At 71.1% G+C, this 57,671-nt stretch carries 43 protein-coding genes, 1 tRNA gene and 3 pseudogenes (1 of these 47 running past the window's edge); 24 read left to right on the top strand and 23 right to left on the bottom strand.

The features are described from left to right. The 5 genes and pseudogenes from B9S58_RS20475 to B9S58_RS20455 all read right to left on the bottom strand — a co-directional run. A protein-coding gene (locus B9S58_RS20475) for a hypothetical protein (RefSeq protein ID WP_103533563.1) crosses the window boundary here: on the bottom strand, window positions 1-745 show its 5' portion. 515 nt of this gene lie to the left of the window's left edge; 745 of the gene's 1,260 nt are visible here — the first part of the coding sequence; the start codon lies at window positions 743-745; its stop codon lies off the left edge, out of view. 6 nt (window positions 746-751) lie between these two features. Beyond that, window positions 752-1,129, bottom strand: coding sequence for a cupin domain-containing protein (locus B9S58_RS20470; RefSeq protein WP_103533562.1), 378 nt, complete (start codon window positions 1,127-1,129; stop codon window positions 752-754). 52 nt (window positions 1,130-1,181) lie between these two features. After that, window positions 1,182-2,078 carry a 4-hydroxy-tetrahydrodipicolinate synthase gene (gene dapA, locus B9S58_RS20465; RefSeq protein ID WP_181009388.1) on the bottom strand — a complete coding sequence of 299 codons (897 nt, stop codon included), beginning with the start codon at window positions 2,076-2,078 and terminating at the stop codon, window positions 1,182-1,184. 326 nt (window positions 2,079-2,404) lie between these two features. Then, complete coding sequence (locus B9S58_RS20460) at window positions 2,405-3,499, bottom strand: alanine--glyoxylate aminotransferase family protein (RefSeq protein ID WP_181009387.1); 1,095 nt, start codon at window positions 3,497-3,499, stop codon at window positions 2,405-2,407. Window positions 3,500-3,886: 387 nt separating this feature from the next. After that, window positions 3,887-4,734 (bottom strand): annotated as a pseudogene (locus B9S58_RS20455) (helix-turn-helix transcriptional regulator). Window positions 4,735-4,853: 119 nt separating this feature from the next. On the opposite strand from B9S58_RS20455, the gene B9S58_RS20450 reads away from it, so the two are divergent. Continuing rightward, the gene (locus B9S58_RS20450; RefSeq protein WP_103533559.1) at window positions 4,854-6,314 is read left to right on the top strand and encodes an MFS transporter; all 1,461 of its coding nucleotides are present in this window, start codon (window positions 4,854-4,856) and stop codon (window positions 6,312-6,314) included. A gap of 109 nt (window positions 6,315-6,423) precedes the next feature. Here B9S58_RS20450 and B9S58_RS20445 read toward each other — a convergent pair whose 3' ends face one another. The 3 genes from B9S58_RS20445 to B9S58_RS20435 form a co-directional block, all read right to left on the bottom strand. After that, on the bottom strand, window positions 6,424-7,347 hold the full coding sequence (locus B9S58_RS20445; protein WP_103533558.1) for an LLM class F420-dependent oxidoreductase: 924 nt from the start codon (window positions 7,345-7,347) through the stop codon (window positions 6,424-6,426). A gap of 148 nt (window positions 7,348-7,495) precedes the next feature. Further along, on the bottom strand, window positions 7,496-9,286 hold the full coding sequence (gene leuA, locus B9S58_RS20440; RefSeq protein ID WP_219818899.1) for a 2-isopropylmalate synthase: 1,791 nt from the start codon (window positions 9,284-9,286) through the stop codon (window positions 7,496-7,498). Window positions 9,287-9,869: 583 nt separating this feature from the next. Next, a complete protein-coding gene (locus tag B9S58_RS20435; protein WP_103533557.1) occupies window positions 9,870-11,318 on the bottom strand; it encodes a sodium:alanine symporter family protein in 1,449 nt (482 codons plus the stop codon). 441 nt (window positions 11,319-11,759) lie between these two features. On the opposite strand from B9S58_RS20435, the gene B9S58_RS20430 reads away from it, so the two are divergent. After that, window positions 11,760-13,532 (top strand): class I adenylate-forming enzyme family protein, encoded by a 1,773-nt coding sequence (locus B9S58_RS20430; protein WP_103533556.1) that lies wholly within the window; start codon window positions 11,760-11,762, stop codon window positions 13,530-13,532. 33 nt (window positions 13,533-13,565) lie between these two features. On the opposite strand, the gene B9S58_RS20425 is transcribed toward B9S58_RS20430, so the two are convergent. Next, window positions 13,566-14,843, bottom strand: a complete 1,278-nt coding sequence (locus B9S58_RS20425) for a M6 family metalloprotease domain-containing protein (protein ID WP_103533555.1) — start codon at window positions 14,841-14,843, stop codon at window positions 13,566-13,568. A gap of 322 nt (window positions 14,844-15,165) precedes the next feature. Between B9S58_RS20425 and B9S58_RS20420 the strand changes: the two genes are divergently transcribed. Then, window positions 15,166-15,858 carry a TetR/AcrR family transcriptional regulator gene (locus tag B9S58_RS20420; protein WP_374935696.1) on the top strand — a complete coding sequence of 231 codons (693 nt, stop codon included), beginning with the start codon at window positions 15,166-15,168 and terminating at the stop codon, window positions 15,856-15,858. A gap of 174 nt (window positions 15,859-16,032) precedes the next feature. After that, window positions 16,033-17,556 (top strand): MFS transporter, encoded by a 1,524-nt coding sequence (locus B9S58_RS20415; RefSeq protein WP_103533554.1) that lies wholly within the window; start codon window positions 16,033-16,035, stop codon window positions 17,554-17,556. Window positions 17,557-17,619: 63 nt separating this feature from the next. Here the strand turns inward: B9S58_RS20415 and B9S58_RS20410 are convergent, their stop codons facing one another. Then, complete coding sequence (locus B9S58_RS20410) at window positions 17,620-18,132, bottom strand: MarR family winged helix-turn-helix transcriptional regulator (RefSeq protein WP_103533553.1); 513 nt, start codon at window positions 18,130-18,132, stop codon at window positions 17,620-17,622. 255 nt (window positions 18,133-18,387) lie between these two features. On the opposite strand from B9S58_RS20410, the gene B9S58_RS20405 reads away from it, so the two are divergent. Beyond that, entirely contained in the window at window positions 18,388-19,170 is a 783-nt protein-coding gene (locus B9S58_RS20405; RefSeq protein ID WP_103533552.1) for a dioxygenase, read from the top strand. Window positions 19,171-19,231: 61 nt separating this feature from the next. Here B9S58_RS20405 and B9S58_RS20400 read toward each other — a convergent pair whose 3' ends face one another. Continuing rightward, on the bottom strand, window positions 19,232-20,332 hold the full coding sequence (locus tag B9S58_RS20400; RefSeq protein WP_103533551.1) for a questin oxidase family protein: 1,101 nt from the start codon (window positions 20,330-20,332) through the stop codon (window positions 19,232-19,234). Window positions 20,333-20,925: 593 nt separating this feature from the next. Here B9S58_RS20400 and B9S58_RS20395 point away from each other — a divergent pair. Next, a complete protein-coding gene (locus tag B9S58_RS20395) occupies window positions 20,926-21,927 on the top strand; it encodes an RNA polymerase sigma factor RpoD/SigA (protein WP_103533550.1) in 1,002 nt (333 codons plus the stop codon). A gap of 130 nt (window positions 21,928-22,057) precedes the next feature. On the opposite strand, the gene B9S58_RS20390 is transcribed toward B9S58_RS20395, so the two are convergent. Continuing rightward, window positions 22,058-23,110 (bottom strand): YafY family protein, encoded by a 1,053-nt coding sequence (locus B9S58_RS20390; RefSeq protein WP_103533549.1) that lies wholly within the window; start codon window positions 23,108-23,110, stop codon window positions 22,058-22,060. A gap of 61 nt (window positions 23,111-23,171) precedes the next feature. On the opposite strand from B9S58_RS20390, the gene B9S58_RS20385 reads away from it, so the two are divergent. Beyond that, complete coding sequence (locus tag B9S58_RS20385) at window positions 23,172-24,725, top strand: MFS transporter (protein ID WP_103533548.1); 1,554 nt, start codon at window positions 23,172-23,174, stop codon at window positions 24,723-24,725. 105 nt (window positions 24,726-24,830) lie between these two features. Here the strand turns inward: B9S58_RS20385 and B9S58_RS20380 are convergent, their stop codons facing one another. Both B9S58_RS20380 and B9S58_RS20375 read right to left on the bottom strand, forming a co-directional pair. After that, window positions 24,831-25,586, bottom strand: a complete 756-nt coding sequence (locus B9S58_RS20380) for a DUF6227 family protein (protein WP_103533547.1) — start codon at window positions 25,584-25,586, stop codon at window positions 24,831-24,833. Between the two features lie 237 nt (window positions 25,587-25,823). Next, the gene (locus B9S58_RS20375) at window positions 25,824-26,954 is read right to left on the bottom strand and encodes a P1 family peptidase (protein ID WP_374935695.1); all 1,131 of its coding nucleotides are present in this window, start codon (window positions 26,952-26,954) and stop codon (window positions 25,824-25,826) included. A 218-nt stretch (window positions 26,955-27,172) separates the two neighbouring features. On the opposite strand from B9S58_RS20375, the pseudogene B9S58_RS20370 reads away from it, so the two are divergent. From B9S58_RS20370 to B9S58_RS20345, 6 genes and pseudogenes are all read left to right on the top strand, one after another. Continuing rightward, a pseudogene (locus B9S58_RS20370) lies at window positions 27,173-28,275 on the top strand (MFS transporter); the annotation flags it as partial. Between the two features lie 44 nt (window positions 28,276-28,319). Next, window positions 28,320-30,606 (top strand): annotated as a pseudogene (locus tag B9S58_RS20365) (molybdopterin oxidoreductase family protein). Window positions 30,607-30,611: 5 nt separating this feature from the next. Then, entirely contained in the window at window positions 30,612-31,214 is a 603-nt protein-coding gene (locus tag B9S58_RS20360; RefSeq protein WP_103533546.1) for a 4Fe-4S dicluster domain-containing protein, read from the top strand. After that, window positions 31,211-31,897 carry a ubiquinol-cytochrome c reductase iron-sulfur subunit gene (locus B9S58_RS20355; protein WP_103533545.1) on the top strand — a complete coding sequence of 229 codons (687 nt, stop codon included), beginning with the start codon at window positions 31,211-31,213 and terminating at the stop codon, window positions 31,895-31,897. Before B9S58_RS20360 ends, B9S58_RS20355 begins: the two co-directional genes overlap by 4 nt. Further along, a complete protein-coding gene (locus B9S58_RS20350) occupies window positions 31,894-32,289 on the top strand; it encodes a hypothetical protein (RefSeq protein WP_103533544.1) in 396 nt (131 codons plus the stop codon). The genes B9S58_RS20355 and B9S58_RS20350 overlap by 4 nt, the downstream gene beginning before the upstream one ends. 61 nt (window positions 32,290-32,350) lie before the next feature. Then, window positions 32,351-32,575 carry a hypothetical protein gene (locus B9S58_RS20345; RefSeq protein WP_103533543.1) on the top strand — a complete coding sequence of 75 codons (225 nt, stop codon included), beginning with the start codon at window positions 32,351-32,353 and terminating at the stop codon, window positions 32,573-32,575. A gap of 16 nt (window positions 32,576-32,591) precedes the next feature. Here B9S58_RS20345 and B9S58_RS20340 read toward each other — a convergent pair whose 3' ends face one another. The 6 genes from B9S58_RS20340 to B9S58_RS20315 form a co-directional block, all read right to left on the bottom strand. Beyond that, window positions 32,592-33,134, bottom strand: coding sequence for an MscL family protein (locus tag B9S58_RS20340; RefSeq protein ID WP_103533542.1), 543 nt, complete (start codon window positions 33,132-33,134; stop codon window positions 32,592-32,594). 113 nt (window positions 33,135-33,247) lie between these two features. Further along, window positions 33,248-33,862, bottom strand: a complete 615-nt coding sequence (locus B9S58_RS20335) for a hypothetical protein (protein WP_103533541.1) — start codon at window positions 33,860-33,862, stop codon at window positions 33,248-33,250. 187 nt (window positions 33,863-34,049) lie between these two features. Further along, window positions 34,050-34,937: an S-methyl-5'-thioadenosine phosphorylase gene (locus B9S58_RS20330; RefSeq protein ID WP_103533540.1), complete on the bottom strand. Its 888-nt coding sequence runs from the start codon at window positions 34,935-34,937 to the stop codon at window positions 34,050-34,052. A gap of 101 nt (window positions 34,938-35,038) precedes the next feature. Then, window positions 35,039-35,386, bottom strand: coding sequence for an FmdB family zinc ribbon protein (locus B9S58_RS20325; protein ID WP_103533539.1), 348 nt, complete (start codon window positions 35,384-35,386; stop codon window positions 35,039-35,041). Between the two features lie 66 nt (window positions 35,387-35,452). Then, window positions 35,453-36,733: an MFS transporter gene (locus B9S58_RS20320; RefSeq protein WP_103533538.1), complete on the bottom strand. Its 1,281-nt coding sequence runs from the start codon at window positions 36,731-36,733 to the stop codon at window positions 35,453-35,455. A gap of 371 nt (window positions 36,734-37,104) precedes the next feature. Continuing rightward, window positions 37,105-38,676, bottom strand: coding sequence for a potassium/proton antiporter (locus tag B9S58_RS20315; RefSeq protein ID WP_374935694.1), 1,572 nt, complete (start codon window positions 38,674-38,676; stop codon window positions 37,105-37,107). A 298-nt stretch (window positions 38,677-38,974) separates the two neighbouring features. Here B9S58_RS20315 and B9S58_RS20310 point away from each other — a divergent pair, with 298 nt between their 5' ends. Next, window positions 38,975-41,719: a penicillin acylase family protein gene (locus B9S58_RS20310; RefSeq protein WP_103533536.1), complete on the top strand. Its 2,745-nt coding sequence runs from the start codon at window positions 38,975-38,977 to the stop codon at window positions 41,717-41,719. Window positions 41,720-41,721: 2 nt separating this feature from the next. On the opposite strand, the gene B9S58_RS20305 is transcribed toward B9S58_RS20310, so the two are convergent. Beyond that, on the bottom strand, window positions 41,722-42,333 hold the full coding sequence (locus tag B9S58_RS20305; RefSeq protein ID WP_103533535.1) for a 5-formyltetrahydrofolate cyclo-ligase: 612 nt from the start codon (window positions 42,331-42,333) through the stop codon (window positions 41,722-41,724). 92 nt (window positions 42,334-42,425) lie between these two features. Between B9S58_RS20305 and galU the strand changes: the two genes are divergently transcribed. The 8 genes from galU (at window position 42,426) to B9S58_RS20265 (ending at window position 49,025) form a co-directional block, all read left to right on the top strand. Continuing rightward, entirely contained in the window at window positions 42,426-43,328 is a 903-nt protein-coding gene (gene galU / locus B9S58_RS20300) for a UTP--glucose-1-phosphate uridylyltransferase GalU (RefSeq protein ID WP_103533534.1), read from the top strand. 4 nt (window positions 43,329-43,332) lie between these two features. After that, window positions 43,333-44,643, top strand: a complete 1,311-nt coding sequence (gene glp / locus B9S58_RS20295; RefSeq protein WP_103533533.1) for a gephyrin-like molybdotransferase Glp — start codon at window positions 43,333-43,335, stop codon at window positions 44,641-44,643. A 103-nt stretch (window positions 44,644-44,746) separates the two neighbouring features. Then, complete coding sequence (gene moaC / locus B9S58_RS20290; protein WP_103533532.1) at window positions 44,747-45,247, top strand: cyclic pyranopterin monophosphate synthase MoaC; 501 nt, start codon at window positions 44,747-44,749, stop codon at window positions 45,245-45,247. Continuing rightward, on the top strand, window positions 45,244-45,825 hold the full coding sequence (locus B9S58_RS20285; RefSeq protein WP_103533531.1) for a molybdenum cofactor biosynthesis protein B: 582 nt from the start codon (window positions 45,244-45,246) through the stop codon (window positions 45,823-45,825). Before moaC ends, B9S58_RS20285 begins: the two co-directional genes overlap by 4 nt. 17 nt (window positions 45,826-45,842) lie before the next feature. After that, window positions 45,843-46,472 carry a GNAT family N-acetyltransferase gene (locus B9S58_RS20280; RefSeq protein WP_103533530.1) on the top strand — a complete coding sequence of 210 codons (630 nt, stop codon included), beginning with the start codon at window positions 45,843-45,845 and terminating at the stop codon, window positions 46,470-46,472. A 156-nt stretch (window positions 46,473-46,628) separates the two neighbouring features. After that, window positions 46,629-47,855 (top strand): gephyrin-like molybdotransferase receptor GlpR, encoded by a 1,227-nt coding sequence (gene glpR, locus B9S58_RS20275; protein ID WP_103533529.1) that lies wholly within the window; start codon window positions 46,629-46,631, stop codon window positions 47,853-47,855. 98 nt (window positions 47,856-47,953) lie between these two features. Continuing rightward, window positions 47,954-48,027: transfer RNA gene (locus B9S58_RS20270), tRNA-Ala, on the top strand. A 182-nt stretch (window positions 48,028-48,209) separates the two neighbouring features. Then, the gene (locus B9S58_RS20265; protein ID WP_103533528.1) at window positions 48,210-49,025 is read left to right on the top strand and encodes a DUF4253 domain-containing protein; all 816 of its coding nucleotides are present in this window, start codon (window positions 48,210-48,212) and stop codon (window positions 49,023-49,025) included. Between the two features lie 368 nt (window positions 49,026-49,393). Here B9S58_RS20265 and B9S58_RS20260 read toward each other — a convergent pair whose 3' ends face one another. Beyond that, complete coding sequence (locus B9S58_RS20260; protein WP_258044783.1) at window positions 49,394-53,026, bottom strand: amino acid adenylation domain-containing protein; 3,633 nt, start codon at window positions 53,024-53,026, stop codon at window positions 49,394-49,396. 1,292 nt (window positions 53,027-54,318) lie between these two features. On the opposite strand from B9S58_RS20260, the gene B9S58_RS20250 reads away from it, so the two are divergent. Beyond that, window positions 54,319-55,536, top strand: coding sequence for a S1 family peptidase (locus tag B9S58_RS20250; protein ID WP_103533526.1), 1,218 nt, complete (start codon window positions 54,319-54,321; stop codon window positions 55,534-55,536). A 57-nt stretch (window positions 55,537-55,593) separates the two neighbouring features. On the opposite strand, the gene B9S58_RS20245 is transcribed toward B9S58_RS20250, so the two are convergent. Continuing rightward, a complete protein-coding gene (locus B9S58_RS20245) occupies window positions 55,594-56,652 on the bottom strand; it encodes a helix-turn-helix transcriptional regulator (protein ID WP_103533525.1) in 1,059 nt (352 codons plus the stop codon). Between the two features lie 181 nt (window positions 56,653-56,833). Between B9S58_RS20245 and B9S58_RS20240 the strand changes: the two genes are divergently transcribed. After that, the coding region (locus B9S58_RS20240) for an RNA polymerase sigma factor (protein ID WP_146063541.1) at window positions 56,834-57,671 on the top strand (838 nt) is incomplete at its 3' end.

Genomic DNA, 57,671 nt, shown 5'->3' with positions numbered 1-57,671 from the left:
GCACGATGGTCGGATAGTGCAGGTTGGAGTAGTGGACGAACGCCGCGCCACGGGCCGCCCGGCCCACGAGGACACCTTCGCCGAGCCGCAGCGGCGTCCCGTCGGGAGCTGTCATCGGGTCGAGGTCCTCGGCGTACTCCACCTGCGCGGGTTCTCCGAGCAGGTCGGTGCCGATGTAGAGCTGGTGCGGCATCTCGACCTCGAAGACCGTCGGCGCGGCCGTACTGGAGGCGCCGCGTCCGCGCAGGTTGTCCGCTCGCCGGTCCTTGGAGAAGTTGGTGACGCACAGAACCGGATCGAGGTCGTACAGGTCGATCAGCTCCCGGACCGCCCTGTGCACCTGGGAGTGCAGGTAGTTGCGCACCAGGACGGCCTGGGAGGTCGCCAGCACGAGGCGGACGTCGTCGACCAGCTCCGGGGGGACCGTGAACGGCTTCTCGATGACGAACTTGCGGTAGCCGGCGTGCCACCAGTCCAGCAGTACCGGGGCGAGGCTGCGGCTGGGCAGGCACAGGTCGACGATGGTCGACTCCGGTGCGGTGGGCGCCAGCTCCTGGCGCCCGGCCACCACACGCTCCGCGATCCGGTCGCGCCGCAGCAGCGCCGCCAGCTCGGGTCCGGCCCGGCGGGTGGTGTCCAGGAACTGGACGCGCCCGCGGTTTAGGAGACCGGAGCGGGCGAGGTGGGAGTACGCACGGTAGTGGAGCGACGCCGCCTTTCCCGCGCCGACGATGACGAGGTCCACGAGCGGTCAGCCCGCCTTGACGTGCTCGACCGCGCCGTTGAAGTCGGCGTCGCCGATGTGAAAGGCGAGGTAGCGCAGGGTCTCGGTGCCGGTGTTGGAGATCCGGTGCTTGGTGCCGCGCGGGATGCGGACGCAGGAGGACGGGGAGAGCTGGTACAGCTCTCCGTCGAACTCCAGTTCCGCGCTGCCGGCGATGATGAAGTACGTCTCGTCCGTCTTCGGGTGGTGGTGGACCTGGCCGCCCTTGCCCGGCTCCGTGCTGGCCATGGCCACACGTACGACGTGGCTGCCCGGGTTGTCGGCGGCCGCGTAGAGCAGCGACCGCACGACGTCGCCGCCGTACACGCCCTCGGTCATGGCGTCCACATCGAGGAACGGGTTCATCCTGTGCTTCCTTTCACGGGTTGGGATGACTGTGGTGGCGAGGTGCGCCGGCTCAGAGGAGCTCGCAGTCCTTCATGATCGTTTCGAGCTCGCCGACCCGGTCCTCGGGCAGCGGGGTCAGCGGCAGACGCGGCTCGCCGACCTCGAAGTGGGCCAGGGAGAAAGCCTTCTTCAGCGCGATGGGATTCGTGGCGAAGTAGATGCCCCGGTAGAACTCGGCGAACTTCAGGTACAGGTCGCGCGCGGTGGTGAAGTCGCCCGCGAGGGCGGCCTCCACGATCGAGCGGCTCTGGCGGGGCATGACGTTGGCCGCCACCGAGATGTGGCCGTGGCCGCCGAGCAGCAGGGCGGGCAGGGCCGTGAAGTCGTTGCCGGCGAGGACCACGAAGTCGGCGTCGCGCACCAGGTGGAGCACCCGGCGCATCCGTACGATGTCCTGGTTGCCCTCCTTCATCCCGATGATGTTCGGGTGGTTCGCCAGCTCGGTGACCTGGGCCGGCGAGATGTCGACGGTCGTGCGGCCCGGCAGGTTGTGCATCAACAGCGGGATGCCGACGGAGTCCGCGACCTTGCGGAAGTACGCCACCAGGCCCCGCTCGGTGGGCGGGTCCAGGTAGGGCGTGAAGGCGAGCACGGCGTCGGCGCCGAGCTTCTCGGCCTCCTTGGCCAGCTCCAGGGTGCGGGTCAGGTTCTCGGTGCCGATGTCGGGGATGACCATGGCGCGCCCCGCCGCCTGCTCGACGCAGATCCGCGTGATGCGCAGTTTCTCCTCGTCGGTGAGCGCGGCCGCCTCACCGGTGACGCCGTTCGGGCACAGCCGGGTGACGCCGTTGTCGATCTGAAAGTCGACCAGGTGGCGCAGGGCCTCCTCGTCGAGGTCCCCGGACGCGGCGAAGGGGGTGAGAAGGGTGGTGTACGCGCCGACGTAGCGGCGTGTCTCGGTGCTCAACACGTGGTCTCCAAAGGGGAATTCGATCGGGCTGCGCGGAAGCGGGCAGGGCGGTGCCGCCCGCGGTGTCCGGGTGACGGTGGGCCGGGACGGGCCCCGTGGGCAGGGCGCGACGATGCCAGGCCCCAGGTGGCGACGGTGGGTGAACGCGAGAAGGGCGTGGAGAACGGGAGAGGAAGGCAACGATCCAGAGGGAGGCGATCTCTGGCGGGTCGGCGGCCGGCAGTGGGGCAGCGGCCAAGGGCCGGCCCGTGATCAGGGGCGGGGTGGTGGCTCGGACCGGGCGGCTCGCAAGCCGGCCGCCGCGATGGGTGGGAAGGCGGGACTCAGGCGGTCCGCGTTCCCTGCTGATCGCACAGGACGGCTGCCATGGCGGCCGGGGCCCGGCCGGGCTCGTGCCCGATGCCGCGCTCCACGAGGAGGATCTCCAACGCGGTCAGTACGGGGAGGAGGTCGAGAGGAGAGACCGAGCCGATGTGGCCGATCCTGATGATTCTCCCCCTGAGGCTGCCCTGGCCTCCGGCGATGCGTATGCCGAATCGTTCGTGCAGTGCCTCGACGAGACCGTCGGCGCTGCCGTCGGAGGGAAGCACGGCGGCGGTCAGTGAGTGGGAGTGCCGGCTCCGCGGCAGCAACGGCAGGTCCATGGCCCGCAGACCGGCCCGGCACACGGCCGCGCTGCGCGCGTGCCGCTCCCAGACGTTCTCCAGCCCTTCGGCCTCGATCCGGTCGAGGCCGGCGGCGACGGCGAACAGCGTCGCGTTCGGCGGTGTGTTGGGGACCGTGCTTTCCAGCGCGGCCTCGCGCAGCAGGTGGAAGTTCCAGTACGAGTACCCCTGGGACGGACGGACCGCGTCCCAGCCTCTCTCGCCGACGGCGACGAAGGCGGCGCCCGGCGGGCTCATCAGGCCCTTGTGTGAGGCGGTGAGGGCGAAGTCCACGCCCCACTCGTCCATGTGGAAGGGTTCGACGCCGATCGAGGTCATCGTGTCTGCGACCACGGTGGCGCCGTACCGTCGGCCCAGCGCGGCGAGGCGCTCCACGTCGTGAACGGCGCCGGTTGAGGTCTCGCAGTGCGTCAGCATCAGATGCCGGGGCCGCACGGCCGCCAGCTCACGCTCCACGGCGGCGAGGTCGAAGGTCTCCCCGTCAGGCGCCTCGTGGAGCCGGACATCGGCCAGATGGGTGCGGCCGAGCTCTGCCCAGCGGCGACCGTACTTCCCTGCGGCGAGGACCAGGACGGTGTCGCCGGGCTCCACGATGTTGACGACGACGGATTCCATCGCGCCGGTTCCGGAGGCCGGAAGCATCAGTACGTGGCCGCTCGTACGGAATAGGTTCTGCAGCCCGCCGTGAATGCGTTCGTAAAGCTTCTTGAAATCTGCCGTACGATGATGCGTCAGTTGGGCGATGGACGCCATTCTGATACCCAACGGAACGTGGGTGGGGCCTGGAGTGAACATATCTAAGTCCTGCATCAGCATCCCCGGGTGAGCTAGACAGGTGAAAGTCTGTGCGGAGTGCCGCACGCTCTGCTTCGAAGGCCGGGTGAGCCTCGGGAAAACGCAGCCGGGACGCATGAGGTGAGAATCGATCCGGGCTGGTGCGTGGTGGGTGCTTTCACATTCGCATCTACGGCCGAACAGATCAAGAAGTGATTTCGATCGAAGTAAGGGATCCCTCGTTCTTCGCAGGTCAGAGCGGTGCCGCAGGCGGTCGGTGGAGTCCAAGGGATGGATAACTCCGCGGAGGTCGGAACGCACACGCACGAAGGGCTCGTCGGTTTACGAGAGCCCCTGTGATCCAGATCACTCGGCATGTGTGGAAATGAGCCATTCCACTTTCTCGGAAGTGCCGGTTCCGGCTAGCGGGTTGTAGAGCACCACGGTCAGATGCGGCCGCGCCGGCAGCCGCAGCTGGGTGCTTTCGAAGCTGAGCTTGCCGACGACCGGATGCTGTACTTCGTTGACGACCATGCCCAGCTCCTGGACATCCTGACGGACCCAAGCTCCGCGAACTCAGCGCTGGTACGGAGAAGTTCATCGATCACCTCACGAAACCCCGTGTCGTCGGGCCGCTCAGCGGCCGAGGCGCGGAACGCGGCGACCACCGTCGGTGCGATCCGCTCCCACGACCGGGCCCGGCCCTCCCCCTGCCGGAACCTCTCGTGGCGGAAGAACCCCACCAGGCAGTTGCGGTCGGCGTCCGGCATGCCGAGCGCGAGGCGCGCCGACTCGTTCCACGCCACGTGATTCCAGTAGCGGTCGAGCATCGTCGCGGGATGGGGCGCCCACGCCTCGATGAGTCGTTGCAGCCCTTCGCAGTACGCGACATCCGGCGCCGCTTGCGGCAGCGGGGGGTTCAACCCGGCAAGTGAGTAAAGGTGCCGCCGCTCGGTGTCGTCCAGCCTCAGTACGCGCGCCACCGAGTCCAGCACCTGCGGGGACACCGCGATGTCCCGGCCCTGCTCCAGCCACTGGTACCAGGAGGGCCCGACCCCGGCGAGCACTGCCACCTCCTCCCGGCGCAACCCGGGCGTGCGCCGCCGCCCGCCCGTCGGAAGCCCCGCCTCGGCCGGCGTGATCCGGCCGCGCCGGTTGCGCAGGAAGTCCTTCAGTTCGGGTCGCCGTACCGTCGCGCTGACCGTCGAAGTCACCTCGTACGTCCCCTCGTCGGAGCCGCCGTGCTGCCCGGCGGCATCGGTGTGACTGGTGGTGGCACCACCAGCACTGGCAGCCACTTCCGCCCGCTTCCGGCGCGGCAGAGACTGAGATCATGACAAGCACTCCGGCCGAAGCGGAGGCGTCGGACGAACTCCTGTCCGCCTCCGCCCCCGACGACAGGCTGACCCCCCGAGCCCGGCTCACGCTTCTCCTCCTGTGCGCGGCGCAGTTCATCATCGCGCTCGACTTCTCCATCCTGAGCGTCGCGCTGCCAGTGCTCGGCGAAGACCTGGGCATGGGGCGGGCCGACCTCCAATGGGCCATGACCGCTTTCGCCCTGCCGGCCGGTGGTTTCCTGCTCCTCTTCGGGCGGATCTCCGACCTCTTCGGCCGGCGACGGCTCTTCCTCGCCGGTCTCGCCGTCTTCACAATGGCGTCCGTACTGGCGGCGGCGGCGTGGGATCCGGCGTCGTTCCTTGCCGGCCGCGCGCTGCAGGGCCTCGGTGCCGCCGCCGTCGTACCGACCGGCATGTCGCTGCTGACGACGACGTTTCCGGAGGGTCCGCAGCGCAACAAGGCACTGGCCGTCAACGGCACGGTCCTGTCGCTGGGCTTCACCGTCGGCATCCTCCTGGGCGGTGTGATGACCGACCAGCTGGGCTGGCGTTCCACCATGACACTGCTGGCGGGCGCGGGGGCGATCGTCGCGATCGTCGCGCCCCTGCTGCTGGCCGAGAGCCGGCCCGCCGAGCGGCCGCGTCTGGACGTCCCGGGCGCGGTGACCGTCACCGGCGGTCTGCTGAGCGTCATCTACGCGCTGTCCACCGCCGCCGACCAGGGTTTCGGCGAGATCGAGGTGATCGCCACCCTGGTCCTCGGCCTCCTGCTGCTCGGGGCGTTCGTGGCCGTGGAGTTCCGGGCGGCCCAGCCGCTGGTCTCGCTCCAGATGCTGCGCCGCCCCAGCGTGGCCTTCGGCAATCTGGGTGGGCTGACCACCTTCTCGATGATGAGCTCGGTCATCTTCCTGCTCACGCTCTACCTCCAGCAGGTGCTCGGTCTCTCGGGCTTCGAGACCAGCCTGGTCTTCGGCGGTCAGGGCGTCGTCCTGGCCGCCACCGGGATGGCGGCTTCCCGGATCATCGCCGCCCTCGGAGCCCGCAGGACGCTGGTCGTCGGCCTGGCCGTGCAGTCGGCGGGCACGGCCGCCCTGGTGTTCCTGCCGGGCAGCGGGGGTGTCCCGCTGGCAGTGACCGCACTGCTCCTCGCCTCTGTCGGCCACATGTCCGCGATTGTCTCGTACGGGGTCAACGCCACCTCGGGGCTCACCGACCACGAACAGGGCCTGGCAACCGGACTGGTCACCAGCGCGCAGCAGATCGGGATCACCATCGGCATCCCGGTGCTGAGCGCCCTCGCGGCCGGCCGGGCGGGAGCCCTGGAGCGGGCGGGTGAGAACGCCGCGACCGCCCTGCTCGGGGGTACCCGGCTGGGGCTGGGAGCGAACGCGGTGCTGGCCATGGCCGCCGCGGTGGCCATAGCCGCGGGGCTGCGGCGGGCGGGCACCTCGCGCTGACGCCGACCGCCGGGGTGGACAGTGGGAGCCAAGCGTGGACAGTGGGAGCCAAGCCCGGACGCCCGGCGCTGCCCTCGGCCGTCGACGCCACGCCCTGACATCGGCCGGATCAAGGCAGTCGGGCGGCGACCTGGCCGGCGATCAGGTCCAGCTGGTCGAGATCGGCCAGGTCGAGGAGCTGGAGGTAGATCCGCGACGCGCCGGCCGCCCGGTAGCGGTCCAGTGTCCTGAGGACCTCGGCGGGGGTGCCGGCCAGTCCGGTCGCCCGCAGCTCGTGGAGGTCGCGACCGATGGCCGCGGCCCGCCGTGCGACCTCGGCCGCGTCGCGGCCCACGCACACCGTCAGCGCGGCCGAGTAGACGAGCGCGTCCGGGTCGCGCCCGGCCGCCCCGGCCGCCTCCCGCACCCGGTCGAACTGGCTCCCCGTGTCGTCCGGGGAGGCGAAGGGCACGTTGAACTCGTCGGCGAAGCGGGCGGCCAGGGCGGGCGTGCGTACGGCGCCGCGGCCGCCGATCAGCACCGGCACCCGTCCGCGTACGGGCTTGGGCAGCGCCGGGCAGTCCACCAGCCGGTAGTGCGGGCCCTCGTGGCTGAACGTCTTGCCGACGGGCGTGTCCCACATGCCGGTGAGGATCTCCAGCTGCTCCTCCAGCCGGCCGAAGCGGGCGGCCGGGAAGGGGATGCCGTACGCCAGGTGCTCACGTTCGAACCAACCGGCCCCCAGGCCCAGTTCGATGCGGCCGCCGGACATCTGGTCCACCTGGGCGACCTGTACGGCGAGCACACCGGGAAGCCGGAACGTGCTCGCCGTCATCATCGTGCCGAGGGTGATCGTGCGGGTCTCGCGGGCGAGTCCGGCCAGCGTGATCCAGGCGTCGGTGGGACCCGGCAGCGCGTCGCCCGGGGCCACCTTGACGTAGTGGTCCGAGCGGAAGAAGCCGTCGAACCCGAGGTCCTCGGCGGCGCGGGCGACGCGTAACAGGGCCGGATAGTCGGCCCCCCGCTGAGGCTCGGTGAGTATTCGCAGGTCCATCTGTCCTCCTCCGTACCCCCTCGTCCCGTCCGGCGGAGGGGGTCATGGCGCGGGGCCGTCCCGGAGGAACGGCCCCGCGGTCCGCATGGGATGTCGTTGTGTCAGGTCCGGTCGCCCCTTCGGGCGGGCCGGAGAGGGGCAGGCCGGGTCAGGCCCGTGCGCGGAAGCTCCGGTTGGCCGCGGAGACAACCGCCTTGAGGGAGGCCGTGACGATGCTGGAGTCGAGGCCCACGCCCCAGAAGGTGCGCCCGTCGACGCTGGCCTCCACATAGGCGGCGGCCCGGGCGTCTCCGCCCGTGGACATCGCGTGCTCCTGGTAGTCCCCGACCTTGACGTCGATCCCCAGTTCGCCGAGGGCCGACACGAAGGCGTCGATGGGGCCGTTGCCGACGCCGTCCAGCGTCCGCTTCTCCCCGTCGAACAGCACGTCCACCGAGAGGGAGTTCTTCTCGTCGATGACGGTGGCCGACCGGTGCGACAGCAAGCTCATCCGGCCCCACGGCGCGACCCCGCCGTCATGGCCCACGGCGCCCGCCTCGGGAGCGTCGACGGGCAGGTACTCCTCGACGAAGGCCTCCCACATCTGCGCCGGGGAGACCTCGCCGCCCTGGGCGTCCGTACGGTTCTGGACCGCCTGCGAGAACTCGATCTGCAGGCCGCGCGGCAGGTTGAGCTTGTGCTCGGTCTGCATGACGTGGGCGATGCCGCCCTTACCGGACTGGGAGTTGACCCGGATGACCGCCTCGTAGGTCCGGCCCACGTCCTTGGGGTCGATCGGCAGGTACGGGACTGCCCAGTCGAACGCGTCCACCGGGGTGTTCGCGGAGGCCGCCGAGCGCTGCAGCGCCTCCAGGCCCTTCTTGATGGCGTCCTGGTGCGAGCCGGAGAACGCCGTGTAGACCATGTCACCGCCGTACGGATGGCGCGGGTGCACCGGCAGCTGGTTGCAGAACTCGACAGACCGGCGGATCTCGTCGATGTCCGAGAAGTCGATCATCGGATCGATGCCCTGGGAGAACAGGTTCAGGCCCAGGGTGACCAGGCATACGTTGCCGGTCCGCTCGCCGTTGCCGAACAGGCAGCCCTCGATGCGGTCGGCGCCGGCCAGGTAGCCCAGCTCGGCGGCCGCGACGGCCGTGCCGCGGTCGTTGTGCGGGTGCACGGACAGCACGACCGCGTCACGCCGGTCCAGGTGCCGGTGCATCCACTCGATGGAGTCGGCGTAGACGTTCGGGGAGGCCATCTCGACCGTGGCCGGCAGGTTCACGATGACCTTGCGGTCCGCCGTCGGCTGCCATACGTCGATGACCGCGTTGCAGATCTCGGCGGCGTAGTCGAGTTCGGTGCCGGTGTACGACTCGGGGGAGTACTGGAAGCCGATTCCGGTGTCCGTCGCCTGCGCGGCGAGTTCGAGGCACAGGCGCGCGCTGCTCACGGCCAGTCCGGTGATCTCGTCGCGGTCCATGCCGAACACCACGCGCCGCTGGAGCGTCGAGGTCGAGTTGTAGAGGTGGATGATGGCGTGCTTGGCACCGCGTACGGCGTCGTAGGTGCGCTCGATGAGGTGGCGGCGGGTAGGCACCAGCACCTGGATCGCGACGTCGTCGGGGATCCGGTCCTCTTCGATGAGGCGGCGGATGAAGTCGAAGTCGGTCTGGCTCGCCGACGGGAAGCCGACCTCGATCTCCTTGTAGCCCATCGAGACCAGCAGTTCGAACATGCGCAGCTTGCGGTCGGCGCCCATCGGGTCGATCAGTGCCTGGTTGCCGTCGCGCAGATCGACGGCGCACCACTGGGGCGCCTTGGTGAGGGTCTTGCCGGGCCAGGTGCGGTCGGGCAGATCGATCGCCCGGAAGGGCTGGTACCGCTCGAACGGCATCCCCGACGTGGTCTGGGTCGGGAAGCCGGGCGTCAGTTGGGCGGAAGGTGTCGGGTTCATCGGAACAGTTCCTGTGTGGGTTCGTCGCGGCGGCGGGCCGACGGCGTGGCGCATGGCCGGACACCGCGCCGAGGAGGTCGAGCCCTAGAGGCCCTCGGCGCGGCGGATAAGGAGGAGGCTGGTGCGGAGAATGTCGCGCATGGCGATTCACCCTACAAGTACGTTTCCTCGGAAGGACGGACCTTTCGAAGGCCATCTCACCGTGTGGGATGCACAGTTGGCGCGTTCGAGTCGGCAGGGGGCGCCGGGTCCGGGGGAGAGGCGGAATCGTCGGAACCGGTGGCGTCGCCGGCACTCGTGGCTTCCGGCCCCGCTGGTACCGCTGACGCTGGTGGCAGATCAAGACCCTCCTCCAGCGGAAGGACACCGAACAAGCCTTCACCCACCTGTACCGACGGCAGAAGACCCGAAGCGGACAGGGATCGCGGAGGTCGTTCCCGTTGCCGCTGTGCGCCGTAACGCCTTCGCGCCGCAGCTCGACACGGTAGCTGGGATGCGGACCCGACCTCGAAACGCCCGAGGGCGGCACCCCTCCCGGGATGCCGCCCTTCGATGCGTACGGTCGCGCGGGGGCGCGTCCGTGTCAGAGCGAGCCGACCGGCGTCCGCTCCCGCGGTGTGGCGTCCTGGTCCGACGTGCCCCAGCATTCCACCTCGCCGCGCAGGCCCGGAACCCGGTCCTTGCGGAAGACCGGGTCGAGGCCCTGGCGGCGCTGGGCCAGGTAGTCGTCGAGGAGGCGGAAGGCGACCGCGCTGAGGGGGATGATCGCGATCAGGTTGACCAGGGCCATCGCGCCCATCGTGACGTCCGCGAGGCTCCAGACCAGCGGGACGGAGCCGATCGCGCCGAGGACGGCGCAGGCGATGACCATCGCACGGTACGTGCTCATCACGTTCTTGCTGCGGGTGATGAACTGGATGTTGGACTCGCCGTAGTAGTAGTTACCGATCATGGAGCTGAAGGCGACCATGAAGACCACCAGGGTCAGCAGGTGACCGGCCCAGTCGCCGAGCTCGCTGGTGAAGGCGGCCTGCGTGACGTCCGCGCCGCCGCGCTCACCGAGGGTCGGGTTGGCGGAGAGGATCACGAAGGCGGTCATGGTGCAGATGACCAGGGTGTCGAAGTAGACGCCGAGGGTCTGGACCAGGCCCTGCTTCACCGGGTGCGTGGTCTCCGCGGCCGCGGCGGCGTTCGGGGCGGAACCCATGCCCGCCTCGTTGGAGAACATGCCGCGCCGCACGCCCTGCAGGATCGCCGTACCCACGGCGCCGCCCGCGACCTCGCGGAAGCCGAAGGCGCCGCCGATGATGTCGCCGAGTATGCCCGGCACGTTGCCGAGGTTGAGGAGCACGATGACCAGGCCGGTCAGCAGGTAGATCGCGGCCATCACCGGGATGATGACCTTGGTGACGGCCGTCAGGCGCTTCACGCCGAAGAACACCGCGAGCGCGAGCAGCACGGCGAGCACGACGCCGAGGACGGGATTGAACCAGGAGGCGTCCGAGCCGAAGGAGCCCTTCGTGGCCACCGTGATCGTGTTGGACTGCACCGCGGTCAGCACGAACCCGAACGTCAGCGTGATCAGAACGGCGAAGACCACGCCGAGCCAGCGCACCCCGAGCGCCTTCTGCATGTAGTAGGCCGGGCCGCCCCGGTACGTACCGGGCTCGGTGTCGCGCACCTTGTACAGCTGGGCCAGGACCGACTCGACGAACGCCGAGGCACCGCCGACCAGGGCCATCATCCACATCCAGAAGACGGCTCCGGGGCCGCCCATGGTGATCGCGGTGGCCACACCGGCGATGTTGCCGGTGCCGATCCGCGCGGCCGCGGAGATGGTGAAGGCGCCGAAGGGGCTGACGCCGGACTGCGGCTTGTCCCTGAAGACCCGGAACATTTCCGGGATCAGGCGGATCTGCACGCCCTTGGAGCGCAGCGTGAACCAGACGCCGGCGACGGCGACCAGCGGAATCAGCAGGTATGTCCAGAAGACGTCGTTGAGCTCGACGACCCAGGTTTCCAACGTGCCCATGCGGATGTTCCCGGTTCCATGTGAGTCGGGGAATCGGCCCGGTCTCTGCTTGCTCGTACAGGTCGTGTACGGAGCGGAGGGCCGGGCCGGACGGCGCGGAGACGAATACTCCGCAAACGACAGGACTCTAGGTCGTGGTGACCGCCCCTGCCTATGGCCCCTGAAAGTGGCCTATCTCACATAAGCCGGATATGTGCGGGAAACCCCGGCCGCGGCCGTCGTCAGACCTGGTCGCTGACGCCCGCTCCGCCGCCGTCAAGCAGCTTCCGGCCGACCCGGCTCCGCGTGACCAGGCACTCCGGCCGCCCCGGACACCCCTCGGCCGGGACCTGGCCCTCCTGTGCCGGTGTGCGCCGATCGGCCGGCCTTGGCGTCGCGCCCCCGCCCGCATAGCGTCTCGCGTGTCAGGCAGCGTCAGCGCCAGCGCGAGAGAGGCCGTCCGTGCCACACACCCGTCCGTCCCCGCCCCCGGACCCGGAAGCAGCCGCCTCCGCTGAGCTCGCGCGGCGCGCCGCGCGCATCGAGGCCTCCCTCACCGCGCCCGGCGCGCCCTTCGCCGTGGTCATCGGCGAGCAGGGGACGCCGGAGTACGCCGACGGTCCCCGGACGCTCCGGGAGTTCGTGGAGACCACCTGGGCCTACCGGGACACGCCGTTCCTGATCGCCGGCGAACAGCGGTACTCCTACGCCGAGTTCTTCGCGGCCGCCGCCGCCCTCGCCGTACGCCTGCGGGAACGGTACGAGCTGCGTTCCGGCGACCGGGCCGTGATCGCGATGCGGAACCATCCCGAGTGGCAGACCGCCTTCTGGGCCGCCCAGTTGGCCGGTCTCGTCGCCGTACCGCTCAACGCCTGGTGGACCGAGGCCGAGCTCGTCCACGCCCTCGACGACTGCGAGCCCGGCGTGCTCCTGGTGGACGGGGAGCGACTGGGGCGGGTCGCCGGCTGGGCCCGGCGGACCGGGACGCGCGTCGTCCTCTTCCACGGTGCGGGGCAGACGGCGGAGGGGCTGCGCGTCGAGCGGTACGAGGAGTTCCCCGCGCCCGATCCGCTGGCCGCGCCGCCCGACGTGGAGCCGCGGCCCGAGGACGACGCCACGATCCTCTACACCTCCGGCACCACCGGCCGCCCCAAGGGCGCGGTGGCCACCCATCTCGCCCAGGCCGGGGCCGCGCTCAATCCCCGCTACCACGCGGCGGCCTCCGCCCTGGCGCGCGGTGTCATCCCGGGGCAGGGGCCCGCCCCCGTCTCCCTGATGACGTTCCCGTTCTTCCACGTCGCCGCGTTCACCGGCTTCTACGGTGCGATGGCGGTCGGCGGGACCCTCGTCCTGATGCACAAGTGGGACGCGGACGAGGCGCTGCGGCTGATCCGTAGGCACCGCGTCACGCACTTCGCCGGGGTCCCCGCCACCGGGCTCCAGCTGCTGGAGGCCGCGGAGCGGGCGGGGGACGGGCTGGAGAGCCTCACCCTGTTCAGCACCGGGGGAGCCGCGCCCCCGCCCGCCCTGGTCACCCGCCTCACCGCCCGGTACGGCAAGCGCGTCGAGCCCCGCAACGGCTACGGCCTCACCGAGACCAGCGGCGGGATCCTCGCGCACTTCGGGGACGAGTACCGGGCGGAGCCGGGCGGAGCGGGCCGGCCCACCCCGGTCACGGAGGTGCGGGTCGCCGGGCCGTCGGGCGGGGAACTGGCCGACGGGGAGGTGGGGGAGCTGTGGCTGCGCGGCCAGTCGCTGTTCCGCGGCTACTGGCGCGACGCGACGGCGACCGGGGAGGCCTTCGGGGGCGGCGGCTGGTTCCGTACGGGGGACCTCGCCGTACGGAGCGAGGGGCGGATCTCCGTCGTCGACCGGCTCAAGGACGCGGTCATCCGGGGCGGCGAGAACGTGTACTGCGTCGAGGTCGAGGGCGTCCTGCACGACCACCCCGATGTGGCCGACGCCGCCGTCCTCGGCATCCCGCACCCGGTGCTGGGGGAGGAGGTGGCGGCCGTCGTCCGGCTGCGCACCGGAGCCGGGGGCACCGTCGGGGGCACCGCCGAGGTCACCGCCGGGTCCCTGCGCGAGCACGTCGGCGGGCGGCTCGCCGCCTTCAAGGTGCCCACTCGGGTGCTGTTCACCGACGAGCCGCTCCCGCGCAACGCCACCGGGAAGCTCCTCAAGCACCGGCTCCGGGCCTTGGCGGAGACCGCCGCGCCGCACACGGGGGCGTGACCCGGGCCTCCGTGCGAGCGGCGGCGGCACCTCTCACGGGCGCGTGACCCGTATCCGGTAGTTCCCGTCGTCGTCCTCGTCCAGCACGGATATCCGTACGCCGTTGACCCGGTCGGTGAACGTCTGGCCGGGGCGGAACGGGGCGTCGGACAGTTCCGCGTGCACGTTGGGGCGCCGGGTGCAGCCGCCGCTGTCCTCGGTGGCGTCGGCGACGGAGACCGGGCCCTGGCCGGTGTCCACGTCGGAGCTGACCTTGTAGATCAGCACCCCGGGCCGGCAGACCGCCTCGTCGTTGCCCGCGGCCGTACGGACCTCCACGGCGTAGCCGGACCGGTCGCTCAGCGGGACGAAGGCGAGCTTGGTGCCGCCCTCGGTGGCCAGCGGGCCGAGCGTGTGCTCGCTGACGCCGGGCCGCGAGGCGCAGCTGATCTGGTCGTTGTCGAGCCAGCCGAGCTTCCACTTGTGCCAGGCGAGGAAGTCGTTGTTGGCGCCCCAGTCCTCGGACATGATGTCCCAGTGCCCCACCGAGCCGCCGCCCTCCATGGTGTAGAGGTCGGGCAGCCCGAAGACATGACCGTTCTCGTGCGGCAGGACGCGGTATCCGGTCTCGGCGTACGACCCCGATCCGTCGTCCTGGCGGCTGTAGACGAACGACGTGTTGGAGAGCGGGACGCCGTCCGCCTCCGGGGCCTCGTCGTTGCCGGAGAAGGTCACCGAGAGCACGGTGTCCAGCGCGGAGGGGCCGGCGTTCGGGCTGACCAGGACGTTGACCAGGTCGTACGCGGAGAAGTCGACCCGGGGGTCGGCGGCCGCGACGATGTCCCTCACCAGCTGGCGGTAGCCCGGCTCGTACGGTGAGCCGCGCTCTATCCCGTACTCCGTGAACGGCGTCGGCATCCGTAGCCAGTCCTTGACGGGGGCCTCGGGCCGGTAGACGAGCCGGCCGTAGGAGCTGGCCCGGAACCACTCGGAGGTCTGCGGGAAGAACTCCGCGTACCGGTCCGTCGCGGGTTCCGTGCCCTCCGCGTCCGGGAAGTCGATCATCAGGTTGAGCGCCCTGACCTCGCCGGTCGACCGGGCGTAGCCGGGCGGGGTCGGCAGGCCCTCCGACATCTGTACGCCCATGGTGGCGGAGATGCGGCACGGGGCGAGCGCGGAGTCCTGGGAGGTGGCCGCCGGGCCCGCCGAGGCGCGGCCGGCGCTGGGAAGGGTGGTGCTGGCCGAGGCCATGGCCGCTATGACCAGCGCGGTCGCTCCGGCCAGGGCGACCGGGCGGCGGTGACTGCGTATCCGGTTGCGGGGCTGCTGCATGGAGGCGCCTTCGGGGCCGCGGCAGTCGGCCGACCCCTGACTGCGCTCTGGCGATCAGCCTGTGCCGGGTGGTCCGGGGCCGCTCGCTGGGTGCGCCGATCGGAGGGTTTTCCCGCCGAAACGCCGTGACGCAGATCACTTCGGGGTGGGAAATAAGCGGGGATCCTCTCCCCGTTTGCATACGTGTCCCCGCTAAACGGGGAGACGGTCCCCGGTTACGCGAGGGGGTCGGACCGCTACCCAGAGGGACCGTACAGAGGGAAAGGGAAGGGGGAACGTCGTCGTGGAGACCGTTGCCGAGAACGCCCCTGCGCATGCCGCTGTGAACACCACAGCGGATACCGCGGTGAACACCGCCGTGGAGGCTGCCGGGAGCACCGCACCGGCGGCGCGGTGCCGCACGGCCCGCCCGCGGGCCGACGCGCTGCGCAACCGCGAGCGGATCATCGCGGCCGCACGCGAACTGTTCGTCGAGTTCGGGCCGGACGTGGCACTGGACGACGTCGCCCGCCGGGCAGGCGTCGGCAACGCCACGCTCTACCGGAACTTCCCCGACCGGGCCGCCCTCACCCATGAGGTCGTCCTCGCGGTCACCTCCCGCACCACCCTGCGGGCCGAAGAGGCCGTCGCCGCCGAGTCCGACCCGTTCGCCGCGCTCAGCCGCTTCGTGCACGCGGCCGCCGACGAGCGGGTCGGCGCCCTGTGCCCGATGCTCTCCGGCGTCTTCGACAAGGACCACCCCGAACTGCTCGCCGAACGCCGGCGCCTGGAAGAGGCCGTCGAAGGGCTCGTGGCGCGCGCCATGTCCGCGGGGCGGCTGCGTACCGACATCGCCGTCGGTGACGTACTCGTCGCCCTCTCCCAGCTCACCCGGCCGCTCCCCGGCATCGCCTGCCAGGGGATCGACCGGTTCACCCACCGCCATCTGCAGCTGTTCCTGGATGGCCTGGAGACCCCGGCCCGCTCCGAACTCCCCGGATCGGCGGCGACCTTGGAGGACCTGCGGCGCCGCTGACGCCCGCACCGAACTGAACCTTCCGGCCCTGTCCTGTCTTCCGGCCCCGCCCCGCGGGGCCCGGTTCCACCGGTCCACTGCACCTTCACCCCGTCGCGCGTACGCAAGCACGTACCGCCGACACCCACTTCGCGACGCCTCGGCGCCCTCGCACGTCCTTAGGTGGCCACACCCATGTCACAAACGGCTGACACCGCCCTTCCTGATCCGAGCCGCTGGAAAGCGCTGGCCTTCATCGCGCTCGCCCAGCTGATGGTCGTCCTCGACGCGACCATCGTGAACATCGCGCTGCCCTCCGCCCAGACCGACCTCGGCATCTCCGACGGCAACAAGCAGTGGGTCATCACCGCCTACGCCCTCGCCTTCGGCGGGCTCCTCCTCTTCGGCGGCCGGATCTCCGACCTCTGGGGGCGCAAGCGCACCTTCGTCGTCGGCCTGATCGGCTTCGCGCTGGCCTCCGCGCTCGGCGGTGCCGCCCAGAACGAGGCGATGATGTTCGGCTCCCGGGCCCTCCAGGGCGTCTTCGGCGCCCTGCTCGCCCCGGCCGCCCTGTCCCTGCTCGCCGTGATGTTCACCGACGCCAAGGAGCGCGCCAAGGCGTTCGGCATCTACGGGGCCATCGCCGGTGGCGGTGGCGCGGTCGGGCTGATCCTCGGCGGCTTCCTCACCGAGTACCTGAACTGGCGCTGGACGTTCTTCGTCAACATCCCGTTCGCCGTCGTCGCCGCCGCGGGCGCGTACTTCGTCATCCGCGAGCCCTCCGGCGCCCGCAACCGCGCACCGCTGGACATCCCCGGCGTCGTGCTCTCCACGCTCGGCCTGGTCGCTCTCGTCTACGGCTTCACCCGCGCCGAGTCGGCCGGCTGGTCGGACGCGCTGACCGTCTCCATGTTCATCGCCGCCGCCGTGCTGCTGGTGGCCTTCGTCGTCGTCGAGTCGCGGGTGAAGTCGCCGCTGCTGCCGCTGCGCGTCCTCACCGAGCGCAACCGGGGCGGGGTCTACCTCTCGCTGGGTCTCGCCATCATCGCGATGTTCGGGCTGTTCCTCTTCCTGACCTACTACCTCCAGGTCGTGAAGGGCTACTCCCCGGTGAAGACCGGCTTCGCGTTCATGCCCATGATCGTGGGCATGATCACCGGCTCCACCCAGATCGGCACCCGGCTGATGACCCGGGTCCCGCCGCGCCTGCTGATGGGTCCCGGATTCCTGGTCGCCGCGGTCGGCATGCTGCTCCTGACCCAGCTGGACCTGAACACCAGCTACGCGGCAGTCATCCTGCCCGGAATGCTGCTGCTCGGCCTCGGCATGGGTACGGCGTTCATGCCGGCGATGTCCCTGGCCACGCACGGCATCGAGCCGCGTGACGCGGGAGTGGCCTCCGCGATGGTCAACACCTCGCAGCAGGTCGGCGGCGCCATCGGCACCGCGCTGCTGAACACCATCGCCGCGAGCGCCACCACCGCGTACGTCGCCGATCACGCGGCCCGCGCCACGGACCCGGAGCTCCTGCAGCTCCAGGCCATGGTCAGCGGTTTCGCCGCCGCGATCTGGTGGGCGGTCGGCATCCTCGTCGCCGCGGCCGCCATCGCGATCGCCCTCATCAACACCGGCCGCCCCGGAGCGGGGCCGGGCGGGGCGGACGGTGCGTCCGGCGCGGACGCCGAGGAGGAGTTCAGGATCCCGGTCGTCGCCCACTGACGACGGCGGTCCCCTCCTCGCCCTCGGTCGTTTCCCTGCCCTGGTTCCGCTCAGCGCGATCGCTCAGCGGAGCCAGGGCAGATCCGCGCCCGTGTCCTCCGGCTCCAGGCCGGTGGCGAGCACCCGCATGATCTCGCCGAGGCTGCTCACCTGCTCGGGCGTGAGCCGGTCGAACATCGCCTGCCGTACGGCCTCGACATGGCCCGGCGCCGAGCGGCGGAGCATCGCGTAGCCGTCGTCGGTGAGCACCGCGTTCTGGCCGCGCTTGTCGGAGGGGCAGTCCTCGCGGCGCACCCAGCCGTTCTTCTCCAGCCGGGCGATGGCGTGCGAGAGGCGGGAACGGGTGATCTTCGCGTTCCGGGCCAGCTCCGTCATCCGCATCCTGCGGTGGGGGGCCTGGGAGAGCTGGACGAGCAGCCCGTAGTAGATGTGCGGCATGCCGGCGTCGCGCTGCAACTGGCGGTCGAGGTGATCCTCCAGCAGCGTGGTGGCATGCAGATAGGCGCGCCAGGCGTGCTGCTCCTCGTCGGTGAGCCAGCGCGGCGCGCCGGTGGATGCCGTGGTCATGTACTCCACTGTACGACCTTTTCTTGAAAGTTTAACTAGATAGGGCTAAGGTCTCCGAGGGTAGGAACTTGAAGTTTCAAGAAACCTGCCCCGGGAGGACCCCGCAGGGGATCCGGAGGAGTTCCGCAGGACCCCTGAACAACGATCCCCCGGATGACCTCGGGGAACTCCTGCTCGGACGAACTCGTGACCGGATGCCGTGCCCGGTGCGCCCAGCGTGGCGCCCGTCGCCCCGGGGTCCGCGTCCAGTGGATGGGGAGTGCCATGACAGCCACCGCGGAGCGGATGCCCGCCCTCTACCTCTCGCACGGCGCACCGCCGCTGGCCGACGATCCCGTCTGGCCCGGTGAACTCGCCGCCTGGTCCGCGGGCCTGCCCCGCCCCCGCGCGATCCTGATGGTCTCCGCCCACTGGGAGGAGGCGCCGCTCGCGCTGGGAGCCACCGAGGCCGTGCCGCTCGTGTACGACTTCTGGGGCTTCCCCGAGCACTATTACGGGGTGCGGTACGGGGCCCCCGGCGCGCCGGGGCTCGCCGACAGCGTCCGCAAGCTGTTGCGCGGCGCCGGTACGCCGGTCCAGGACATCCCGGACCGCGGCCTCGACCACGGGGCGTACGTACCGCTGGTGGAGATGTTCCCGGACGCCGACGTCCCCGTACTCCAGATCTCCCTGCCGACTCTCGACCCGCGGAAGCTGATGGCCACCGGGCGCAAACTCGCCCCTCTGCGGGACGAGGGCGTGCTCATCGTCGGCAGCGGCTTCTTCACGCACAACCTGGCCGCCCTGCGACACCCGGGCGGTGGGGTTCCCGGCTGGTCGGCGGAGTTCGACGACTGGGGCGACCGCGCGCTGCGGGCCCAGGACGTCGACGCGCTGATCGACTTCGAGCACACGTCCCCGGCCGGAAAGCTGGCGCACCCGCGCACCGAGCACTTCGCGCCGCTGTTCGTGACGCTGGGCGCGGCCGAGGGCGAGCTGGACCGGGGGCGGAGCGTCATCGACGGGTTCTGGATGGGGCTGGCGAAGCGCTCGGTGCAGTTCGGCTGAGGGTTCTGGAGGGCTCTGAAGAGCTCTGAAGAGCTACTGGAGGGCCCTGGAGGGCTTCGCCCTAGAACACCGGCGGGTTCAGCTCGATCGCGCGCCGGGCGGCGGAGAACGCGAGCGCGTCGCCCACGTCCAGTGCCGTGTCGGTGAACTTGATGGTGTGGTCGTCGCCGTGCGCCGCCGCCCGGGCGAACAGCTCCCCGGCGTCCGGGGCACCCGCGGCCGACGCCGGGACCGGGACCGCCTCCCGGGGCGCGTAGGCGGCGGTGACCGCGGCGCTCGCCGCCCAGGCGGCCCGCAGACTCGGCGTCCACAGCTCGCCGGGGAGGGCCGGCAGGGTGCGCAGGACCGCGTTGGGCGCGGTCGCCGCGTGGACCAGCATGATCGGCTCGCCGTGCGCGTGGGTCGCGTACCGGTGCGTCGAGGCCCGGACCAGCTCTTGGAGCGCGGACCGGGCCGCCTCCGGAGGGCCGGCGGACTCCTGCCCGTCCTGGCCCGGGGCGGAGGGCTGCTCCGGTCCCGGGACCGGCTCCCGGCCCGGGCGCGGGACCGTGGCCTGCGCCGGCCACTCCGGGAACCCGGTCAGCTGCGCGAACCGGTCCCGGATGCCGCCGCTCCGGTCGGGCACCAGCGGCACCCGGTCCAGCGCCGCCGCCGCACTCGGCGCCGGGCCGAGCGCCGCCAGGGCGGGCAGCGGCTGGTGCCGGGCGGCCCAGTAGCCGAGGGCGTGGGCCAGCTCCCGGACGCGCGGTGCGGTCTCCTCGCCCGTCAGCAGGGTCCGTACGGAATGACCCACCCGGATCACCGGATGCGTGGCGCCCGCCGCGATGCCCGGCAGCAGCCGGGGCCACCACTCGGCGAGCACGTCGTGCCAGGAGTTCCCGGCCGTCTCCCGCTCGAAGTACGCCGTCCAGTCGGCGACGCGGCGCGGGTCTCCCAGCGCCTCGTGCCAGTTCCGCGCGGTCACCGGGGAGCCGGTGACCGGCATCTCCTCCAGCTTCGGGCCGTAACGGTCCAGCCAGCGGTGCACGGCCGACGCCTGACCGTGCCGCACCAGGGCCTCCACGGCCATCGGCGCGTGGTTGCTGAGCCAGCCGTCGCGCTCCGGCCCCGAGACGTGGATGCGCTCCAGTGCCTCGTCGAGGGTGCCCGTGGTGTCGTCCATACCGATCACGCTCCCGTGGTGTCCGTACCGAGCACGGTCGCGGTGCCGTCCGTGCCGTGGTGCGTTCACGGTAGGCAAGCGCGGGCCTGGGCGGATCGGGCCGCGGTCCCGGTCGGCCTCCGACCACGGTCCCGGTACGCCGGTACGCCGGTACGCGGCTACCGGCCGGATCGGTCGGTGGTCCTAGGTCCGGGGCTCGGCCCCGGGGTCCTCGGTCCGGTACATCGCGGACATCCTGAGCAACCCGAACGCTGCCCGGCACGTCCTTCACAGCGGGAGCACGCCCGCCGGGCGCCGGGGCGGCCGGGTGGGGGAGAAGAGGGCGCGTAGGTGAGCGCTGTCTCATGGACGCGCTGACTCCGGGTACCCGGGCGGAGAGCCGGAAAGCGGCCGGGGCGTCCCGGAACCGGCTCTGACCTGCGCGTCCGGTGGATCCCGGAAGCGGAATCCAGCGGTCGGCGCCGGACAGGGTACTGCATGGTCAAGAAAGTGAATGTGCGGCATGGGAATTCTGTCCGGATTCCAGTCGTTGTTTCCATCGGATGCAGGGCACCCGAAAAGGTGTCGCGACCTACTCAGCTAAGGGAGCACGCATGGCAACCCGTGCCGTCGCCCGTCGTACGTCCACCACCTCCGGTGGGACCGGCCGGGCAAGCAGTGTTCGCGCCGGAGGCGGGGAAATCGCCGATCGCGACCTGGTCGGCATGTACCTGGACGAGATCGCCCGCACACCGCTGCTCGACGCGGCCAAGGAAGTCGACCTGTCCCAGACCATCGAGGCGGGCGTCTTCGCCCAGCAGATCCTCGACGGCGAGGCGGAGGGCGACGCCGGTGACGCGAAGCGTGAGGAGCTGGAGGCGCTGGTCGCCGAGGGCGAGCGCGCCAAGGACATATTCATCCGTTCCAACCTCCGGCTCGTCGTCGCCGTGGCCCGCCGCTACCCGCGCGCGGGGCTCCCGCTGCTCGACCTGATCCAGGAGGGCAACGCGGGCCTGGTGCGCGCGGTCGAGAAGTTCGACTACGCCAAGGGCTTCAAGTTCTCCACGTACGCGACCTGGTGGATCCGGCAGGCCATCACCCGGTCCATCGCCGACCAGTCCCGCACGATCCGGCTCCCCGTCCACCTGGTGGAGGAGCTCGGCCGGATCCGCCGGGTCCAGCGCGAGTTCAACCGCGAGCACGGGCGCGACCCGGAGCACGCGGAGATCGCCGCCGAGCTCGATTCCAATGTCGAGCGCGTGGGCAACGTCCTGGACTGGGCCCGCGACCCGGTCAGCCTCAACATGTCCGTGGACGACGACGGCGACACCCAGTTCGGCGACCTCCTGGAGGACACCTCCGCCGTCTCGCCCGAGCAGTCGGTGATGACCCTGCTCCGCAGCGAGGAGCTGGAGGACCTGATCGGCAAGCTCGACAACAGGACCGCGTCGATCATCAAGATGCGGTACGGCATCGATGACGGGCGCGAGCGGACCCTGACCGAGGTGGGCAAGCAGCACGGCCTCACACGGGAGCGGATCCGCCAGATAGAGAAGCACGCACTGCTCGAATTGAAGAGAATGGCTGACGACACGGGCTTTGACGCTGCGGCGTGAGCCAATAACCCGTAATCTCCCCATCAAGCCGGTTCGCACCGGCTGACCGACCGGGTCGTTCCGGTCACCCGACCGGTTTTCACCGGTCCCTGAGCTGAGCCCCGGCGCCCACCCCCCCCGGCGTCGGGGCTCATCCCTGTTCCGGGGCAGCCGGAAGCCGACCCTCTCCCGCCACACCCTTCCGGGGCGGGAGCGCGGTGGCGCGGGTCAGCCGGGCGCCGAGGCCCTCCAGGTACGCGACCAGGTTCGGCGGCCCCTGTACGGAGAACTCGCAGTCCACCAACGCCAGCCGCAGAGCCACCCACTCCAGCGAGTCGGTGCACGAGGACCGCAGCCGGCAGCCGCCGTCCCCGTCCGGCTCGGGCGCCCCGAGATGTGCGGGCAGCCGCGCCACCACGAACTCCGCTGGCGCCCCGAACCACACATCGAGGCGCAGCTCCGGCTGCATCCGCCTCATCGACCGGGCCAGGAACCTCGCCGCGTCCCCGCCACCGCTCCTCGCGTCGCTCCCCGCGCCCTCGACGGGCAGCGGCCTCGGAGCGAACCGGGCCCCCGTCGCGTACGGCTCGCCGACCCGGTCCACCCGGAACGTACGCCAGTCCTCCCGGTCGAGGTCGTACGCCACCAGGTACCAGCGCTGCCCGGTGCTCACCAGCCGGTACGGCTCGACCTGCCGCTTCGTCCGGATGCCGTCGCCGCTGCGGTACGCGAACCTCAGCCGCTCCCGCCCGGTGGCCGCCGAAGCCAGCGTCGTCAGGGTTCCCGGGTCGATCGTGGCGCCGTCGCCCCGGGTCAGCGGCACTGTGGCGTTCTGGAGCGCGGAGACCCGGTGCCGCAGCCGCGAGGGGAGCACCTGTTCCAGCTTGGACAGAGCACGTACGGAGGCCTCCTCGACGCCCTCGATCGCGTGCCCCGCCCCGGCCCGCAGCCCCACGGCGATGGCCACCGCCTCCTCGTCGTCCAGCAGGAGGGGCGGCATGGCGGCGCCCGCCACCAGGCGGTAACCGCCCACCGAGCCGCGCGAGGCCTCGACCGGGTAGCCCAGTTCGCGCAGCCGGTCGATATCGCGGCGGATCGTGCGCGGGCTGACGTCGAGCCGCTCGGCCAGCTCACCTCCCGGCCACTCGCGCGGGGTCTGGAGGAGCGACAGCAGCTTCAGCAGTCGTGCGGGGGTGTCGGACATGGCTCCAGGATGCCGAACCATCAGGTCATGATCTGACCTAATAGCTGCATAGGTTCTCCCCATGCCTTCCTCCGCACCCCCGCCGCCCGCGGCGTCGCACCTCGCACCGCCCACAACGCCGGTACCGCCCACAACGCCGGTACCGCCGACAACCCCCGCCCCGGCCGACCGGCGTCGCTGGTTCGCGCTCGCCATCGTGATGACCGCGGCCTTCATGGACCTGGTCGACGTCACGATCGTCAACATCGCGATCCCCAGCATCAAGCGCGAGACCGGGGCATCGGTCTCCGCGATCCAGTGGATCACCGCCGGTTACGCCCTCGCGTTCGCGGCCGGGCTGATCACGGGCGGCCGGCTCGGCGACATCTACGGGCGCAAGCGGATCTTCCTCATCGGCATCGGCGGATTCACGCTCGCCTCCGCCCTGTGCGGCTTCGCGGGCAGCCCCGAGATACTGGTCGCGGCGCGCGTCCTCCAGGGCGCCACGGCCGCGCTGATGGTGCCGCAGGTCCTGTCGATCGTGCACGCCACGTTCCCCGCGCACGAGCGCGGCAAGGTCTTCGGACTCTTCGGCGCGATCGTCGGGCTCGGTGCGGTCTCCGGCCCGCTGCTGGGCGCGCTGCTCACCGAGTGGGACCTCTTCGGGCTCGGCTGGCGGCCGATCTTCCTGATCAACCTGCCCGTCGGCATCGCCGGTCTGCTCCTCGGCGCGAAGTTCATCACCGAGTCCAAGGCCCCCAAGGCGGTCCGTCTCGACCTCGTCGGCGTCGCCCTGATCACCCTGGCGATGCTGATGCTCATCTATCCGCTCACCCGGGGACACGAGCTGGACTGGCCGCTCTGGGGTCATCTGTCGATGGTGGGCAGCCTGTTCGTCTTCGGGGCGCTGGTCCTGTACCAGCGGGAGAAGGCGCTGACCGACGGCTCGCCGCTGATCGAACTGTCCCTGTTCCGGGTCAAGAGCTTCGCCGCCGGCATCGCCGTGCAGCTGACCTTCGGCGTCGGCCTCGGCATCTTCTTCCTGGTCTGGACCCTCTACATGCAGATGGGGCTCGGCTGGAGCGTGCTGCGCGCCGGTACGACGGGCATCCCGTTCTCCGTCGCCGTCTCGGTGGCCGCCGGGATCTCCGTGCAGAAGCTGGTGCCCCGCTTCGGCCGCAAGGTCCTCCAGGCCGGTGCGCTCCTCATGATCGCCGGGCTGCTGATCTACCTCTGGGAGAGCGAGCAGTACGGCATGGGCATCACGTCCTGGCAGATGGCCGTTCCGCTGGTGGTCATGGGTACGGGCATGGGACTGATCGTGGCTCCGCTGACCGACGCGGTGCTCTCCGAAGTGCCCAAGGAGCACGCCGGTTCGGCATCCGGCCTGATCAACACCGTGCAGCAGATGGGAACGGCGCTCGGCCTCGGCCTGGTGTCCGTCGTCTTCTTCGGCGCGATCGGCGACCGGCTGGCCCCCGAAGCGGTCGGTCCGGCGTTCGTCGACGCGTTCCAGCAGTCGCTGTGGTGGGTGGCCGGGGTGGTCTCGGTGATCTTCCTGGTGATGTTCGCACTGCCCGCCTGGCCGCGCGCCCACGCGGAGGGCGACGCGCACGCGGAGGGCGACGCGAACTGACCCGCGCGGGCTGCGGTTCCGGCCCGGCGTGACGGCCCCGGCGGAACCGGCCCGCTGTGACCGGCCCCAGCGGCGAACCGTCGGGGCCGGTCACGGCGGTTCGGGTCAGCAGATCCGGGTGCGGCTCTCCATCGCCGCACGGGCGGTGTGCTCGTCCTCGTACACCTCGCACATATGGCGGCCGTCGGGCGTCGCCGTGTGCTCGACCTCCCACAGGCTCGTCTCGCTGCCGTCCAGCAGCAGGAACGCGTGTTCGTAGAGCGTGAATCCGGCAGTCCGGCCGTCGACGTGGCACTGACGCCCGAAGATCTGGGTGATGTGGTGGGCGAAGGCGGACCGGAGCAGCCCCGTCCGCTGCTCGCCCGGCCGGTCGGCGTTCTCCGCGCGGCGCAGCACCCGGCGGGCGTGGTCCGCGGAATTGTCGGGCGCGTACGTCCGGGGGAGCGGGGCCGGAGGGGCGGACATCAGGAGTGTCAGCATCTCCAGATCCCCCTGTGCCTCCTGCACCCCCTCGTCGCCGAAGACCGGGGAGTCGGAGAAGCTCCCGGCCAGCCGGGACGCGGCGATGCGGGCGTCGCCCTCCTCGTCGTACAGCTCGTGCCGGCGCGGGGTCCGCAGGTCCCGGCCTCCGCTGTGCACCAGTTCCCACAGGGTCAGGGCGGAGCCGTCGGCGAGGAGATACGTGTGACGGTAGGTCTCGCGGTGCAGCACGGAGCTGTGGTGCGACGAGTGCAGCGAACTGCTGTGGGCGAGCGCTGTGCCGAGGCGGTCGACCGTACTGTCGGGAAGGTCGAAGGAGTTGAGGGCGCGTCGCAGGAGTCGGTCGAGGTGGTGCTCGGTTGTCTCGTACGGATCGCTCAAGGTGGTGTCTCCAGGCCGTCGCCGCGTGTTACTTGATGCGTGCTTAACGTAGTCCCTGGGTCCGGCATCGCGACCAGGGTTGATAAAAACGTAGGGCGCATGCGGAAAGTTCCCCGCTTGTTCCTGGTGTATTTCGGGCAGTTGGGATGAACTCCCTTGCGCAGGTGGCGAGTCGGCCGCCCGTGCGCCCCTCGCTCGCGCCGCGCGCCCCCTGATGCCTGTCGTGCGGATCAGGCCCTAAGGAGCGTCTGGCGATACCCGGCTTCCGTACAACTCCGTGTACGAGAGGAGCCTGCCGCCCGGCCCCTCGGCGCTCCGGGCCGCGCGCACCGCCTTCACGATCGCCCGCGCCAGGACGTCGGCGCCCGCCGCCAGGATCTCGTTGACGGCGACCGGGTCCCCAGGCGGCACCCGCACCTGTCCGGTGGCCAGCGTGAACACGGTGTCCCCGTCGGTCAGCAGATGGACCGGGCGCACCGCGCGGGCCAGGCCGTCGTGTGCGGTGCCCGCCAGTTTCTGGGCCTGTGCCCGGGTCAGGTCCGCGTCCGTGGCGACGACCGCGATCGTCGTGTTGAACGGCGGGGCCCCGTCCCCGGCCGCCTCCATCGCCTCCCGCTGCCGCGCGAGACGCCGCTCCGCCGCAGCGTGGATCCGGGCCGGAGGGTACGCCGGCGGCTCCCCGGCCCCGTACTCCCCGAACAGCACCCCGGTCCGGGAATCGACCACCGAGCCCGCCGCGTTCACCGCGACGAGGGCGGCCACCGTGACCCCGGAGGGGAGGCGGGTGCTCGCCGTGCCGATGCCACCCTTGAGTTGCCCGGCCACCGCACCGGTGCCCGCGCCCACGCAGCCCTCGGTGACGGGCTCCCCGGGTTCCGTGGCGGCCGCGGCCTCGACCGCCGCGCGGCCGGTCGACGCGTCGGGGCGGGCCCGCCAGTCGCCACCCCGGCCCAGGTCGAAGAGGGCGGCGGCCGGAACGACCGGGACCACCCGACCGGGTCCGGCGCCGACCCGGACACCCCGGCCCTGCTCCTCCAGCCAGGCCATCACGCCGGACGCGGCGTCGAGCCCGTACGCACTGCCGCCCGTGAGGACGACGGCGTCGACCCGCTGCACCAGATTGCGTGGGTCCAGCGCGTCCGTCTCCCGCGTCCCCGGCCCGCCGCCCCGTACGTCCACGGCGGCCACGGCCCCGCCCTCGGGCGCCAGGACGACGGTCGTGCCGCTCAACGCGCCCGCACCGGCGACCTCGGCGTGACCGACACGGATGCCGGTCACATCGGTCAGGGCGTCCAGGAGGGGCGGGCGCCCGGGGGCCCCTGCCTCGGCCGCGGGGTCCACGGGGTCCACGGGGTCCACGGAGGTCATCATGCGGCTCCTCGGGTCGGGATCGGGGCCCGCGGGGAGCGCGGGCCGAATGCGGCTCGAACGTACCGGCGATCAAGGGGCGGTGTGCGAGCCCCCGCACAGGTGAGGGGCGCGGAGCCGGCCGCGGCAAGGCAACCCGTGCGACTGTCCGGGCGACCCGCTCCCCCTTCCACCCCCTGAAACGGGTTCAATCGGCCCAACAATCCTACGGTGGCCGGGTGACCGAGCCCTCAGAAGCCACCGCAGCAGCCGAGCCCCACGCCTCCGGCGGCGCCGTGGCCACGCCCCCCGCCGCGACCGGCCCCCGGTCCGTCACCACCCGGGCCACGCTCGCCGGGGTGGCTGTCTCCGCCCTGCTGGTCCTCGCGATCGTGCTCGGCAGCCGCATGCTCCGCACCTTCGACTCGGCCCTCCTCCCCTATGCCGTCGCGACGGTCTTCCTCGCCTTCGGCGTCGCCTACCGGTACATCGTCTGGGTCTCCGCCCCCGGCGCCCGGCGCCTCTTCGAACAGGGCTGGCGCAGCCTCTTCTCCCTGGACAACTTCCGCAGAGCCCCCACCACCCTGCCGAAGATGATCGCCACCTCTCTGGGCTTCCAGAAGTTCCTCGGCGCCCGCTCCCACGCCCGCTGGGCCGCCACCAGCTGATCTTCTGGGGATGTGTCCTCGCCGCCCTGATCACCTTCCCGCTCACCTGGGGCTGGTTCACCTTCACCTCCGGCAGCGGCTCGGGACCCGGCTACGAGATGCGGATCTGGGGCTTCAAGACCCTCGGCTTCGACTCGCTCTCCATCCTCGGCTGGCTGATGTTCCACGGCCTGGACATCGCCGCCGTCCTCGTCATCCCCGGCGCCTCGTACTTCCTGTGGCGCCGGATGAAGGACCGCGGCGCCGCCACCGGCCAGCGCTTCGCCTACGACCTGGTGCCGCTGATCGCGCTCATCGTCATCTCCGTGACGGGCCTGCTGCTCACCTTCTCCTCGCTCTTCCTGCACGGTGGCGGCTACCAGTTCCTGGCGATCCTGCACATGGTGTCGGTGGTCTTCACCCTCATCTACATCCCGTTCGGCAAGTTCTTCCACATCGTCCAGCGCCCGGCCGCGGTCGGCATGCAGCTGTTCAAGTACACCGGCCGCAAGGACGACGAGGTGTTCGTCTGCCGCCGTTGCGAAGAACCCATCGACACCGGGCCCTATGTCGAGAACCTGCGCGGCACCATGCGCGACCTCCGGCTCGGCTTCGACTCCTGGGCCGAGTACTGCCCGCGCTGCAAGCGGGTGCTGCGCGGCAGCGCCTACCTCTCCGATGTGAAGAAGGGCTTCAATCGACCGCGGATCCGCGAGCTGCTGCCGAACGCCGCACCTTCATCCCCCTGGACCCCTCCCTCACTCCACCCGGCACCCGCGCCTTCCGGGACGCCGGCGGCATCCCGGCCGACCAGTGGCACGCCGACCAGAACGGCGAGACGCTCGTGCCGACCCACTGCTGCTTCTGCGGCGTGCAGTGCGGGATGTATCTGCGCGTCGACCGCGGCGGCAAGGTCTTCGGCGTCGAACCCCGCAACCACGACATCAACCGGATGCGGCTGTGCCCCAAGGGCATCAACGCCTACCAGCAGGTCAACCACCCCGACCGGCTCACCGCCCCGCTGATGCGCCGCTCCCGCGACGAGGCCTTCCGCGAGGTCTCCTGGGACGAGGCGCTCGACTTCACCGTCTCCGAGATCAGGCGCATCCAGCAGGCGCACGGCAATGACGCCTTCGGGCTCCTCGGCGGGGCCAGCCTGTTCTCCGAGAAGACCTATCTGGTGGGCAAGTTCGCCCGGGTCGCGCTCAAGACCCGGCACGTCGACTACAACGGCCGCCTCTGCATGGTCAGCGCGGCGGGCGCCAACAAGCTGGCCTTCGGCATCGACCGGGCCGGCAACCCCTTCTCCGACATCCTCCTCACCGACTGCCTGCTCATCGCGGGCTCCAACGTCGGCGAGTGCTTTCCCGTGATGACCCAGTACGTCTGGGGAGCCCGGGACCGCGGGGCCTGCCTCATCGTCATCGACCCGCGCGAGACCGCCATCGCCCGGACCGCAGACATCCACGTCGCCCTCAAGCCCGGCACCGACTCCGCCTTCTTCACCTCCGTCCTGCACGTCGTCATCGAGGAAGGGCTCACCGACGAGAACTACCTCGCCGCCCATGCCACCGGCTGGGAGGAGGTCAAGGCCAAGGCCGCCGAGTACCCGCCCTCCCGCGCCGCCGCGATCTGCGGGATCCCCGCCGAGCAGATCGTCCAGGTCGCCCGGACCTTCGCCCGCGCGCCCAATGCCATGGCCTGGCACGCCCGGGGCATCGAGCACCACTCGCAGGGGCGTCGAGAACTGCCTCTCCGTGATCAACCTCTGCACCGCCACCGGCCACATCGGCAAACCCGGCGCCGGCTACGGCACCATCACCGGCCAGGGCAACGGGCAGGGCGGACGCGAGCACGGTCAGAAGTCCGACCTCCTCCCCGGCGGACGCTCCATCATGAACGAGGAGCACCGCCGCCAGATCTGCGAGATCTGGGGCATCGAGGAGTCCGAACTCCCGCTCGCCGGGACCTCCATGATGGAAAAGGTGTGGCAGATGCGGCGCCGTGAGATCCGCGGCCTGATCGGCATCTGCAACAACCTCTTCGTCTCCCTGCCCAGTTACCGGGTGGTAAAGGAGGGGTACGACACCACCGAGTTCCACGCGCAATTCGACTTCTTCCTCTCCGAGACCGCCGCCAACGCCCATGTCGTATTCCCGGTCACCACCTGGGCCGAGGACGAAGGGGTGATGGCCAACGCGGAAGCCCGCGTGGTCAAGCACAACAAGGCCCAGGACCCGCCGCCCGGCGTCCGCACCGACACCTGGGCCATGTGCGAACTCGCCCGACGGCTCGGCGTCGGCGACAAATTCGACTTCCCCGACTCCCGGTCGGTCTTCGACGAGCTGCGCGTCGCCTCCGCCGGCACCGTCAACGACTACTACGGCATCACCTACGAACGGCTGGAGGAGACCGGCGGCATCGCCTGGCCCTGCCCCACCACCGACCACCCCGGCACCCCCCGGCTCTTCGAGGACGGGAAGACCTACCACCCCGACGGCAGGATCCACCTCCAGGTCGTCGAATGGCACCCGCCGATGGATCCGTACGACGACGAGCACCCCATGTCCCTCACCACCGGTCGCACCGTCGCCCACTTCCTCTCCGGCAACCAGACCCGCAGGCTCGGCGCCCTCGTCGAACAGACCCCCCGTCCCTGGGCCGAGATCCACACCTCGCACGGCTTCCGCAACGGTGAGCCCGTCCGCGTCGTCACCCGGCGCGGCAGCGAGGTCTTCCCCGCCCTCGTCACCGAGGCGATCCGCCCCGACACCGTGTTCGTCCCCTACCACTGGCCCGTCCCCACCGCGGCCAATGCCCTCACCATCGACGCCCTCGACCCCCGCTCCAAGATCCCCGAGTACACGGTGTGCGCCTGCCGCATCGAGCACGCCGAGCGGATCGACGAGGTCCCCGCACCCCCGGTCGCCCCCGGCCATGTCGCCCACCCGGAGACCCAGGTCTCCCGTACCGACCCGCTGCCTCCCACGGCCCCCCAGGGCCGCGGCACCTCGGAGAGGAGCTGATCCCCATGATGGGCAGAACGATCTTCATCGACCCGGGGCGCTGCATCGGCTGCCAGGCCTGTGTCTCCGCCTGCCGCGAATGCGACTCGCACCGCGGCACATCGATGATCCACCTCGACTACACCGACGAGGGCCGCTCCGTCGCCTCCCTCCCCACCGTCTGCATGCACTGTGAGGACCCGGTCGCCCCGTGCGCCGAGGTCTGTCCCGCCGACGCGATCCTGGTGACCGCCGACGGCGTGGTGCAGCAGGCCGACACCACCCGCTGCATCGGCTGCTCCAACTGCGTCAACGCCTGCCCCTTCGGCGTACCGAAGATCGACCTCCAGGCGAAGCTGCAGATGAAGTGCAACCTCTGCTACGACCGCACCGCCTACGGCCTCGCCCCCATGTGCGCCACCGTCTGCCCGACCGGAGCCCTCTTCTACGGAACCGTCGAGGAGCTCCAGGCGGAGCGCCCCGGCGTCCAGGTCGCCGACACCTTCGTCTTCGGCGAGACCGAGGTCCGCACCGGCGTGGCCATGGTCGTCCCCGCCGAACGGGTCCAGTGGCCGGTCCCCGGAGGTTTTCCCGTCGTCGAGATCAACGGGAAGGACGTCCGCCGATGAGCGCCACCGATCAGCAGGCCGGTGGCGAGCACCCCGCCGGGGGAGACCCCCGCGAGGCGCTCCAGGACCGGATCGCCGCAGACTCCCTCACCACCCGGCGGGACTACCTCCGGATCGTCACCACCGTCTCCGGCGGTCTCGCCGTCGGCGGCATCGGGGTGGCCGCGGGCATCCTCCACCGCCACGGCGAGGAGGGCGGGGCCCCCGAGGCGAAGCGCGTCGCCGGGCAACTCCTGCCCGGCGAGTCGATCGCCTTCCGCTATCCGGGCGAGGAGGACCGGGCCGTCGCCGTCCGCCTCGACGACGGCACCCTCGTCGGCTACTCCGCCGTCTGTACCCACCTCGCCTGCGCCGTCCTCTGGCGCAAGGACCGCGGCAGCGAGGGCGAGCTGTACTGCCCGTGCCACGAAGGAATCTTCGATGCCCGGTCCGGCGAGGTCACCGCCGGACCGCCGCCCCGGGGGCTGCCCAAGGTCGTGGTCATCGAGCAGGACGACGGAAGCGTCTGGGCCGTGGGCACCACCCGCTCCGGCGAGAGCGTCGAGGGAGGGCTCTGCCGCCGGCTCGGCGGCGAGCGACCCGATCTCGCCGCCCGTATCGGCTGCCCCGACATCGGCGGCGGAGCCGAATCCCCGCCCCGGGCCGTCGGGGCTACCGTCGAGAACCCGGGCAGGCGGGCATGAACGACACCCCGCACCCCGAGCGGCCGCTGCCGCCCCCGGGCAGCCACTACCCCACGTACCACCCGGGCAGCGCCGACCCCGAGCTGAACCGGCCCGTCCACGAGCGGTATCCGCAGATCCGCCCCACCAGCGGATACGGGGACCCCCGCGTCCGGCACACCGGCCCCGGGCCCGGAGCGGGCACCGACCAGAACCCCGAGCGCTCCTCGAAGCTGACCGCCCGGCTCACCCTGGCCATGACCGTCGTCATAGGCCAGCTCTGGGGACTGACGGTCCTGATCGACGCATGGATGGAAGGCAACACCGGCACGGCCTGGTGGGGGGCCGGCTTCCTCTGTCTGTCGTTCCTCGTAGTGCTCGGCCTGTGGCTCATCGACCCCAAGGACCGCTGACGTCCGCCGCCCGGATCCACGGTGGCTCACACCTCGTGGTGGACCGCCGTACCCTGGAGACATGAGCGCCGCCCCCGCCCCCCGCCCGCGAGACGCGAAGCAGCAGCAGCCACAGGAGCAGCCGCCACAGGAACCGAAGCCCAAGCCGGTTCTGGTCTTCGACGATCCGCTGGACCGGCAGTCCGCGGACGATACGGACCAGGGGTGGGGCGAGCGGCCTCTCACCGGCGGCAGCGCCGCGGACCTCGCGCGCTTCCTGGACGAGAAGCCGCCCCACCACATCTGAGCAGCCGCTCGGAGGACTAGCGATCCTCGCGCGGGCCCGCGACGGCCCCGCCGGTCCCGCCCGGGCCGTCGCCCGAGTCCGGCCCATGGGCGCCGGGTGCGCCACCGGTGCGCTGCGTGAGGAGGGCGTCGCGGATCTCCTTCAGCACCTCCAGCTCGCTCACCTCGAGCGTCTCCTGGACGCCTTCCTTGGCGGCCTGCATCGCCGCCCGCCTGGCGAGGTACTTGGCCATCGGCAGCACCATCAGGAAGTACACGACGGCAGCCGTGATCAGGAAGCTGAGGGCGGCGCTGAGCACCGATCCCCACAGGATCTCGATCCCGTCCATCTCCCCGGTCCTCGGGTCCGTCGTGCAGGGGCCCTGGAGGCAGGAGCTGTAGCTGTCCAGGTCCTGGGTTCCGAACGCCCCGACCAGGGGGTTGATGACGCCCTTGACGACCGCGTTCACGATGTTGGTGAACGCGGCGCCGATGACGACAGCCACCGCGAGGTCGATCACATTGCCGCGCGTAAGGAAGGCTTTGAAGCCGTCCAGCAGACTGACCTTCTTCTCGCTCACAGGTGAGCCTTCTTTCGCGTGTGCGGTAGGGGGAGCGAACTGCTCCGCCACCTAAGGCAGGCGAAGACGGCACTGTCCAATCCGCTAATTCCCACGGGTGACGTGAGAGGGCGTCAGTTCGCATCGGACACCGCCACGGCCAGCCGCCCCGAAGCACCCGCGCCGAGCAGCGCCGTGGCCGTCGACCGCTCCACGGACAACATCACCAGCGCCCCGGCCCCCGCTTCGCCGATACCGCCCGCCGCGTGGCCGTCGGGTCCTGAGGCTGTCCGTGGCACCTTCGCCACGCGCACCCCCCGAGCCACCACGCGCGCGTCGCCCCCGCCCGTATCACCGACCGCGATCACATCGATCCGGTCCCCCGGTCGCAGCAGCCGTACCGTCTCCGGGTCCGCGATCCGGACCGGCGCGGAGACCAGCCGCTCGGACGACCGGCCGGCCCCCGGCGGAGCGTCCGGTGCGCCGGCCCCTCCGTCGGCGCTGCTCAGGCCGGTGGTGGCCAGTGCGGCACCCGCCAGCGCGAGCCCGGCAGCCGCCGCACGCCGCTGCCGGCGCACTATCCGACGCAGTCGGTCCGCGCCGCCTCCCCGCACGCGCAGGGGTGCGAACGGCCCCACCCCGCACGGCGCGGGCACCGGTGCCGGGGGCCTGGTGTATGGGGGCCTGGCATACGAGGGCCGGGACGTGGACGTGGACGGGGACGGGGACGGGGACGGGGACGGGGACATGGCACCACCTGGAATCTGGCGGACGAGCGCAAGGGAAAGGGGAGTCCGGCCCGGTTGATCCGGCCGAACTCCCCTCACTTTCCACCGTCCGCGCAGATCCCGCTGACGCCTGTGGACAGCACCCGCACTGTGGAAAACTCCGTCACCCGTTCCGGTGACACCGCCCCGCCGAAGCAGCGGCGACCCCTTACTGCGGCAGCGCGATCCCGGTGTCGATCCCGTCCAGCGTGTGAGCGCATGTGCAGTTGCGGCTCTCGGTCTTCGGCAGCCCGGCCACCGCGTCGAACAACACCGACCGCAGCCGGTCCACGTTGGCCGCGAACACCTGGAGCACCTCCTCGTGCGAGACGCCCTCACCCGCCTCGGCGCCCGCGTCCAGGTCGGTCACCAGGGTCATCGTGGTGTAGCAGAGGCCCAGCTCCCGGGCGAGGACCGCTTCGGGGTGCCCCGTCATGCCCACGACCGACCAGCCCATCGCCGCGTGCCAGCGCGATTCCGCGCGGGTCGAGAAGCGGGGGCCCTCGACCACCACCAGGGTGCCGCCGTCCACCGGCTCCCAGTCGCGCCCGCGAGCCGCGGCGAGTGCGGCCTTGCGCCCCTCGGGGCAGTACGGGTCGGCGAAGCCCAGGTGCACGACGTTCGGCACGGTCCCGTCGGCCAGGGGCTCACCGTCGTAATAGGTCTGTACACGGGCCTTGGTGCGGTCCACCAGCTGGTCGGGGACGAGCAGGGTCCCCGGCCCGAACTCCGGGCGCAGCCCGCCCACCGCGCACGGCCCGAGCACCTGCCGGACCCCGACGGAGCGCAGCGCCCACAGGTTGGCCCGGTAGTTGATGCGGTGCGGCGGCAGGTGGTGGCCGCGTCCGTGGCGGGGCAGGAAGGCCACCCGCCGGCCGCCGAGCTCGCCGAGGAAGACCGAGTCGCTCGGCTTCCCGTAGGGGGTGTCCACGGAGACCTCGGTGACGTCCTCCAGGAAGGAGTAGAAGCCCGAGCCGCCGATGACACCGATCTCCGCGGAACCCTCGGTACTCGCCGTACCCGTACCGGAGCTCGTTTCCGTATGTGCGTTCGCCATGCCGTCACCGTATCCGGAAGAGTTTTCCGGGGCAGACGCCCGGACCCCGCCGAGTGGCCTCGGCGGGGTCCGGTGGGAAAGCGGGTGGAGCGTACGCGGGCTCAGGCGGCCGTCGTACCGCTCGACGCGGCCGGCGCGGAGGCCGACGACGAGGAGGAGCCGGACGAAGAGGACGACGACGCGCTCGCCTTCGTGTCCGAACCCGACGACGAGGACGACGCGGAGTCGGACGACTTCGAGGTCGCCGGCGCCGGCGTGCTGCTCGACGAGGAGCCGCGGCTGTCGTTCCGGTAGAAACCGGAACCCTTGAAGACGATGCCGACCGCGGAGAACACCTTCTTGAGGCGTCCGTCGCAGCTCGGGCACACGGTCAGGGCATCATCGGTGAACTTCTGCACCGCCTCGAGGCCCTCGCCGCACTCGGTGCACTGGTACTGATAGGTCGGCACTTGCTCCTCCTGGCACTCTCACTCAATGAGTGCTAACGACGCTCCATACTGACGTATTCCGTTGAATCAGTCCACTGTGACCGGCTCGCGGTGACCGATCCCACGTGCCACGGTGCGTCCCGGGGACCGGGGAGTCAGCCGTGAGCGCAGGGTCAGCAGGGTCACCAGGGCCAGTGCGGTTCCGGCCAGAGGCACCAGGAATCCGGTGCTCGAACCATGGGCGTCGGCGAGTTGCCCCGCCACCGTCACGGCCGCCGCCTGGCCGAGCGCCACGGCGCCCGTCAGCCAGGTGAAGGCCTCGGTGCGGGCGGTGGCGGGCACCAGCGACTCGACCAGGGTGTAGCCGCTGATCAGCGCCGGGGCGATGCAGAGGCCGACCAGCAGGCCGAGCCCGGCCAGCAGCGGCACCGAGTGCACGGCCCACAGGCCGGACGCGGTCAGGGTCAGTGCCACGTACCCGACGATCAGCCGGCGGCGCGGGCTGCTCTTCCAGGCGATGGCGCCGCAGGCGATACCGGCCAGCATGTTGCCCGCCGCGAAGATCCCGTAGAGCACACCGTTCACCCCGGGGTGGCCGATCTCCTCGGAGAACGCGGTCAGCGAGACCTGCATCCCGCCGAAGACCGCACCGATTCCCAGGAAGGCGATGGCCAGGACGCGCACGCCCGGTACGGAGAGCGCCGAGGCGTGCGGTTCGGCCGCGGTGGCCGCGTTGCGGGGCGCGGGCTGGGTGGCGCGCTGCGCGGCGAAGAGCAGGCCACCGACCAGGGTCAGGGCGGCTTCCGTGATCAGTCCGGCCGCCGGGTGCACGCCGGTGCACAGCGCGGTGACGATCACCGGGCCCAGGACGAACGTGAACTCGTCCGTCACCGACTCGAACGCGGCCGCGGTGGACATCAGCGGAGAGGCGGGCCGGTCGGGGGCCGCCCCCAGCATCGCCGCCCAGCGGGCCCGCACCATGGGGCCGATCTGCGGGATCGACGCACCGGTCGGCACGGCGGCGACGAACAGAGCCCACAGGGGTGCGTCCGCCAGCGCCAGCACGGTCAGGGCGCTCACGGAGACGGTGTGGAGGAGGACCCCGGGGAGCAGGACGGAGCGCTGCCCGAAGCGGTCGGCGAGCTTGCCGCTCTGCGGGGCGAACAGCGCCATGGAGACGCCGGAGACCGCCGCGACGGCGCCCGCGCTGCCGTACGAGCCGGTCGTGTGCTGCACGAGGAGGACGATGCCGATGGTGAGCATCGCGAAGGGCTGCCGTGCGGCGAAGCCCGGGAGGAGGAAGGTCCACACGCCGGGGGTGCGCAGCAGTTGCCCGTATCCGGGGCGGTCGGAGACCGTGGTTGCCACGGTCCTTGCCTTTCTGCCGCCTGGTAGCCCTGCTTCCCGGCGCCTTTGTGGGGCGGGCCGGACGGAAGCGGCCGAGAGCTGTCCTCTTCGCGCGGAACTGCGGTAGATGCCGGGCGACTCGCTGCAATCGGCGAAGAAACGCCGGGCGAAGAGACACCACGACCGCCATACGGTCGCGCCAGCTCTGCTTCAGACAGAGTTGGTCGATCAGGTTTGCCTTCATGCTACAGGCATGAAGTCGCGTGTGCCTGTGATTGCGCACAGGACTTCCGTATCAGCCTGTGATCTGCGACGCGTTCTTCGCTGGTCGCCTGTGTTGTCGCCTCAAGAGAGCACTCGGCGCACTCAGTGCGCTCAGGGCATCCAGGGGCTCAGGAGCGGGTCCTCGTACCGCTTCCACTCCCGCTTCCGTTGGCACTGGCGCCGCCGAGCTTCTTGGCCAGCTTCATCGCCTGAGGGATGGCGGACCCGCCATGGGGGCCCGCCGCACCAGGTGTGCCGGAAGCGGGGGGCCCGCCCGTGCCCAGCCAGCCTGCCAGCTTGCCGCCCTCGCCGACCGCCCGCAGCCGTTCCTCCGTCCTGTCTCGCACCGGATCGGTGGCCACCACCAGCAGCTCGTCCCCGCGCCGCAGCACCGTCGCCGGTGACGGCACGAAGCTCTTGTCCTCCCGGACCACCAGCGTCACCGCGGCGCCGGCCGGCAGCCGGAGCTCGCTGACCTCCACGCCGTGCATCTTCGACTTCGTGGGGATGGTGACCGAGAGCAGGTGCCCGCGCAGCCGCTCCAGCGGGGCGGATTCGACGCCCAGGTCATCGGCCTCGGACGGATCGTCGGCGATGTTCAGCCTGTTCGCCACCCAGGGCAGTGTCGGGCCCTGGATCAGGGTGTAGACGATGACCAGGACGAAGACGATGTTGAAGATTCTTGTACTGCCCTCCACCCCGGACACCATCGGAATGGTCGCCAGGACGATGGGCACCGCCCCCCGCAGCCCGGCCCACGACATGAGGACCTTCTCGCGGGCCGGCAGCCGGAACGGCGCGAGGCTCACGAAGACCGACAGGGGTCGCGCCACCACGGTCAGCACCAGGCCCACGACGATGGCCGGCCAGAAGTCGCCGATCAGATCGTGCGGGGTCACCAGCAGGCCGAGCAGCACGAACATGCCGATCTGGGCGAGCCAGCCGAGCCCGTCGGCGAAGCCGCGGGTGGCGGGCCAGTGCGGCAGCTTGGAGTTGCCGAGGATCATCGCGGCCAGGTAGACGGCGAGGAACCCGCTGCCGTGGGCCATGGCACCCGCCGCGTAGGCGGAAACCGCGATGGCCATCACGGCGATCGGGTAGAGGCCGGAGGCGGGCAGGGCCACGTGCCGCAGCGCCAGGGACCCCAGCCAGCCCACCGCGACGCCGATCGCGGCTCCGATGGCCAGCTCCATGGCGATCTCCGCGACCAGGACGTACCAGTGCTCGACCGGGCCGACTGCGGAGAACGCGACGACCAGGATGACGACGGGAGCGTCGTTGAACCCCGACTCGGCTTCCAGGACCCCGTTGACCCGGTGCGGCAGGGGCACCTTGCGCAGCACGGAGAAGACCGCTGCCGCGTCGGTGGAGGAGACGACCGCTCCGATGATGAGCGCCTGGCGCCACTCCAGGCCGACGAGGTAGTGCGCGGCCGAGGCGGTGACGCCCACGCTGATGCCGACGCCGACGGTCGAGATCACCGCGGCCGCGGGCAGGACGGGTCTGACCTCTTTCCACTTCGCCCCCAGCCCGCCCTCGGCCAGGATGACGACCAGGGCGGCGTAGCCGAACACCTGCGTCAGCTCGGCGTTGTCGAACTGGACGTCGAAGATGCCGTCCTGTCCCAGGGCGATCCCGATGCCGAGATACAGGAGCAGGCTGGGGAGCCCGCTGCGCGAGGAGATCCGTACCGCCACCACGGCGACGAGCAGGACGAGCGAGCAGACGAGCAGGAGTTCGTTGAGCGCGTGGACAGTCAGGGTCCGTTCCTTCCCTGCGTGCGCCTGCCGGATCGTCCACCGGCAGCCAGGTACTTCGTTACCTTACCTAATCGTTAACGGTTCCTTGACGGCTTCGAGTGTTCGCGCGAGGGAGACGCACGTTCGTGCGAGGGAGACGCAAATGGATGCATCCCTATACCGCGTCCGAGTGGCTTCTCCGCTGCGCCTATGGTTGCTCCTGCACTCCCAGGACCACCCTGCCCCTCGAAGGACAGCGATGCCCGCCAACACAACCGACTCTTCCGGCCCTTCCGACGCGAAGAAATCCGGCAGGAAGAAGGGGCGACGCGCCCGCCTGATCGTGCTCGTCCTGGTGCTGGCACTCGTCGCGGGTGTCGGGTTCGGGGCGTACTGGTCCGTGTCCACCGTGCGGGCCTCGTACCCGCAGACCACCGGGTCGATCACGCTCGATGGCCTTACCGGCGACGTCGAGGTCAAACGTGACTCCTACGGAATTCCGCAGATCTACGCGGACTCCGACGCCGACCTCTTCCGCGCCCAGGGCTTCGTCCAGGCCCAGGACCGCTTCTGGGAGATGGACGTCCGGCGGCACATGACGTCCGGCCGGCTCTCCGAGATGTTCGGTTCCGGACAGGTGGAGACCGATTCCTTCCTGCGCACGCTCGGCTGGCGGCAGGTGGCGCAGAAGGAGTACGACGAGGTCCTCGACGAGAGCACCAAGAAGAACCTCCAGTCGTACGCGGAGGGAGTCAACGCGTATCTGAAGGGCAAGGAAGGCCGGGACATCTCGGTCGAGTACGCGGCGCTGGGTCTGACCAACGACTACAAGCCCGGTGAGTGGACCCCGGTCGACTCGGTGGCCTGGCTCAAGGCGATGGCCTGGGACCTGCGCGGCAACATGCAGGACGAGATCGACCGTTCGCTGCTGACCAGCCGCCTCGACCAGGACCAGATCGAGGACCTGTACCCCGGCTACCCGTACAAGCAGCACAAGCCGATCGTCGAGCAGGGCGCGATCTCCCCGGTCACCGGGAAGTTCGACCCCGAGGCGACCCCGTCGGACAGCATCGGCTCCCCGACCCCCGAGGGCGCCACCGAAGGCCTGAACACCCAGCTCTCCGCGCTCTCCGACACCCTCGACGCGATCCCGGCGCTGCTCGGCCCGAACGGCAACGGCATCGGCTCGAACTCCTGGGTCGTCGACGGCAAGCACACGACGTCCGGCAAGGCGCTGCTCGCGAACGACCCGCACCTCGCGCCGATGCTGCCCTCCCTCTGGTACCAGATGGGGCTGCACTGCCGGGAGCTCTCCGAGGCCTGCCAGTACGACACGGCCGGCTACACGTTCTCCGGCATGCCCGGTGTGATCATCGGTCACAACCAGGACATCGCCTGGGGCCTCACCAACCTGGGCGCGGACGTCACCGATCTCTTCCTGGAGAAGGTCTCCGACGACGGCTACCTGTACGACGGCAGGACCAAGGAGTTCAAGACCCGCGAGGAGACCATCAAGGTCGCCGGCGGCAAGGACCGGAAGATCACGGTCCGTGCGACGAACAACGGGCCCCTGGTCTCCGACCGCAGCAAGGAACTCGACAAGGTCGGCCAGAAGGCCCCCGTCGGCAACGCCGCCCCCGACCGGGCCGACGGCTACGCGGTGGCGCTGAAGTGGACCGCGCTGGAGCCCGGCAAGTCCATGGACGCGATCTTCGCGCTCAACCGGGCCAAGGACTTCACGGCCTTCCGGGCGGCCGCCGAGAAGTTCGAGGTCCCCTCGCAGAACCTCATCTACGCCGACACCGACGGCAACATCGGCTACCAGGCCCCGGGCAAGATCCCGGTCCGCTCCGAGGGCTTCGACGGAACGGCCCCGGCGCCGGGCTGGGACCCGCGGTACGCGTGGAAGGGCTACATCCCCTTCGACGAGCTGCCCTACGAGTACAACCCGGACCGCGGTTACATCGTCACCGCCAACCAGGCCGTCATCGACGAGAAGAAGTACCCCCACCTCCTGACCAAGGACTGGGGCTACGGCGCCCGCAGCCAGCGGATCAACGACCTCCTCGCCCAGAAGATCAAGGGCGGCGAGAAGGTCTCGACCGATGACATGCAGAAGATGCAGATGGACAACTTCAGCGAGATCGCCGCGCTGCTGGTGCCCGAGCTGAAGAAGATCAACATCTCCGACCCGAGCGTCCGCGAGGCCCAGAAGCTGCTGGAGGGCTGGGACTACACCCAGGAACCCGACTCGGCCGCCGCCGCGTACTTCAACGGTGTCTGGCGCAACATTCTGAAGCTCTCCTTCGGCAACAAGCTGCCCAAGGAGATGCGCGTCGAGGGCGACTGCATCAATGTGCCGCCGGCCAAGAACAGTGGCCCGGCCGACCAGCAGAAGAAGCTCGTCCGCGAGTGCGGCCAGCGCGACGGCGACACCGCGCAGCCGGACGGCGGCGACCGCTGGTTCCAGGTGGTCCGCGACATCGTGGACGACCAGGACAACGAGTGGTGGAAGGCCCCCGCCCGGGGCCGCGAGGGCGCCCTGGAGAGCCGGGACGACCTGTTCGCCCGGGCGATGGAGGACGCGCGCTGGGAGCTGACGGCCAAGCTCGGCAAGAACATCTCCACCTGGAGCTGGGGCCGGCTGCACCGGCTGACGCTGAAGAACCAGACGCTCGGCACCGAAGGCCCCGGCCTGCTCCAGCGGGCGCTCAACCGCGGCCCCTGGAACCTCGGCGGCGGCGAAGCGGCGGTCAACGCCACCGGCTGGAACGCGGCGAGCGGCTACGAGGTCGTCTGGGTGCCGTCGATGCGCATGGTCGTCAATGTGGGGGACTGGGACAAGTCCCGCTGGATCAACCTCAGCGGGGCCTCCGGGCACGCGTTCAACGCGCACTACACCGACCAGACCGACAAGTGGGTCGACGGCGAACTGCTCGACTGGTCCTTCGGGACGGACGCGGTCGACGCGTCCACCGTCGACACGCTGAAGCTGGAACCGTAGCGCTACAGAGGGTTCACGAAGCGCCGCGCTCCGGCCGGTGTGACCACGGCGTCCACGGGGTGGTCGTGCGGTTCCGAGGGGACCCGCGCGACCACCTCGTCGTCGTACAGGAGTGCGACGAGTGACGGGTGCGCCCCGGCGGCCGTCAGCCGGGCCAGCACCCGGTCATAGCTTCCGCCGCCCCGCCCGAGCCGCATCCCGGCCCCGTCCACCGCCAGACCGGGCAGCAGCACCGTGTCGGCGTCCAGGACGGCGGCGGGGCCGAGAGGCGGGCCGTCCGGTTCAAGAAGCCCACGCCCGGCCGGCAGCAGGCGCTCCGGACCTTCGTAGACCGCCCAGTCCAGGTCGTTGTCGGTCAGAAGGACAGGCAGCAGCACCCGCACGCCGCGCCCGCGCAGCGCTTCCAGGAGGACGCGGGTGCCCGGTTCACGCCCCACGGAGACGTACGCGGCGACCGTGCGGGCGTCCGCGAGTTCGGGCAGGTGGAGGGCCGCGTCGGCGAGAACCGCGGCGGCCCGGACGGCGTCCTCCTTCGTCAGAAGGGCCCGCGCGGCGAGCAGTTCGCGCCGCAGGGAGCTCTTCGCGGACGCCTCTCCGGACTTTTCGGTGTTCATAGTGACTCGCACGATTCTCGTATGGGCATATTTGGTGACGAAGTTAACCGGAATATCAGCTTCCGGCCGTGCACAGCCGTTAGGGTCTGCACATGACTCAGTCGCACCCCAGGATCAGCAAGGCCGTCATCCCGGCAGCAGGTCTCGGCACCCGGTTCCTGCCCGCTACGAAGGCCACCCCGAAAGAGATGCTGCCTGTCGTCGACAAGCCGGCCATCCAGTATGTCGTCGAGGAGGCCGTGGCGGCGGGTCTCTCCGACGTGCTGATGATCACCGGCCGTAACAAGCGCCCCCTTGAGGACCACTTCGACCGCAACTACGAGCTGGAGTCCGCACTCACCCGCAAGGGCGATGCCGAACGCCTCGCCAAGGTCCAGGAGTCCAGCGACCTCGCCACCATGCACTACGTGCGCCAGGGCGACCCCCGCGGCCTCGGTCACGCCGTGCTGTGCGCCGCTCCGCACGTGGGCGACCAGCCCTTCGCGGTGTTGCTCGGCGACGACCTGATCGACCCGCGCGACGCACTACTGGCCCGGATGGTCGAGGTCCAGGAGCGCGAGGGCGGCAGCGTCATCGCACTGATGGAGGTCGACCCCTCGCAGGTCCACCTCTACGGCTGCGCCGCCGCGGACGCCACCATCGACGGCGACGTGGTCCGCATCACCGGCCTGGTCGAGAAGCCGGACCCGGCCGACGCCCCCAGCAACCTCGCCATCATCGGCCGGTACGTCCTGGACCCCGCGGTCTTCGACATACTGCGACACACCGAGCCGGGCCGCGGTGGCGAGATCCAGCTCACCGACGCGCTCCAGCTGCTCGCCGCGGACGAGAAGATCGGCGGCCCCGTGCACGGCGTCGTCTTCAAGGGCCGCCGCTATGACACCGGCGACCGCAGCGACTATCTGCGCGCCATTGTCAGACTGGCATGCGAACGTGAAGACCTGGGGCCGAACTTCCGGACCTGGCTGCGCAAGTACGTCGCTGAGGAGATGTAACCCCGTGAGCAGCACGATCTGGTCGGTGGACGAGCACCTGGACGACATCCTCGCCGCGGTCCGGCCGTTGGAGCCCATCGAGCTGCAGCTGCCGGACGCCCAGGGCTGCGTCCTCGTCAAGGACGTCGTCGTGGAGGTGGCCCTGCCGCCGTTCGACAACAGCTCCATGGACGGTTACGCGGTCCGGATCGCCGATGTTGAGGGTGCCGGCGAGGAGTTCCCCGCGGTCCTCACCGTCATCGGCGATGTCGCCGCGGGCAGTGCGGGACTCGCCGACGACCAGGTCGTGGGACCGGGACAGGCCGCCCGCATCATGACGGGCGCACCGCTGCCCGCCGGTGCGGAGGCCGTGGTCCCGGTCGAGTGGACCGACGGCGGTACGGGCGAGGGCCCGGCCGCCGCCATGCGCGCCCACAGCGACGCGCCCGAGGGCGCCACCGGCGAGGTCAGGGTGCACCGGCCCGTCGTGGCCCGCGCCCATGTGCGCGAGCGCGGCAGCGACGTCAAGCCGGGTGAGCTGGCCCTGGCCGCCGGGTCGGTCGTCGGCCCGCCGCAGATCGGGCTGCTCGCGGCGATCGGCTGCTCCACCGTGGTCGTACGGCCCCGCCCCCGCGTGGTCGTCCTGTCCACCGGCAGCGAACTGGTCCAGCCCGGCGAGACGCTGACCGGCGGCCAGATCTACGACTCCAACAGCTTCGCGCTGACGGCCGCCGCCCGGGACGCCGGGGCCATCGCCTACCGGGTCGGCGCGGTCGCCGACGACGCCGAGACGCTGCGCGCCACGATCGAGGACCAGCTGATCCGCGCGGACATCGTCGTCACCACGGGCGGTGTCAGCGTCGGCGCGTACGACGTGGTCAAGGAGGCGCTGTCCTCCGTCGGGGACGAGGACGAGCCGGGCGGCGGGGTCGAGTTCCGCAAGCTGGCCATGCAGCCGGGCAAGCCGCAGGGCTTCGGTTCGATCGGCCCGGACCACACCCCGCTGCTGGCCCTGCCGGGTAACCCGGTCTCCGCCTATGTCTCCTTCGAGTTGTTCGTCCGCCCCGCCATCCGTGCCCTGATGGGTCTCACCGACGTGCACCGCCCCACGGCCCGCGCCCGGCTGAGCGCGGACAAGGCGCTCACCTCGCCGGACGGCCACCGCCAGTTCCTGCGCGGCCGTTACGACGCGGAGGCGGGCACGGTCACTCCGGTCGGCGGTTCCGGATCGCATCTGATCGCCGCGCTCGCGCAGGCGGACGCGCTGATCGTGGTGCCCGAGGACGTCACCTCGGTCGAGCCCGGCACGGAGACGGACATGATCCTGCTCAGCTGACCGCCGCCCGGTGGCGGTACGGTATCTGCCGCCGTGCCTTCCGGGGGACCCCCTCCGGTTCCCAGCGGCCCATCGGCGTCCCCCTACCGCTAGGCGGAGTGAGTTGAGTACGCAGAACAGGTTGACGCACATCGACGAGGCGGGCGCGGCCCGCATGGTCGACGTGTCGGAGAAGGACGTCACCACCCGCGTCGCCCGCGCCGGCGGCCGGGTGCTCGTCTCGCCGCGCGTGATCGAGTTGCTGCGTGGCGAGGGAGTCCCCAAGGGCGACGCCCTCGCCACCGCCCGGATCGCCGGGATCATGGGGGCCAAGCGCACCCCGGACCTGATCCCGCTCTGCCATCCGCTGGCCGTCTCCGGTGTGACGGTCGACCTGAGCGTGGCCGACGACGCGGTGGAGATCACCGCCACCGTGAAGACGGCGGACCGCACCGGCGTCGAGATGGAGGCCTTGACGGCGGTGTCGGTGGCGGCGCTGACCGTCGTCGACATGATCAAGGCGGTCGACAAGAGCGCGGTCATCACCGACGTACGGGTCGAGGCGAAGTCGGGCGGCAAGTCCGGCGACTACCGGCGCACCGCGCCGGAGGGAACGGGCACGTGACGCCGCCCGGGCCCGGAACCCCCGGCCACCAGCAGCAGGCGCCCGGGCCCGGCCACGGACAGCAGCCGCCGCGGCCAGCCGGCTCCCCGTACCGCGCCCTCGTCGTCACCGCCTCAAACCGGGCCTCCGCCGGGGTGTACGCGGACAAGGGCGGCCCGCTGATCGCCGAGGCGCTGACCGGCCTCGGCTTCACGGTCGACGGCCCGCAGGTCGTCCCCGACGGTGACCCGGTCGAGGCGGCCCTGCGCGCGGGCGTCGCCGCCGGATACGACGTGATCGTCACCACCGGCGGTACGGGCATCTCGCCCACCGACGCCACCCCCGAGGCCACCCGCCGCGTCCTCGACCACGAGATCCCCGGTATCCCGGAGGCGATCCGGGCCGAGGGCCTCGCCAAGGTCCCGACCGCCGCCCTCTCCCGGGGCCTGGCCGGCGTGGCCTCCCGCACCTTGATCGTCAACCTGCCCGGCTCCACCGGCGGGGTGAAGGACGGGCTCGCGATCCTCGGCCGGCTCCTGGTGCACGCCGTCGACCAGCTCCGCGGCGGCGACCACCCCCGACCGGGGGGCCCGAGCTGAACATCGCGACCTGGCCGGTGACGCTGACCGACGGCGAGATTGTCCTGCGCCCGATAAAGATGCGTGACCAGCGGATGTGGCGCGAGGTCAACCGGCGCAACCGTGAGTGGCTGCGCCCCTGGGAGGCCACCGTCCCGCCGCCCGCCCCCGGCGGTCCGATGGCGCAGCGGCCCACGTACCGGCAGATGGTCCGCCACCTGCGCGTCGAGGCGAACGCGGGGCGGATGCTGCCGTTCGCCATCGAGTACGAGGGCCGGCTGGTCGGCCAGCTCACGGTCGCGGGGATCACCTGGGGCTCGATGTGCTCCGGTCATATCGGTTACTGGGTCGACCAGTCCGTCGCCGGTCGCGGGGTCATGCCGACGGCCGTGGCACTCGCCGTGGACCACTGCTTCCGCTCGGTGGGCCTGCACCGCATCGAGGTCTGCATTCGCCCGGAGAACGCGCCCAGCCGCAGGGTGGTGGAGAAACTCGGATTCCGTTCGGAGGGCGTGCGCCCGCGCTATCTCCACATCGACGGTGCCTGGCGCGACCACCTGATCTTCGCCCTTACCGCCGAGGAAGTGCCCGAGGGGATGCTCCGGCGCTGGCGCAGGTCGCGCCCCGTGACGCCCCGGAGCCCCGGCCCTCCCGGAAGAATAAAATAAGTGTTCGAATTTGATCGCCCGTGACCGCAATGGGTCGGGCTATCGGCGGCTGTTGATCCGAACAATCACAAAAAAAGTCCGTGATATCAGCCGGATCGTGCGACACACCGAGCCAATTGGCGGATCCTCCCGCGCAAACCCCTCTACGGTGTGAGCGTGAGCAGCAGCGGCCTCATCTACGCAGTCATCGTCGGGGCCTGGGCCGCCTACTTGGTGCCGATGTGGCTCCGCAGGCAGGACGAGCTCAACGAGGCCCGTCCGACGGAACGCTTCAGCACCGCCATCCGGCTACTGTCCGGACGGGCGGCGATGGAGCGCCGGTACGCCAAGGAGCTGCAGGAGCGTACCGCCGAGGAGGTGGCGCCCGACGTCGACCCGGACCGGGAAACGGACCGTATGGAATCCGTGGACGTCCGGGCCTTTGCCGCGCCTCCGGCGCACACGGAAGCCAGACTGAGCGACCCGGCGCACGCGCCCGAGCGCGCCCCGGGCCATCAGGCCTCCGACCGCCCGGCGCACGACCGCCCGGCGCACGATCGTCGGGCGGGGCATCAGTCGCCGGACCGTCAGCCGCACGAACGCCGGTCCGGTGAGCGCCCCGCGGAACACGTGCCCCCCGCCGAGCGACGCCCCCGCTCCGGCGCGGCCGAGGCCGAGCGCGCCCGGCGTGCCCAGCGCTCCCAGGTCCTGGCGCGGCGTCGGCGGACCACCGTCGTCCTCTTCCTGGCCTTCACCCTCGGCGCGGTCGTCGCCGCGGTCGGCGGGCTCGGCTTCCTGTGGGCGCCCGCCGCGCCGGCCGTGCTGCTGAGCACGTACATCGTGCATCTGCGCGCTCAGGAACGCCGACGGTTCGCCTTCACCATGGACCGCCGCCGGGCCGAGGTCGCGGCACAGCGACTCCGTGAGAACCGTCCCCGCAGGCACCAGCCCGCGGCCCCCGCCCCCGCCGAGCCCGACGGCGACTCCGAAGCGCACCACCCGGAGCCGGAGCCCACGCCCACGGTCTCCCCCCAGGAGGCTGGCCGACGCGCCCTCGTCGAGCAGACGGACCACGCGGAGTGGGTGGACCAGCAGCGCGAGCGCGGCCGCGTCCAGGGCGACAGCTGGGAGCCCGTCCCCGTACCGCTGCCCACCTACGTCACCGCGCCCGTCGCGCCCCGGGCCACGGGCGGCGTGGAGGTCGGTGATCCGGAGACCTGGAGCGCGGCCCGCTCCAGCACTGCCGAGCCTGCCCGGACGGGCACGTCGCACCCGACGGCCCCCGCGGTCGACCCGGCACCGCGCCAGCGCACGAACCAGTCCCGCCGCAACCGCGACCGGGGTCGGACCCCGCTCTTCGACCAGTACGACGACGAGGACCGGCCGCGTGCGGCCAATGAGTGAGGCGGCGGGTGGGGCTCGGGAACCCCGACACCGCTGACCAGCGGAGGAACGGATTTCCAAGCACCCCTGTGGGGGTGCTAGAGTTTCACACGTCGCAAGGGCCTGTGGCGCAGTCTGGTAGCGCACCTCGTTCGCATCGAGGGGGTCTGGGGTTCAAATCCCCACAGGTCCACAACCGACTGTTCTTGAGTTAGCTCAGGAGCGTTGACGAGATCCCGTCCGATCGCAAGATCGGGCGGGATCTTCGTCGTTTCTGGGCCGTTCGATGCCCGTTCGGGGTGGTGGGCGCGTGGTGGACGGCAGTGAGCTCGGATGGGGGCCTGCACTGTCAGCCCCTGCCTCTACTGTCGGCGCATGGTGATGGACACGAACAACCTGCCCCGGCTCGCGACCGACCCGAGCGGCCGGGCCCTCGGCCTCGACCTTCCTGCGGGGAGGCTGCTGAACGAGACGTACCAAGGGCCCTGGGGGGAGCCGCTGATGTGGCTGGCCGACGCGCGCGCGGTGCCCGGGCAGTGGTCCGCGCAGGAGGCCGCGCGCCGGGCGGCGGGCCTTGTGCCGGTGCTGGTGGACGTCGGCGGTCCGTTGGGTGACCCGGAGAGCTGGGACCTGATGTGTGGAAACCTGTCCTATCCGGAGGACTTGGGCGACGACGAGATGCTGGCGATCCTCTGGGAGGAGATCCAGAGGGAGCGGGCCGAGGGGGCGGTGGCCCCCTTCGACACACCGTGGCCGGGGCTCGCCGGGGCGGTGCCGCCCGACGCCGACCCCGACGTACAGGCGGCCGGGATCGCCGACGCTCTTTCAGGCAGTGGCTCCTGGCTGAAAGAGCCACGTCTTGCCCTGGTCCCCACGGGCCGCAACGCCGACATACCCGCGGCCATCGGCTGGACCGGCTCGCTGAACCACGTGGACGATCCCGGTATCCTCAGTGCAGTCCTGCGCAGTTGGGAGGAGCGCTTCGGGACCCGGATCGTGGCACTCACAGCGGACCGGATCGTCCTCTCGGTCGCCGCACCGCCCACCACCGCGGAGCAGGCGGAGGCCGTGGCCGTCGAGCACGCCGCATTCTGTCCGGACGGCCTCGCCCGGAGCCGTCACGGTGCCCTGGACGACTATGCCGCCCACGAGATCCTCGGGCGGCGCACCTGGGTCCACCACTGGGACTGACGGCCAGACGCGGGGGAGCCGGTCGCGAAGCCGGGGGCGAAGGCCCACGAGTGCCGGGACGCACCCGGCTCGGCGGTGACACCCCGGGGGCCGCGAACCGGACGGCTCCGCCGGTGCCGCGCCCGGACCACCGCCGCGCAGGCGGTCGAGCTGTCACCCGTTGTCCAGCTGGGCAGGCGGCCGGCCGTTGTCAGGGCATGCGAACCGGCCCGGTCGCCCGGGGCCGGTGGTCCTGATGTGCGGCTGTGACGCGCCTCGATCAGAAGTTGGCCGGCCGCTGTGCGCCGATGGCGCGGCCAGCCTGGTCGGAGGCTGTGGCGGCTTGTTCGCACAGGTCGGCCCGGGCGGGGCGGCTCACACCGCTTTCCTCACGCGCCATTCGTTGAACTCTGCCAGTCACTGAGTCGTCCGATGAGCCAGACGAACGGCTGCGTATGGCCGGTGAGCACACAGGTGCCCGCGATCACGCTTTCCAGCAGGCTCTCCACGTTCCGTGAGCACAGTGCGGCTGTTGCCTCATCGTCGGCCAGGCGAAGCGAACAGGCAGGCGTCGCGGCAGTGCTGTCGGGCTCTCGGGTGACCCCGTGTTCGTTGATCCGGACGACGAGATCCTCTTGCCCTCCTGGCAGTACGATCGTGACCACGAGATGTGGCGCCGGTGCGGGAAGCCCGGCCAGGACGGATTCCAGATAGGTCGTCAACGCGTCGGCCCAGTTCGCCACGTCGACTCGTGTGGACTGCTCGTCCCTTTCCTCTCGCAGGTCCAGCTCACCGTGCGACGTAGGAGCTGTCGCGGTTTCCGCCTCGGCGTCGATCAGGGCCCGCAGTGTCTCGTCGACGTCCGCCCGGGTATGGGACGCCGAGCAGATGAACCGCAGGCGGCCTCGCCCGCGTTCGACAATCGGGTAGGTCACGGCAGCGGCATGGACGCCCCGCCGGAAAAGCCCTCGGGTTATCGCCCGCAGCTTCTCGCCGTCGGAGAAGAAGGGGGTGATGATCAGCCCGTCCCCCGTGCCGAGTTCGTAGCCGGCGTCCGAGAACCGCTGCCGCATGTAGTGCGCGGTTTCCCACAGCCTGGCCCGCAGCGCGTCGCCCGCAGCGACCCTGCGCAGGGCGGCCAGAGCCGCCGCCACGTCGGCAGGTGAGATGTTCGCCTGGAAGACGTACGACCTCGCCGACGCCCTCAGCAGGGCAATGTGCTGTTCCCGGGCCGCGACCACACCGCCGATGCTCCCGAGGGCCTTGCTCAGGGTCGTGAGGACGAAGTCAACCTGCTCGGTGACGCCTTCCGCGGCGCACAGTCCGGCACCCCGCGCTCCGTAGAGCCCGAACGAGTGGGCCTCGTCCACGAGCACGAGCGCGCCGGACTCCGTCGCGGCGGACACGAGCTCCCGCAGCGGCGCCGCACCCTCGCCCATGCTGTACACGCTCTCGAGCACCACCAGCGTCGTACGGTAGGGCGAGGACTCCGCTGTGAGGACCGCCCGCAGGTCGGCCGCGTCGTTGTGCCGGAAGGTCCGCACCCTCGCGCCGCTCAGGCGGGCCCCGTCCACCAGGGAGGCGTGGCAGAGCTGGTCCATGACCACGACGTCCTGATCGCCCACGATTCCGGCGACGGCTCCGAGGCTCGCGGTGAACCCGGTGGGGAACAGGCAGGCGGCCGGCTTGCCCACCATGGCGGCGAATTCTTGCTCGAAGTCCGTGTGGAGGCCGGTCTGCCCCGAGCCCGCCGCCGATATCCCCATCCCGGTACCGAACCGGCTCAGCGCCCTGCGTGCCTCCTCGATGACCTCCTCGTCGCGGTTGAGTCCGAGGTAGAGGTTGGTGGTCCAGATGAGCGCCTCGTGCTCCTCGCCCGTGGCCGGGTCGGCGACGAGGCCCCGCTCGGCGCTTCCGGTGCGGACGACCTTTCCGTACGGGTCCAGTCCCGAGCGCGCCAGGAGGCCCCGGAAATGCTGTACGAGTGCGCCCCTGTCGGTCGCCGACCAGGCCGGCACCTTGGCGGCGAACGCCGGCGGGTGCCCGGACCGGAGCTGGTCCTGGAACACACCGAGCCGATCCGCGGCCCCGACGCCCTGCGGGCGCCCGCGCACCTCGCCGCCGCCGGAAGCACGGCCCAGCACCGCCAGCAGCCCGTCGACGGCCTCCTGGGGAGTCATCTGCTCCACCAGGGTGGATGAAGGCAGGTCAGTGGCCAGCCCCCGCGACAGGCGCACCGTGAGCTCCGCGATGTCCAGCGAATCGACCCCCAGCGCGGCCAGCGGCTCGTCCGGCCCGACCGCACCGGGGCCGGGAGCGCCGAGGAGCAGCGCCGTCTCCTCCATCACCATGGCGAGCAGTACCGAGCGCCGCTGCTCGTGCGGCGAGGGCAGCGCACCGGGTCCGGTCCGCGGGGCGACCGGGCCGTCGCCGCCCCCCTTCCCTTCGGGAGCCACCTCGTCGCCGTGGTGTGCGGGGGCGGGGAGCCGAAGCCGGTCGACCTTGCCGTTGGGCAGTTTCGGCAGCTCGGCCGGCAGCATGACGTGGTGTGGGCTCATGTACTTGGGCAGGCGGTCGGCCAGGTGGGAGCGCACGGTCGATGCCGTTACCGACTCCTGGCGGCTCACCGCGTACGCCGTCAGGAGGCTCTTGCCCTCGCCTGTGGTGGCAACGACCGCGGCCTCGTCCACTCCGGGCATCGAGGCCAGGACGGCCTCGATCTCGTCGAGTTCGATCCGGTGGCCCCGGATCTTGACCTGCCGGTCGGCGCGGCCGAGGAACTCGAGTTCCCCTGTTTCGGTCCATCGGCACAGGTCGCCGGTCCGATAGATCCGTTGCTCCGGGACCGGGCCGTCCGGCGCGAGGGCCGGGAAGCTCTGGCGGGTGCGCTCGTGGTCATGGAGGTACCCCCTGGCCAGCTGGTCGCCCGCGAGAGCCAGCTCTCCCGCCGTGCCGGCCGGCACCGGCCGCAGGGACTCGTCCAGTACGTACGCCCGTGCCTTGAGGACCGGCCCGCCGATGGTGATCGGCCCGCTTCCCGCTTCGGCGGCGGTGATGAACACGGTGGCCTCGGTCGGGCCGTATACGTTCACGACCCGCGGCGCACAAGGATCAGCGTGCACCCGCTCCACCAGAGAACGGGACAAGACCTCACCACCCAGCACCACACACCGCAACCCACCGGGCAGCGGCCCGGCCGCGAGCAGCGCCTTCATCGCGGACGGCACCATGATGGCCGTGCGCACGCGGTGCGCTGCGGGCAGCTCGCGCAGGGCGAGCACGTTCTCGGACAGGACGACGGTGCCGCCGAGGACGAGCGTCCCCAGCATCTCCATCACCGAGGGGTCGAAGCAGACCGAGGCCGCGGCCAGGACGCCCGTCAGGTCCTCGTCGTCCAGGAGCCGGTGCATGGAGGCGGCCATCGCCACCACGCCGCGGTGCTCGACCGCCACGCCCTTGGGCTTCCCGGTCGACCCCGAGGTGTAGATGACGTACGCGAGATCACCGGCCGAGCAGACCGCCGGCGACACCGTCGGCGATGCCGCCGGGCGGTCCGGAACCGCGTCGAGGCGCACGCGATCGGGAGCCGCCGAGCACAGCGCCGCCGTCCCGGCGTCGACGACCACCGACGCCGCCCGGGAATGCTCGATCATGTAGCGCACCCGTTCGGCCGGGTAGGCGGGGTCCATGGGCACATAGGCGCAGCCTGCCCGCAGCACTCCCAGCAGGGTCGCGACCAGCTCCCACGTCCGGCCGAGGCACACGCCGACGAGCGCCCCCGGCGCCACGCCCCGGGCGGCCAGCTCCTCGGCGATCGCCTCCGCCCGGGCCCACAGCCGCTCGTAGTCGATGTCGACCGTCCCGTCCACGACGGCGATCCGACTCCCCTGGCGCGCCGCCCGGGCCTCGAACAGCACCCAGACGGTCTCGTCCGTACCGCCGCCCGCTGCGGGTGCGTGCGTGTTCCTGCGGTCCGGGGTGCCCGCTCGCCCGCGGTCGGTCTCGTGTTCGGCGTGCTGCATCTCCTGCTCCCAACAAACAGAGATGGTGATACTCCGTCGAGCATCCTGGGGAAATGCTGAGAACTCTGAGCTCCTGCAGGGTGATGCGGGCTCGATCAACGAGCCCCCGTGCTCCTCGCGCAGCGCGTTCCAGGTGTGCGGCACCGCGCTGGGCGGCTTCACCACGGGCCCCGGCGCGGGTGCCCGCCGTCGCGTTGTCGAGAGAGACCCGGAGCGGAGGACTCACGAAGTCCTCCTGGCCTTCCGTGTGCTCTGCGGCATAGGGCCCCATACTCCACGACGAGGTACGAGCAGGGGCGGACGCTGTGAGCAGCTGCCGGACAACTGCCCCTCTCGGCAGTCCACTTCGCAAGAGCCGCAACGCGTGTCTCCGGGTTCCGCGGACGGTCCACCGAAGCATGCTTGACGTGCCGGCCGCGGGCGGCGCGCGAGCTGATCGTCACGCGTCGTGCCGATCATGTCCAGCAGCACGCCGGCGTGATGGGCGGCAGGATCCTCGTACGCCGTTCCCTTCCACTCTCCGCCATGCCTGGGGACCCGCGCGGGCAGTCGCTGGTCAAAGGGCATAGCGGACTCTCCGGGCGCCGTGCCGCACGCGTCGGTTCTCAGCCTAGGTCCTGTCCGAAGTCGTGATCAAGGGGTGGCATGCCTCCTTCGGTGCGTCGCCGAGGGGCAGGCCATCTGTGATGACACGTAGGCAACTCGCTTGCAGAAAAGTGAAGTTGATCGAGTCGTTTCTGTCGATGAGCAGGTCCGGCCCGTATCCGGAGCATCGGCGCGCGCAGTGCCGGGGCGTGATCGAGAAATCCCGCTCGGGTGCCCGGCGGCGGGAGATGCCACTGGAGTTCGGGGCCTGGCAGACCGCCTGCGACCGCCTCGTCCGGTGGTGTGGAGCACGCGTCTTCCGGGCCCATCCGCACCAGGGGGTCTCATCGGCCATTGTCCGCTGCTCCGCCCGCTGTTCGCGGATCCGCCCACTTGCTCTCGCGCCCGAAGGCGCCGCGCGGAGATCGTGGTCGGGCCGGTCGCGGACGCGTCGCCGTGTCCGGTGTGAACGATCCGCACCTGGCGTTCTCCGGCGATCTCTCTACAGTTCTTGGCCAGTTCTGTAGAAAAGATCCCTACCGCCGCTTCTTGTCGAGGCAGTTCCGGCTGCGCCAGAGTTCGGGGCGCGGCGACAGGAACATGTCATCGCCGCCGGGCAGTGTCCATGGAACACATCGCGCTTCCCCAGGCGTGGTGTGGCCACCCCCCATTGTCTGGACGCTCGCCTGCGTAGCGGAAGGAATCGCGTGAAGCACGGAAAGAAGAACGCGCGCAGATACATCGTCGCCGCCTCCATCGGCGCTCTCCTGTCGGCCGGAGCCGCCACAGGTGCTTACGCCGGTACGGCGGGGGAGCCCTCGGCCCCCGCGGCTCCGGCGTACCAGCCGGAGATGGTCAAGGCGCTCGCCACGACCCTCGGCGTCAGCGAGAAGGCCGCAGTGCAGCGGCTGGACCGGGAGGCCCGGCAGCAGGACCGGTTCGCGGAGCTGCGGGAGGACCGGGTCAGCACGCTCGGGGCCTTCTTCGCCGAGGACGGGTCACTGGTCGTCAACGCCGCCGACGCCGGGGCGGCGAAGGAGGTCAGGGCCGCGGGGCTCAAGGCCCGGGTCCCCGAGCGCGGGGAGAGCGAGCTCGACCGCATCAAGGCGCAGCTCGACGCCAAGGCGCTCAAGAGCGCCCCGGCCGGAGTGTCGGCCTGGTCGGTCGACCTCGCGTCGGACACCGTGACCGTCGAGGTCAACGGCGACTCCGACGCCGCGACCCGCAGCTTCCTCAAGGCCGCGAAGAGCAACGGCGACGCCGTACGCGTCGTCAAGGGGCAGGAGAAGCTGGAGACCCAGGCCGTCGTTCCGCCCGGCAGCCGGATGACCTTCAACGGCTACCTCTGCTCCGTCGGCTACGGCGCCGAGGACCGTTACGGCAGGCAGGTGCTCGTGACCGCCGGGCACTGCATCGAGGACCTGCCCGAACTGGCCTACAACGGAACCCGGTTCGCCAAGGGCACCCACACCCGGTTCGCGCTGGGCACCCGCAGCGTGGACATGGGCATCGCCGCCGTCGACGCCGGCAACTCGATCGGCCTCGACGTCACCACGTACGGCAGGGCCGGCACCGTCCCGGTCGAGGGCAGCAAGCGGGCCCCCTCCGGTGCGGCGCTCTGCAAGTCCGGCCAGACCACCGGCTGGACCTGCGGCAAGGTCGGCTCGTACAACGTCAGCGTCACCTACACCGACCGGAACGGCGGTCCGGACACCGTCGTGACCGGCCTGGCGAGCTCCAGCGTCTGCACCCAGGGAGGGGACAGCGGAGGCGCGTACATCTCCGGTGACCAGGCCCAGGGCATGACGTCCGGCGGTCCCAGCAACCAGCGCTGCAACGGCCAGGTCAACGCGCGCGGCTCCTCCTACTTCCAGCCGCTCGACGACGCCCTCGCCTACTACGGGCTGACGCTCAACACCAAGTAACCGCAGTCAGGTTACCGACCGGACCAGGCCACCCCCCAGACGCGGGAGGCCGTCCACTCATCCTGGGCGGCCTCCCGTTCCCTCTGTTCCCGGCCCGTGGTCCCACGCCACCCCGTGGACCCCGGGCTTGCACCGGGAGGTGAGCACATGGACGTTGTGGGCGTCGCTCAGCGGGATACGCCGCCGGCCGCGGGGCGGGGCGCCGACCTTCTCCCGGACGTAGCGGTGGCAGTCCGACGGCAGGGCGCCGGGGTGGAAGAAGACCTGCTGGAGGTACTCGTGGAGGTTCGTCCGCGACCAGCGCTCGTAGTGCGTGGCCGGCGTCTCGGACGGGCTCACGTCGACCGCGTAACTCACCACCGCGGTGTCCAGCTTGGCCAGTTTCCGGCCGAAGTGGATCTCCAGCACCAGGGATTTGAGCCCCTTCAGATACGTGGCGTCGACGAGGCGTCCGCAGGTGACCCTGATGTCGACGGGTTCGGCCGCCTCGTCGTCGAAGCTGAGCACGAAGATCGCCCGGTCCGCCCCCGCCCGGCTGGCCCGCAGCACGTTCGTGGTGGAGATCCCGCTCAGCGTGCCGCTCTCGCCGACCTGCACGATGTCGTGGACGACCAGCGAACCGGTCTCCTGGTTGAAGTGGCGGAAGCGCGCGCCGAGCGCCTTCTCCACCACCGAGTCCTCCCCGAGGATCTGGAGCGCCGCCCCCTCCGCACCGGGCGGGGTGATCCGGCCGCGCGGGCGGCGCGGTCCGAGCAGCGAGCGCAGGGATCCGGCGGGCAGCTCCAGGATCTCCTCCAGCACCTCCACCGCCCGCAGGGACCGGGCCCGTTCGGGCTGGCTGCGGCCGCGCTGCCAGCTGCTGAGCGTCGCCTGGCTGATGGTGATGCCCCGCACCCTGAGCCGTTCGCTCACCCGCTCCAGGGACAGCCCGCGGCGGTTCAGCGCCTCCCGCAGCACCCCGGGGAAGGTGTCGGCGCCGGTCGCCGCCGCGTGCAGGGCCGAGGTGGTGATGGCCTCGCCCGTCCGCGCCGCGGTGACATGAGCCTCGGTGACCTGTGCTCCGGTGGAGCCCGGACCGGCGGCGCGCGCCCCGTCGGTGTCGGTTCTGCTCGACATGTCCCTCCTGTTCCCGGAACTCTCTCGGCGGGACGGCCGACAGGCCCCCGCATACTGGTTGACCACCGGACAGGGGACGGATAACGAAACCCCCGGGGGTGACCTGTCCCACATCCCCTCGGAGGCGCCGTCACGCGTCCCCGGCCGGGGACGCGAGCACCTGGTGAACGGAGTGAAGGGCGTGAACGGCGTGGACAGCACCGCTCTGGTCATCGCGGCGAGGAACGGCGACCGGGCCGCCGGGGAACGGCTGGCCGGCCAGTACCTCCCCCTGGTCTACAACGTCGTCGGGCGCGCCCTCAACGGCCATCCGGACGTGGACGACGTGGTGCAGGAGACCATGCTCCGGGCGCTGTCCGGACTGCACTCGCTGCGCGATCCGGCCCGCTTCCGTTCCTGGCTCGTCGCCATCGCCATGAACCAGGTACGCACCCGCTGGTCCGGTCTCGGCCACCGCCCCGCCCCGCTGGAGGCGGGCGAGGACCCCGCCGATCCCGCCGCCGACTTCGTCGACCTGACGATCCTGCGCCTCGAACTCTCCGGGCAGCGGCGCGAGACGGCCGAGGCGACCCGCTGGCTGGACGACGCCGAACGCGATGTGCTGTCCCTGTGGTGGCTGGAGACGACCGGCGATCTCACCCGGCCCGAACTCGCCGAGGCGCTCGGCCTGTCCCCGCAGCACGCCGCCGTACGCGTCCAGCGGGTGAAGAACCAGCTCGACGTCGGCCGCGCGGTCGTCCGGGCCCTGGCGTCCGACCCCCGCTGCCCGGTCCTGGAGGACCTGCTGGGCGACTGGGACGGTACGCCGACGCCGCTGTGGCGCAAGCGGATCGCCCGCCATGTACGGGGCTGCGCCTCCTGCTCCGACGGCAGTACGGGGCTGGTCCCGCCGGAGGGCCTGCTCTCCGGGCTCGCCCTTGTGGTGCCGCTCCACGACAGCGGGCAGCAGGCGGCGGCGGCCGTCGCCTCATCGGCCGCACCGGCCACCGCGTCCGCGTCCGCCGCCGCCCCTTCCGCCG

The organism is Streptomyces sp. SM11 (assembly GCF_002910905.1).
Taxonomy (GTDB): domain Bacteria; phylum Actinomycetota; class Actinomycetes; order Streptomycetales; family Streptomycetaceae; genus Streptomyces.
Note: the sequence above shows the minus strand (reverse complement) of the source record. Positions and strands in the feature narration are given on the sequence as shown.

Bases quoted from the DNA above. Each gene is read 5' to 3' on its own strand.
- B9S58_RS20405 (WP_103533552.1), top strand. From the start codon at position 18,388: ATGACAGCCACCGCGGAGCGGATGCCCGCCCTCTACCTCTCGCACGGC.
- galU (WP_103533534.1), top strand. From the start codon at position 42,426: ATGACTCAGTCGCACCCCAGGATCAGCAAGGCCGTCATCCCGGCAGCA.
- B9S58_RS20355 (WP_103533545.1), top strand. From the start codon at position 31,211: ATGAGCGCCACCGATCAGCAGGCCGGTGGCGAGCACCCCGCCGGGGGA.
- B9S58_RS20385 (WP_103533548.1), top strand. From the start codon at position 23,172: ATGCCTTCCTCCGCACCCCCGCCGCCCGCGGCGTCGCACCTCGCACCG.
- B9S58_RS20245 (WP_103533525.1), bottom strand. From the start codon at position 56,652: ATGTCGAGCAGAACCGACACCGACGGGGCGCGCGCCGCCGGTCCGGGC.
- B9S58_RS20460 (WP_181009387.1), bottom strand. From the start codon at position 3,499: ATGGCGTCCATCGCCCAACTGACGCATCATCGTACGGCAGATTTCAAG.
- B9S58_RS20330 (WP_103533540.1), bottom strand. From the start codon at position 34,937: ATGGCGAACGCACATACGGAAACGAGCTCCGGTACGGGTACGGCGAGT.
- leuA (WP_219818899.1), bottom strand. From the start codon at position 9,286: ATGAACCCGACACCTTCCGCCCAACTGACGCCCGGCTTCCCGACCCAG.
- B9S58_RS20470 (WP_103533562.1), bottom strand. From the start codon at position 1,129: ATGAACCCGTTCCTCGATGTGGACGCCATGACCGAGGGCGTGTACGGC.
- B9S58_RS20415 (WP_103533554.1), top strand. From the start codon at position 16,033: ATGTCACAAACGGCTGACACCGCCCTTCCTGATCCGAGCCGCTGGAAA.
- B9S58_RS20435 (WP_103533557.1), bottom strand. From the start codon at position 11,318: ATGGGCACGTTGGAAACCTGGGTCGTCGAGCTCAACGACGTCTTCTGG.
- B9S58_RS20335 (WP_103533541.1), bottom strand. From the start codon at position 33,862: ATGTCCCCGTCCCCGTCCCCGTCCCCGTCCCCGTCCACGTCCACGTCC.
- B9S58_RS20345 (WP_103533543.1), top strand. From the start codon at position 32,351: ATGAGCGCCGCCCCCGCCCCCCGCCCGCGAGACGCGAAGCAGCAGCAG.
- B9S58_RS20310 (WP_103533536.1), top strand. From the start codon at position 38,975: ATGCCCGCCAACACAACCGACTCTTCCGGCCCTTCCGACGCGAAGAAA.
- B9S58_RS20305 (WP_103533535.1), bottom strand. From the start codon at position 42,333: ATGAACACCGAAAAGTCCGGAGAGGCGTCCGCGAAGAGCTCCCTGCGG.
- B9S58_RS20390 (WP_103533549.1), bottom strand. From the start codon at position 23,110: ATGTCCGACACCCCCGCACGACTGCTGAAGCTGCTGTCGCTCCTCCAG.
- B9S58_RS20260 (WP_258044783.1), bottom strand. From the start codon at position 53,026: ATGCAGCACGCCGAACACGAGACCGACCGCGGGCGAGCGGGCACCCCG.
- B9S58_RS20265 (WP_103533528.1), top strand. From the start codon at position 48,210: ATGGTGATGGACACGAACAACCTGCCCCGGCTCGCGACCGACCCGAGC.
- B9S58_RS20450 (WP_103533559.1), top strand. From the start codon at position 4,854: ATGACAAGCACTCCGGCCGAAGCGGAGGCGTCGGACGAACTCCTGTCC.
- B9S58_RS20425 (WP_103533555.1), bottom strand. From the start codon at position 14,843: ATGCAGCAGCCCCGCAACCGGATACGCAGTCACCGCCGCCCGGTCGCC.
- B9S58_RS20445 (WP_103533558.1), bottom strand. From the start codon at position 7,347: ATGGACCTGCGAATACTCACCGAGCCTCAGCGGGGGGCCGACTATCCG.
- B9S58_RS20395 (WP_103533550.1), top strand. From the start codon at position 20,926: ATGGCAACCCGTGCCGTCGCCCGTCGTACGTCCACCACCTCCGGTGGG.
- B9S58_RS20375 (WP_374935695.1), bottom strand. From the start codon at position 26,954: ATGACCTCCGTGGACCCCGTGGACCCCGTGGACCCCGCGGCCGAGGCA.
- B9S58_RS20360 (WP_103533546.1), top strand. From the start codon at position 30,612: ATGATGGGCAGAACGATCTTCATCGACCCGGGGCGCTGCATCGGCTGC.
- B9S58_RS20350 (WP_103533544.1), top strand. From the start codon at position 31,894: ATGAACGACACCCCGCACCCCGAGCGGCCGCTGCCGCCCCCGGGCAGC.
- B9S58_RS20400 (WP_103533551.1), bottom strand. From the start codon at position 20,332: ATGGACGACACCACGGGCACCCTCGACGAGGCACTGGAGCGCATCCAC.